Raw genomic sequence first — 47,279 nt, forward strand, 5'->3', positions numbered from 1 at the left:
CACCGCAGCCAGCCGGCTCGCGGCACCCAAACCCGTGAACTGGTGCGGAAAACGACTCACGTGGTGCCAGAGCAACTCACAACCAGATCACTAGGGTGTCGTGTCAGGTGGTTCCATGATCGGGTTCCAGGCGAACCAGCCCAGGTTCTCGTCGCCCAGTTCCCACGGGGACTCCAGCAGCAGTTTCCGGGTTGTCCCGAGGTCTGCGGTGACGGGAGCAGGGGTGGGGCCGATGCGGGTCATCAGGCCACCCCATTCGTGCAGGAACTCCTCGTCCTCACCGCCCAGCCGCCGCATCGCCGCGTCCACGCAGGCAGGCCATTTCGGCATACCGTAATGGCCATCGTGAGTCCCGATGCGAGGAGCGCCAGCGAAGAGGAGGAAGTCATCCGGCGGCAGTCGCTTCTCGAAGTGCCTGAACATGTCTATGTACTGTTTCACCTGTTTCTTGATCCCTCCGAGGAATCCCCAGCCGAAGTCCGTCAGGGTCCCCTCGCATCCCGGCCAGACCATCTCCCGGTCCAGGATCAGGTCCTCCAGTGCGTACAGACGGAACGGGTCGTCAGAGCCCAGGAGATCGAACGCCTGCCGGGTGAGCCAGGTGTTGCGGGCGAACATCGTCCCGTCGCGCAATGCCTTGCGCCGGCTGGTCGGCTGGGAGGCGTGCGCGTCCTCGATCGGACCGTTGCGCCAGACGGACAGGACGAGCCCGTGGCCCGCTGCCCATCGCAGTCCGTCCTGCGTCTCGAAGACGCCCGTCTCCCGAAGGCGCTGCCGTGCCCAGTCCAGCGTGTCCTCGCCCACCGGCTGCCTCTCCCCTATGGTTTTCCGCACCCTCCGAATCTTCGGTGTTCCTGTACAGCCGCGCGGTGCAGCGCCTGCGGGACGTCAGCCCAGGCCGGGGCCCCTCGTCGTCACGCCGTCCGCCGGGCCGTTCTCAGGCGGGCCGGACCGGTGGAAGGCCGCGCTGAGCGCGTGCAGTTCGGCACGGCGAGCCCGTATGAGCTCCTCTGGCTGGCGCAGGGCGGTGTCCAGGAGCCACACGCCACGGCGAAACGGCTGGAAGCCGACGCTCTCCCACAGGGCAGCGATCTTCTTCTTCGCCTGGCGGCGGTAGGCCTCGGTGGCCTGCTCGCGGTCTTCGGGGTACTCGCCCATGGCCGGATAGACCGCGACCGCGCAGCAGCCGCCGGACAGGCGTCGGATCGCTTCGGCAGCCAGCGCCGGGCCCAGCCCGAAGCCCCTCCACGTCTTGTCGAGGCTGACGCGGTCGAGGAGCAGCAAGTCGCCGACGGGGTGGGTGACCGCTTTCTCGAACGCGGCGCTGTAGCCGTCATGTCCGGACCGGCCAAGGACCGCGGACGCTATGACCTCGAGATCGCCGGACTCGGCGTCCGCCGCCTCCCACCGGTTGTCGCCGGTGTAGACGCGCAGCCTCCACAAGATGAGGTGCCCGACCTCGGTACCCGCAGCCGGAGCACGGCTGTTCTCGTCCTCTTCGTCGTCCCACTCCTCGTCGCCCGCCTGCCCGTAGGTGACGGTGACGTACCAGGACTCCAGCGTGTCCTCGAAGTCGTAAGGCACCGCGGGATCCCGTGACCGTAGTGGAGGTGAAGCCGGGCGGGATCGCCCGGGAGCTCAGTGACCGGCCGTTTGGGCCTCGCTAATGCCATGACGCAAAGAGTAGAAGCAGGTACTGACAGCCCACCGGGAAACACGACGGTGTCCGCTGCTTCCCGGCGCTGTGCCGACTGGCGGACGTTGTACATGGCGCTGCCCGTCCGGCCCCGCATGCGGAACTTCGCAGCAAGCTGGCGGAAAGTGACCGAGGGGCGGAAAAGGGGTGTCTGCCGCCGCGTCTTCGTCGACGAGCTCGGCTGGAAGGTCGCCGTATACCTCGGCCGCGATCCAGCGTGCCCAGTCCACCAGCTTGTGCATCGCCCGCGGATCGTCCGCGACGCAGTTGAGCAGCATCGAGCAGCAGTCCTGGCGTCCGCCCACGGTTGCGTAGAACAGCTGATCCAGCAGGGCGTCGTCTGCCCGGTCCGGGATACAGGGCACGCTGCTGCACCACATCGGCATGGGCCACCAAGGACGCCGCGAGAAACTGCACGGCATCGACGACACCCGCATCCCGGTGATCTGCATCAACGCCCCGCCCACCCCGGGCACCCCGGCCGACTGGTCCGCCGCCCTTGCCACGTTCCTTGGCTGGGACCTCTACCGCTCCGGCACCGACAGCCGGCCCGTGCAGCGCATGAAGGACTTCACCGGGCCCGCCGTGCACGTGATGCGCACCCACCACGTAGAGGTGTGCCTGGTCGACGGGATCGACCGGCTGCGCACCGAGGACCTGCAGCCCACCTTCGACTTCCTCGACTACCTCGCGGACGAACTGAGCCTGACGATCTTTTGGAGCGGCATCGGCTCCAGCGACATCCTCCGCGAAGCACGCACCGCCCGCTTCCCCGCCCTGCGCCGGGCAAGCGACGCCGCACCGCTACGCCAGCGGTCCGTACCCACCTTGTGGGTCAACCGGCTACCGCCCCGCAGCCCCGAACACCCCGACGAATGGCCCCGAGCCCTGGCCAGTTTCGACGGAAGACTCCAGCTGTGCCACCACCGGCCCAACAGCCTCCTGGAGCTCGCCGAAGAGCTCTACGACATCACCGACGGGCTCATGGAAAACCTCACACCGCTACTCAGCACGGCCGCGCAGATCGCCATCCTCGACGGCACAGAGGCGATCACACCGGAGATCCTGCACGACGCAGCCCGATACCTCGATCTGCCCGCGGCAGGCACGATGGACGAGGCGTGGTGACGCAGAGCGCGGGTGCCGGGCTCTCACCACCGACGAGTACGCAGGCCGCTCGCACGCCGTGCCGGACACTCGCACGCGTAGCCCAGCGGGCCCGCAGCTGGCGGGCGCCCCTGAAATGCGACAGGGTCCAGATCCTCGAATGGATCCGGACCCTGCTCGGCAGTAGCGGGGACAGGATTTGAACCTGCGACCTCTGGGTTATGAGCCCAGCGAGCTACCGAGCTGCTCCACCCCGCGTCGGTGAAGCCAACCGTACGCCATCCCGCGAGGTCCGCAGACCACCTCCGGCCAGGGGCTATGCAGCGAAGCCGACGTTGGTGCAGTACTCGTACGCTCCGTACTGGGATCCCAGATCAGGCAGGATGTCGTCGGTCCAGGCCGCGTCCAAGCCGTGGTGGTCACCGGCCGCCCACGCGCCGACGATCCGGTCCCAGCGGCGCACGTTCATGTGCCGGAAGGGAACGTCGCGCTGCAGCGGGCGGGCGACGCCGGACTGGTTGAGGGGGTGGATCTCCACCCGGGTGCCGCCGTTCGCGTTGAGGCGCTTGAGCAGGTGCCGGGCCACGTTCTGCCGGCGCACCACCCGGTAGGCGTCGTCGATCTTCTTCAGGTTCTTCGCCGAGGGGCGGCGCTTGCCCTCCAGCCACGCCTTGAGCGTGCGGTCGGTCACCGTCAGCCCGACATCCCTGGCGGCCTGGCGGGCGTGTTCGGACCTCGTCAGATAGTTCAGGCGCGCCATCAGACCGCGCTTCGCGGTGACGGGGGTGGCGATGCCGCCGGCGAGGTCGTCGAGCTTTTGCCCGACGAGTTCGCTTCCCCTGACGCCGCTCGCGCCGAACCTTCCGAAGTCACTGTTCCTCTCCGGCATCTACTGCTCCTCCCCCATCGTGTCGGTGCCCGCGGTGTAGAGGTCTTTGACCTTGACCTCGGTAACCCCACGGCCTTCGGGAAAAACACGGCGCCAGTCGCCGATGACGTGGAGTTCGTCGGTGCCCATCGCGCGGACGACGGCGAGTCCTTCGTCGTGGGCTTTGAGCGCCTTCATCCAGAGGTTGGCGAAGGCCTGCGAGCGGATGATGTGCATCCAGTCCGGCCGATACAGCTCCCGGTTGTAGTTCGACTCCCCCATGGTGGACACGAACTTCGAGTACATCGCCTTCACGTACTCCAGGGTGACGGCGTCGCCATCGGCGATGGCGGTGTCGCGGACGTCCTTGAGCGTGATGCGGAACTTCTCCAGCAGGTTCTCCGTCGCCCCCGAAGTGTAGGACTCGTGGACTTCCGGCGCCTCGCACAGCCCGCACTTCGGACTGGACAGGCGCAGCAGGAGACGCAGGGTGGGCTCGGTGACCCACAGGGGTCCGGGTTCGTCGCGCTCGCCGATCGGGCTGGGCAAGTAGGCGTCGTGCTCCCAGACGGGTGGGGTGATCAGGTGGACTCCGGCCCGGCGGCGATCGTGCGGCATGCCGGTGGTGTGCTCGAGCTGCCCGAGCGGCAGATGAGTCTTGAGGGCGGACAGATAGGCGCCGTTGATGTCCAGTGCCGTCACCTCATGAACACCGGGCGGCAGTTCGGCGCGGGTCCACTTGGGGCGGGCCTCCCAGATCTGGTCCGCGCCCCGGGAGGTCTGCTTCTTCAGGATGTCGGGAATTGCGGGGTGGGCGATCACGTCGTACCGGGCGCCCTTGCGGGTCTCGTCCAGCAAACTCATCGCGTCCGGAATCGCCTTCTTCAACAGCGCCGCGGTGGCCGCTTCCACGTCACCCCGGTGCTCGGCGAGCGCTCCCTCAACCGCCGCACGGATCAAGCCCACCGGACCTGACAGCTCCTGGAACGCCCGGCGGGCCGGGCCCTTGGCGCGCTCCGACGGCTTCGAGGCCGGGGCGCGCCGGCCGGCGACCGGGGCTGGCCGCGCCTCGACTGTGCCGTCCTGGCATTCGGCTGGGTCCAGGTGCTGGGCGAAGCCCTCCACCCGCCGTCCGGCCGGACGCCCGCACAGCACACACGGCTCCGGCGCGGTGAGTACCTCCACTTCGCCCCCGCCCTCGAACTCAGAGGAAGCGGGCTCGGCCACAACGGACTCCACCGCCGGCTCGGTTTCAGGCGTGGTGTCGGTGGCGAACTTGGCGCTCAACCCGTCCAGGAGATAGGCGTACTTGACGCGCACCTCACCGACCGGATCCCGGCCGGCTTCCCAGGCACTGACCGTGGACGGGCTCACCCCGAGAGCACGGGCCACCTGTGCCTGGGACAGCTGAGCCTGCTCGCGCAAGGCACGGCGGGCCTCGGGGTCCGGGAGGTCGGTCTGCGGGCCGACGGAAGCGAGGAGCGAGTCGATCGCGTCGAAGTCACTCACCGGGGACGCTCCCTTCAGATGTAGGTGACGGGGTTGCGGGACAGGTGTGGGCTCTTGGTGGCGCGGCCGACACGGTCGTCGCCCCGCAGCAACTCCCCCTGGAGGGCGTAGCGGTCGCCGTGTTTGGAGATCCCGGTGATCTTCGCGACGGCGAGGACAGTGCCCCCGGTATTGATGATCTGCACCTCATCCTGGGCGAGAGCACGGTCGGCATTGAACTTCCAGATACCGCGACCAACCTCCCATGCCTCGTCCTCACTCATGCCGGGGCGCCATCCGATGGTCAACCGCCCGAGCATGTCACCGGGGTCCGCCTCGCGCTCGGATCCGATCTGGATCTGCAACACCCGCCCACCTCCTAGAGACCAAACTCTTCAACTTGTTGCAAAGTTACCACCCAAGCGTACAACTTTGCAACAAGTTCAAAAGTATTCACCTTGCCTGCCGACTTCACCGCTCCGACCCTCGACACGAAGGAGACCCACTCCATGACCAATGCGTACGGCGAAGCACCGCGCGGCATCCGCACCGTCACCTGCTCCACGACCGGCGCGGAGCTGACCCACATCCGGTTCACCGACGACTGGGACATCCGCCGCCGCAGCGAGTGCGGCAGCCAGAACAAGCTCGGAATCCGGGTGCATGCCCGGCCCGGCGAAGTAACACATTCTTCCCGCGCCCTGCGCACGAACTCCCGCCCTATCCGCGAACGCGAACGCTCAGTCCGCGCCACCCGCCGAGCGCTACGGATACCTCCGAACACAGCCAGTCCGGATCAACCTCCACCCGGCCCAGGAACCCTCACTCCAGATGGAGCCTTCTCCCACCTTGCAGGCCAAGCGCTATTGAACGTCCGCTTCAGCGTCTCTCAGCTGCCCACATCTACACAGGCCAGGCCGAGAACACAGCTTCATCATGAACGAGAAGGCACACTACGGCCCGGTGTCGGCGTAAAGAGTGATCTGGACCGCCAGAGCGGCGACGGCCGCGACCTCAAGCAGGGAAATGACAAGCGGGACGGCCGCGCCCGCTCCGTAGACCCAGAAGACAGTCAAAGCCGCCAGCGGTACCGCGGCAAAGGCCGTGAGATCCACCGCGCACTGGATTACCTTGCGCTGGGCCCGGCGGGTATCGCGTCGGTGCGCCGTCTCCCACCCGAAGAGGCTTTCTGGTTCCCCTGCGAGTGCGCTCAGCCGGGGTCCGAGATCGGTCCGTATGTAGCGGCCGATCGCGGTGATCTTCTCGTCGTTCACCAGGTATGTCCACCCCAGGACGGACGTGGCGGCGGGCAGTGCCAGCAGTAGTTCGGCGTGGCGTGTCTGGGCGGCGCCGATCAGTACCGTCACCATCGCGGCCAGGGTGACGTAGAGGAGGTTGTCCCGGAAACCGATCCGAGTCTTCTGTTCTTCCTTCACTCTGTCGTACTCAGCCAGGAGCAGCTTGGCAATGGTGATGTCATCCGTGGCTGTCACGCCTGGTCCTAGAGGTTCGGGGCGAAGGTGCGTAGACGGCCAATTCTGCACCCGTCAAGGGGTGGTGGGAAGGAGATCAGAGGGCTGTCCCGATCTGGTCGGGCTGATCAACTCGAGAGCGGCGCCGGGGGGTCGGACGGGACTGCGGTGAGGCGGCGGTAGGCTCAGCAGACGTTGCGGTTGTGAGGGGAACATCCTTTGCTCGTAGGTGAGTTCGGTCTACATAGTCCGGTCGTTGTGCTGACGGCTATCGGTCTGGAGTACGAGGCTGTGCGTGCGCACCTCATCAATCCGCGCCGAGTGGTGCACGAGGGGACATGGTTCGAAGCCGGTGAGGTCGCAGGCTCGGGTCGTCAGGTCGTTCTCGCGGAGGTGGGACCGGGGAACCGGCCGACGGCGGTGATGGCCGAGCAAGCCAGGATTCGGTTCACACCCCGGGCAATCATCTTCGTCGGGGTAGCAGGCAGCTTGAAGCCCGATGTGAGACTGGGCGATGTCGTGGTCGCGAGCAGGATTTATGCGTACGACGGGGTCAAGCACGTATCCGACGAGGTGTTCGCACGTCCAGCGGCCTGGGCGGCCTCGCACGATCTGCTGCAGGCCGCGAAGCATGCGCTGCGCGGAACCGAGTGGACAGGCCGTGTACGTGCAAAAGCCTTCGAGTCAGACGGTCCGCCTACGGTGCACTTCAAACCCGTCGCAGCTGGTGAGACCTTACTGAGTTCGATGGATTCCGAGCTGCGTGAGCGGCTCACCCGTGCTTTCAATGATGCGGTGGCCGTGGAGATGGAAAGCGCAGGGCTGGCCGAGGCGGCTGCTATCGGCGGAATCAAGACCCTGACGATCCGGGGCATCAGCGACTACGCTGACGGCGCGAAAGCGTCGGCCGATGCTCGCGGTATGCAGGAGGTCGCCGCGGCCCACGCCGCAGCAGCGGCGATGACTGCTCTCGCTGCCCTTCCCCTCGGCGTCGGTGAAGGCGGTGTCGACGGGCAGGGCTCCAGCACATCTGATGGTGCGGCGGTGCAAGGGCTGACACAGGTCAACACGGCGGACCGCAAGGGTGTGGTCAACGCCGTTCAGAACGGCTCGCTCACCATCAACCATCACGGGTCGCAAGCGACCGAGCGGTGAGCGGGGGCGACGAGCAGGCCGATGGTCTGCAGCCCAAAAATCCGCACCCCGTCGAAGACCTTTCGATGGCACAGACCAATAGCGCCGATACCGGCGGCACAGTCAACGCCGTCCAGCACGGCAACCAGATCATCAACAACTTCCTCGGACCTGATGCGCAGCGGCTCTTCACGCAATGGGAGAGAAGTCTGCGGCGCACTCCCGGCACGTTGAGCATCGCTCCGGGCCAGGTACTGGCAATGGAACGTGAGACTCCGCTGGCCTCCCTGACCGATGCCCTCAGCACGGCCCAGGCAGGTCATGTGCTCCTCGTCCGAGGGGAACCCGGTGTCGGCAAGACCGCCCTGGTCTTGCGGTCCATCGACGAACTGCGCACCCGGTCCGTACACGTCCTGGCGGCCGCTGTGCCGGCAATGTCCTCGTACGCGGGCGGCTTGGACGAACTCATCCACGCATTCGGGGCCCGGGACGGCACATCGAAAACATCTGCTCCTCACGGAATTCTGGTCCTGGACGGTGCTGAAGCCGCTCAGGAAGGGCTCGAAAGCCTCGTCGTGGAAGCCGTGGAGGCAGCGATGGGTGCCGGGCTCACCGCTGTTCTGGTCAGCCGGGACGACGCGGCGGACACTCTCCGGGACCTGCTGGACCGGGCTGGGTGCACAGATGTCGGCGAAGTCATCGTGCCGTGCTTGGACGACCGGGAGATCGCCGAGATCCTGGCCTCGGCGCCGGAGTTGGCACGGCTCGCCAGTGACCCCCGATCACGCTGGCTGCTGCGCCGGATCGCCCTCATCGATCTGCTGCTGCGCTCCGTAAGGCGGGGCGCAGCACTGCCACCTCAGCTGGCGAGTGAGGCCGAGGTCTACACCCATGTCTGGCTCGCGTTCGTGCTGAACAACCAGCGGATGGCCAACGGGGTAGTGCCCGAGGACCGCGGAGCGGCGCTCGTCTCTCTGGCAGAAGGACGGCTGACCGGCCGCCGCGCACCGTCCCTCCCCGGCCCCGCACTGGCTTCACTGCGCTCCGACGGCATCCTCGCTCCGCTCGGCGAGTCGTCGGCGACTTCGAACGAGGAGCACTCTTTCGCCCACGATGTACTGCGGGACTACGCCACCACCAAGCGTCTGCTGCTGGACGACGGCCTGTCCCTGCTGGACCTCCACGGGCCGCGGTGGGCCGTTCGCGCCGGCCGTATCTTCTGCCAGATCAGGCTGCGGTCCGGGACGGATGCGGCCGGAGGGTTCGTCACGCGGTGGAACCAGGTGCGCCAGCAGTTCAAGCAGCTGGCGGCCACGCACGGATCGCGGTGGACCGAGGTTCCCTGGGAGGCGGTGCTGTCCTCAGGGTGGTGCGCCGAGGCTCTCGCCGCTCTGACTGAGGACCTGGTGCGCCGCCCCGAGCTTCTGAGCGAGCTGCTGCGCTGCGTGACGTTGCGCTTTGGTGGGGACGGGAATTGCGATCCGCTCGTCGCGGCCCCGGTCGTCGCCTGGCTGGCAGAGCACACGGATGTCTTCACGGACTACCGCAGCGAGCCGTGCGACACGCTCGTGGTGACGTGGCTGCGTAGTGTCTCCGAACAAGAGATCCTGGGGGACGGCGTTCCGGACTACCGGCCGGTGCGGGTCCAACTGCGCGAGGCGATGTTTCGATCGGTGCCCGAGTTCCCCACACCCGCGTTCGTCGAGGCGCTGGCACTGCTCGGTGCGGATCGGGACGACGCCGCCGACACCCTGCTGCGGCGGATGGCCCGCGAACGCTCCCACACCTTGATGCCGGCAGTGGACCGTGGCGGGTCTGCCCGGTGCCTCGCCACGACGAACCCGGCGCTGCTCACGGAGCTCGCATCGGCCTACTACGCGCCGTCGGCGGACCTGCTCCGTCGGCGTGGTGAGGTGCGGGGCCGTTCAATGGGAAAGCATGAGTACCTCGGCATCCGCTCACGAGGGCAGGCTGCCTGGTGGCGGGGGCCGTTCTTCTCCCTGCTGCAGACGGATCCCGTGCGCTGCATGGAGCTGATCAGCACGCTTTTGGCTGCCGCCGTTCGGCCGGAGGACCGGTACAGGAGCGGAGACGAGCCGGATTCGGACAGCGCTTCTGCCCCGGCTCTGCGTGGCGACTTCCTGGGCACGGGAGACTGCGAGTATCCCGGCCGCGGCGACGCCTGGTCCTGGTATCAAGGCGCCCTGAACGGCCCGCAGCCGTGCATGAGCGCGCTCATGGCTCTCGACCGTTGGCTGGACCAGCTGGTCCAGGACCGTGTCATGCCAGCTCGCAGGGCTGCGGAACTGGTGCTCAGACGGGTGGGGACCGTGGCCGGGGCGGGCCTCGCCTACGGCATTTTGGTAAGACATCTGGACGAGACCAGCGACGAGTTGGACGGCTTCCTGGCCTCACCCCTGGTCTGGGAGCTTGAGAACGGTCGCACCGTCGCCAACATGATGTTCCGCAGGAGTAACGAGCTCCCGGGCGAAGAGCACCTGAAACTCTCCCCCACCCAGGTGGCGATGTCTCTGGTTATCGATGCCAAACGACGTCGGGACAAAGCGGCCGCAGCGCGATTGCAGGCCGTTGCAGGACGGCTTCGTTCAGCCGCGACCGATGTCATTGATGACCTGACACTCAGATTCTGGGCCGATCACCTGGACTGTGAACGTTTCGTTCTGGTGAGAGACGGCGGTCAGGCGGCCGTCGAGGTACAACCGTCCGAGGCCATCCGACAGGAGCTTGAGCGGCGCCGTGGCCGGTCGGACCTCACGTCCAAGCAGTATGAGTTGCTCAACCGATATGCGCTGCACCAGGATCTTCCCGGACGCATCGGTCCGCCAACGCTGACAGAACCGAGCCAGTTGGCGAGCGACCTCCAGACGGCACGGAGCCTTCTCGACCACGCGGATGGCAGCACACAGAGGCTCGGCGGCGTGTATGCGGTTGCTGCGGCCGCCGTGTGCGCGGCGGCAAATGGAACCCTGGGGGCGGTCGAGGAGCTCTGCTGGTCGGTCGATCTTCTGACGGAGGCCGTCCTCGACTGTCCTGCGCATCTCGATGCGGATGTGTCTGACACGATCCAGCCTTGGGAGGGCAGCCGTCAGGCGGCCCTCGCACTACCACGCAGCCTTCTGCCGACGGTCGCGTTGTTGGCCACGGCCCCTCTCGGCGCCGAGCGTGTCGGGCGTATCCGTGAAGCTGTCCTGCGGTGTAGCGCGCACCCGGTCCATGAGGTGCGGGCCTACGCCGCCGAAGGGCTGCGTCCGTTGTGGTCCGCCCCGTGCTCGGCCACAGTGCGCTCATGTCACCATGCCGTGGCGTGGGAGGCCGTGGAAGCCGGCCTCCGTCTCGTGGTCGAGGACGCCAACAGCCTCCTTGCCTCTCGCGCAGAGTCCTTGCGCCCGCCTGCGGCGGCGCTGGACCAGCTGACCGGCGACGAGCTGTCGCTCCCCGTCCTAGGCACTGCGCTGCCTGCGATCCTTGAGGCCGCCCTCCTACAGCATTGCAGGACGGCCCAGGCCCTGTCAGTACGAGCCCCGGTTCTGGACGCCTATGCGCGCGCGGCCTGCGTCTGGGGCGACGGTGGATACCACCGGCACTCGGAAGAGCATGGTGCGGTGGCGGAAGCGCTCCTTCGTAGCGGTGCCGAAGAGCCGACGGTGATGACCGGCTTCGTGGACACGCTCACCGTGTCCCCCGCGGCGCTCAGCCATCTCCTGCACGGCCTGAAGATTGCCGCCACTTACAGTCCCGAGCTGGCGAAAACTCTCGGCGCTGTCTGGCCTCACATCATGGAATCGGTTCTGACCCGCCCACTGCCTACCGAGCAGGTTGACCGCTTCGGAGACCAGGAACGGCTGATGGAAGAGCTGGTCCCCAACCCCACGCCGTCCGGCGCGGACTTGCATGTGGACAGCACGCTGGCCAGGGCCCGGCGCACGTGGCTGCCGTTGGACCCTTTGCGTGACCTGATCGACAGCTGGACCGCCTCCGCGGGCACGGAGAGGTACGCCATCGACAGTCTCGTCGGGTTCCTCAAGGCACAACCGATCCATGAACAGATCGAGCCAGGTATGCGGTGGGTCCGGCAACTCTGCGTCAGCAGCAACGGAGCAGTCGACTCGGCGGGGTTCTTGCTTGTCGAATGGCTGCAGGACCTCCGCTCTGAGGTGACCCCTTCTGCCCGCCCCCACTATCGGGCGGTGGTCGACGGCCTCGCCCTCGCACAACACCCGAGTGCCCCAGCACTGCAGCGGCTGGACGAATGACCCACACAGGCTCCAACCTCGCTCAGGCCCCGGCCACAGGCATTGCCCTGATGCGATGCTCAGCCGGGAAGTGCGATCTCCGGCCGCCGCCAGGCGTCCTCACCGACAACGACAAGGAATCTGCCTTGATCCAATCGAACAACCCCCGTGTGGTGGTCCTGACCGCACTTCCTCTGGAGTACCAGGCAGTGCGCGTGCACCTGACGAACCTGGAGAGCTCCGAGCACGAGGCGGGAACCCGGATCGAGGAGGGCTCGCTGCCGGGCACGCCCTGGCGGGTGGCGATCGCCGAGATCGGTGAGGGCAATACGAATGCCGCCGCCCTCACCGAGCGGATCAACTCATGGCTGCAGCCGACCGCCCTGTTCTTCGTCGGAGTCGCCGGAGGTCTCAAGGACGGCGTCGAGCTCGGTGACGTCGTGGTTGCGACCAAGATCTACGCCTATCAAGGCGGCAAACAGGACCCCGCCCAGTTCCTGGCCCGCCCGAACGCTTGGGACGCCTCCCACCGGCTTGAACAGGCCGCCCGTCATGCCCTGCGGTCCGACGAGTGGACCTCGCACATCCGCAGCCAGCGGCCACCGCGCCCGCCCGCCGTGCACCTCAAGCCCATCGCCTCCGGCGACGTCGTACTCAACTCAGCCGACAGTCCGCTCTCAGCCCAACTGCACCACACGTACAACGACGCGGTGGCGATCGAGATGGAGAGCGCCGGCTTCGCCCGTGCGGCACACCTCGCCGACCAACTGCAGGCCCTCACCATCCGCGGCATCAGCGACAAGGCCGACGGCCTCAAGCACACGGCGGACGTGGGAGGAAGCCAGCCCCAGGCAGCCGCTCACGCCGCCGCAGCCGCCATCACCGTGATCACGGCGCTCACACCCTCGACCTCGGCCGCCAACGCCTATCCCGCCGCCAATTCCGCGGAGGTCGGCACCGCGCGCACCCCGCACAACGGAGGTAGGCGGCCAACGGCCGACGGCTCGGGCCCCCAGTGGGAGCCGATGGCCGATGCCGTCGAGGTGAACTGGCGCACAACGGGCCACAACTCAACCTCCAGCACGAGTGCGGCCGCCCTGGAGATCCATCTCGTCCCGGTCCCTTCCGGCAGCCGTATTGAGGTACGTAGACTGGCCCAGCTCGGTGACCAACTCATCCGCACCGGCAGGGAAGACGGCTTCTTCACTCTCTCCGAGCTACTCGATACAGCTGCCGACGACCAGCACGCTCTGGTGACCACAGCGGGCGGCGGCCAAGGCACTACCGGACTGGCAGTCCTGCGCACAGGACAACGCTCCGCATGGCAGCCGCTCCCCCACGACGGCATGGGAGCCGTACTCGACCCGGTTGAGCTGCCCCAGCAGATCGCCCGGCTACTGGCTCTCCTCCTCAGGTTGCCACTGCCCGACCCGCTGTCCGTCGCCCTGGGTATCGGTATCGATCGAGCCACCATGGTCAGCGAAGACACCATGAGCCGCTTGCCCCGTAGCACGGCCCAGTTCCCGATGAGACACGACCTCTTGCGAGTCCACCCGGACGAATCGCTCACCATGAAGGAGCTGAACGCCAAGAGCGACAGCGTCGCCGAGGAGCTCGCTGCTCGCCTGCTCGCCAGCTTCCGTACCCCGCGCCGCAGTTTCTGACGTAGCCGAGAAGAAAGACGCACGATGGACATGAAGAGCGGGCCAGGCGGTACGTCTCCTGACGCTACGGGCTCTGGCACTCACGCTTCTGTTCAGACGAACTCAGCGACGCACGGCGGCACAGCAAACGCAGTACAAAACGGTAATTTGACGTTTAATCAGTATTTTCACGCGGATCCCAGCGCGCCTAATCCGTGGCTCACACCGCAGGAAGCGTTCAACGATCCGCAGGCTGCCGCATACTTCAGCCATCATTGGGACCTGGTCGGACGATCCGATCTCGTCGAACAACTGCTCTCCTTCGCCTTGGCTGATGACGACACCGAGGGCAGGATCGGTGTCCTCGTGGGCGCGGCGGGCGCCGGCAAGAGCCGTGTGCTGCAGACGCTCGCGGCAGAGTTCGCCCGCCGCTCTGAAGGCGTCGTGCAAGTGCTGCTCGCCACCGAGGGCGTACATCAGCATGCTGTTGAGCAACTGCTTCAACACGACAGCCTGCTCGTCATCATCGAGGACGCCCACCAACGTCCCGACGAGTTGGCGGCGATCATCCGGGCACTCCGCCGTGAACGGCCCGGGGCCGTCCTGGTCGTCTCCACCCGACCGTCCGGCACGACAGTACTCAGGGGGACGTTCAGGCAGTTGCGGGTGGACGACGCGCGGGTTTCTACGTGGGAACTCGGCGAACTCTCGACGCGAGATGCCTCCCGACTCGCAGAACAGGCGCTCGGCGAGGCAAAGCGGCACCTGGCTCGCCGGCTTGCCGCGACCGTGGGTGATTCACCGTTCCTACTGGTGTTCAGCGCGGTGGAGATCGCGCGCGGCAGGCTCGATCCCCAGCGGATGGAGAGCGATGCCCGCCTGCACCGGGAGGTAGTGGAAGCGTTCATCGAAACGGCCCTGACGGACCCGGCGACTCGCGACCAGGACCGAGCCGTGCTGCACACCGTCGCGGCTCTGCAGCCCGTGCGCACGGATGTCCCGTACTTCCTCAAGTCCATGGCGGCACTGCTCGGCACCCCTGACAGCGTCCTCCACGTCCAGCTGCGCCGACTGGTGAGCAACGGAGTGCTGGCACGCAGGGGTGCCTCGCACCGGATCCTTCCTGATCTCCTGGGCGATGTGCTGCTGGCCGAGGCCGCCATCAATCCGGACACCGGCGCCTCCACCGGCTTCCTCGAGCGCGTCCTGGCCGAGACCGACGGAGAACCGCTGACAAACGTACTGGTCAACGCTGGCCGAGTGGACTGGCAGTGGAGCCGGCTCAGGCCGACCGGCCGGTCCCCCTTCGAGCCGCTGTGGCACACCATCGAACAGGAGTACACCGACGGCGATGCCTCGACCCGCAGCCGGCTCCTGAAGGTCATACGCAACATCGCCCCGTTCCAGCCACGGCGCGTCCTCGGCCTCCTGCGTCCAGAGGTGGAGGCTGGCCCGGCCGATTCGCCTCGCCTGCTGGACGACGTTCCTCCAGTGCTGGCTGCGGTTGCGCAGGACCCCGAGCATCTCGGTGAGGCCCTCGACCTGCTGTGGAAACTCGGACAGCACGACATGCGCCCCCTCCGCTCGTCCTCCCAGTCGGCACTGGGGCTATTGCGCGACCTCGCCTCCTACTCACCCGACAAGCCCTTGCTCTACCAGGAAGCGGTGGTCGAAGCGGTCGCCCGATGGGCGCACCAAGGCCCGGTGCGCCCCGCCGACCGAATGCCATTCGCCCTGCTGCACCGGATCTTCGAACCCGTGGCGGAGGGCCACGAGTTCGACGGCCGGACGCTCACCATCTCGCGTCTGCCAGTGCTGGCTGAGCGTGTGGCGCCAGTGCGCGACCGGGCGTACCGGGTACTGCTCGAGGCGTACGGCTCGGCGGACCGTATGAGGGCGGGCGTGGCGGCACGGAGTTTCGCGGAGGCTCTCAGCGGCCAGGTCGGGCAGTTCGTAGACTGGCTGGTGCCCGCCCTGGAGGCGTTGGCCGCGCGCACACGTGAAGTCCGGCCCGGACCATTGGTGGCGCTGGCCGTGCGGCGGTCGGTCCACTGGCATGTGGCGTACGCTCTCCGGATGCTGCGGCCGCAGCACGCGTAGTGCTGGAAGCCCTGCCCGACTCGCTTCCGCACCGGCTTGCCGTACTGCTGCACAGCGACTGCCACGAATGGCCGGTAGGCGAGGACTACGACTACGAAGCGACCGAGAACAGCTGGAGCCGTCGCCTGGCCGAGGCATCCTCCCAGGCCGCAGTTTGGGACGACGCCACGGCCTGGGACGTCTTGCGCGACCTGCTGGAGCAAGGGATGCAGATATTCTCCGAGGGTCCGCCAGGTTGCACGGCCCTCATCGCCGGCATGGCCTCGGAACGACCTACGCGTGCGGCGGCAATCATCCGTGGGGCCCTGGAGTGCAGCGACATCACAGCGGAGCTCGTCCTTCCGCAGGCGTTGAAAGCCCTGTGGAAGGACGAGCCCGACGCCGCCTGGCAGATGGCAGCGGAACTTGCGGACGCCAGTCGCGCCGCACCGGTCCGCGCCGTGCTCCGGGCCAGCGCGGCACGGCTGGCGGCAGGGGACGTACTGCATCCGCACGAACTCGCGATTGCCCGTCAGCTGGCCACCCGTGCCGACAGCCCCGTGGGCACGGATGTCTTGCGCCTGGCCGTCTCGATGATCCGCAATGCGGCTTCGCGCGAAGACGCCATCGCGCTTGTCTGCTCAGTTCCGTTCTCCGGCCTGGCGCGCGGGGCGGCGGACTTCTGCTGGGCCTTCATCGGCCCGGCCGGCCTGTCGTGGTCCGAGTTCACTCCGGAGCAACGGAAATGGTGTCTGGCGGAGTTGGCCAAGACACGGACGATCGATGACCATCGAGTCAAGTCGGCCATCGCGGCCCTGTCGGAAAGTCACGAAGACGAAGCGTTGGACCTGCTGCTGGCACGGCTGGAGTCGTGGGAGCAGGATCCCAAGCCGGGCTTCGATCCGCTGCCCTTCGCCTGGCATGCTCGATCCCCCTTCACGAACAGCCCGCGCCGCGTCGAGCTGTTGCGAAGGGTGACGCGATGGTTCGAAGAAGAGCGTGAGCATCCCTGGCGGCGCGAGCTGTACGGCACCAAGCTCTTCGCGACCGTCACCGGAAACGTGTACGACAGTGCCGCACGTGACGTGCTGCTGGAGGTGTTCAGGTCGGGTGAGCACCAGCGGATAGACGCTGTTGCGCCACTGCTGAGCGGCGCACATCGCGGACTCCTCTGGGAGGAGCCCCAGTTCGTGGCCGAGGTGCTGAGCGCCGCCGTCCAGCTCTCGGAGGAGCTGTACCGCAAGGTCGGCGGCAGGCTGATGAGCTCCGTGACAGACGGATCAAAATCGACCTCCCCCGGCGAACCGTACCCGCAAGATCTCGAGATCCTGCAGCGCGCCACGGAAGTCCGGGCGACGCTGCGCGCCGGCTCTCCGGAGGAGCGGCTGTACGCCGCACTGCAGGACTACGCAAACACGCAGATCGACTCAGCCCGCAGAGAAGACCTCACTTTCGACGCCCGCCGAACTTGGTGAGCAGCGCCTCGTCTCATGACGTCATTGCCGTGGCCCGGCTACGGCCAGCAGATAGAGGGGCCCCAGCGATCAGAAACGGTCGCACGGTCAGGTGAGCTGGCCATTGCGACGCGTCCCCGGCCGGGCCGAAGGGCCGCTTGCGGTGCTGCTCCGCGGACATCGACGCGGAGCTGACCGTCTGGGACAACGACCGCGCGCCGTGGTCCGAGGAACTACTCCCCGTGGCCGAGCTGGCGTACTGGCTCACGCACTGGCCCCAGAGCCCCAAGGCCGGGGAACGGAATCTCGCACTCGACTCGATCTCCGCAGATCCGGGCTGATTCACAGCACAAGGACCGATAGCGGGTGAAGCGTCGGAACTCCTCCAGCCGAATGTGCGGACGTCTCCCGTTACCGGAGGTCCCCTGAAGGTCAAGATCAGGAAGTTGTGCGCTCCGTAAGCGAAGGCGTCGCCGGGCCAGTGATCGCCCCCACCTCTATCCCCGAGCCCTGGGCACGCTCCAGTACGGCCAACGCCGCAGGCAGGACTGAGCCAATTCCCGACTTCACCCAGCGAAGGCGCTCCCCGGTGGTCTGCGAGCTGCCCCCGCCCAGGCAGGACGGAGCCAGCTGCCTCCCGCGCGAGCGGCGAAGAATCCTCAGCTGGACCCCAGGATTCTCAATACATCTGCGGGTTCTTCATCCAACTTGCTGCAGCGCAGGTCAAACACCATTACGACACGAAAGAACTGCCCAAGACACCTCTCAGCCACCTGCCGCATCGCAGGTCAGAGACCTTTCTCTACTACAGCGAGAATGAGAACTCACACCTAGCCGTGTCTCCACTTCCTGGCCTGCCGAGGCGGCGTGGAGGCCGCCACGGCCGCGGCACTCACGCCGGAGCATTGGCGAATGCCGCGCGGATCTCCGCGCAGAAGACGTCGGGCACTTCGAGCATCGGGAAGTGCCCGCCGCGCTCGGCCACGCTCCAGTAACGCAGGTCGCGGTAGCGCTCCTCGACCCAGGAGCGGGGCAGCTTCTGAAGGTCGCGCGGGAAGACCGTCACGGCCGCCGGCACCGTCACGGGTGTATTCACGTCCGACATGCCCAGACCGCGGAAGCTCTCCCAGTACAGCCGGGCCGCCGACGCACCGGTGCGGGTGAACCAGTACAGCGAGACGTCGTCGAGGATACGGTCTCGGGACACCGCCTCCTCAGGGTTGTTCTCCGAGTCGGAGAACTCGAAGAACTTCTCCGCGATCCAGGCGAGCTGGGCGGTCGGCGAGTCGACAAGCGCGTACCCGATCGTCTGCGGGCGCGTGGACTGCTGAAGCGCGTAGCCGCGCCCCGAGCGCCCGAACTCGTCGTACTCCTCAAGCCAGCGCTTCTCGGTCGGCGTGAGAGTTTTGTCGTCGAATCCGTCGGGGCGCGGCGCCCATGGCACCGTCGTGTGCATCATGGCAACCCGCTCGGGGTGGCGCACGGCAATCGTGATCGTGACCATGGCGCCCCAGTCACCGCCCTGAAGGAGGAACCGGTCGTAGCCGATCCGGGCCATCAGCGCCACCCATGCGTCGGCGATGCGCTCGATGCCCCACCCGGCCTCAGCTGGCTTCTGGGAGTATCCGAATCCGGGCAGGGACGGGATGACGAGGTGGAAGGCGGTCTGGCCGTCGCCCGGTTCAGTGAGCGCGTCGATCACGTCGAGGGTCTCGATGACCGATCCGGGCCAGCCGTGCGTGATGAGCAGCGGGCGGGCATCCGGTCGCGAGGATCGAACGTGGAGGAAGTGGATGCCGAGGCCGTCGATGACCGTGTGCGACTGTCCGTGCGAGTCCAGTTCGCCTTCTACGCGCCGCCAGTCGTACTCCTCGCGCCAGTATCGGATGAGTTCGGTGAGGTAGTCGCGGGGGATGCCCTGTGCCCAGCCGGGTGCCGTCTCCTGTTCGGGGAGCCGGGCTCGGCTGAGGCGCTCTTTCAGGTCGGTGATTTCCTGTTCCGGCACAACGGACCGGAACGAGGTGATCTCCGCGGTCTGGGGGTCGTTCATGTCAGGTTGCTCTCTATCGTCGAGTTGATGTGGTCTGGCCTCACGGCGTCCTCAGCCGGTGACCGGGCGGATGGGCAGGAGGGTGCCGGACAGGTGCAATGGACTCGTCGCTGCACCCAGGGAGCGGACGAAGGGAACGAGGTCTTCGGGCTGGCCGACTCGTCCGCCCGGGTACGCCGATGCGACACGCTCGGCGTAGCCTTCGTCGACCGTGCCGCGCATGCCCGGTGTCGGTCAGCCCCGGAGCGGGGGCCACGGTCCTGATCTCCTGGTCAGCGAGTTCACGGTGAGCAACGTTCGCGAGCAGGTTGAGCCCGGCCTTCGATGCCCCGTACGGCGCGAGTCCGGGGCCCGCCTGGACGTCGATCATGCTGCTCATGTGAATGACCCGGCCGCCTCCGCCGTGGATCATGACCGGTGCTAATGCGTTCGTGACGATGAATCCCGCGACGAGATTGGTGTCGAGGACGCGGCGCACATCGCTGATGTCGACGTCCAGCAGCCGCAACTTCTCCGTGGGAGCATCAGTCCCGCATTTGCTGACGAGGGCATCGATCCGCCCCCGCGTGCGGTCGATGGCGCCGACCGTATCGGTGGCGGCCGCCTCGTCCGTGACGTCGCACTTCAAAGCCAGCGGTTCCTGCGCGTTCGGCACGCTCTGCTCGATCTCGCGGGCCCGTGATGACGATGACCTTCTGGGTGACACTCATACTCAAAATCCCATCCAACTGGTTGGTTGGTACGACCGTAACAGATGAATCCCAAGGAATACAAACGTCCAGTCGGGTCATGAGTCGGCAACCGTATAGTTGGCAGTGCTACGCTCGCCACATGGCACGTGACACACAGGAGACCCGTCGACGACTACTGAATGCCGCGAGGGATGAGTTCGCCGAGCATGGCCTTGAGGGCGCGCGCGTGGACCGCATCGCCAGAACCGCGGGAGTGAACAAGGAGCGGATCTACGGCCACTTCGGCAGCAAGGAGCAACTGTTCGAAGCGGTCCTCTCGGCGGCGCTGACCGAGGCGGCGGAATTCAAGCCGGGAGCCGGCCTCACCGATCCCGCCAGCTATGCAGCCGCGACATTCGACTTCCACCGCTCGAACCCGCAGTTGATCCGGCTGATGATGTGGGAATCACTGCAGCGGCAGCGGCTCTCACCGGAGGCGGCGGGACGACGCGCACGCTTCTACATCGAAGAGGCACAACGCCTCGCGGGGCCGGACATGGACAGCGAAGACGCCCGGTTCATCCTTTATGGCATCCTGGCCCTGGCGACGTGGGCGCACGCGCTGCCTGTCGCCAGCTCGATGGTGTTCGGGGGCACCCCCGACTCACAGGATCTGCGGGAACGTATCGAGAAGGCTGTCACGGCGCTCACCGCATCCCGCTAGTGACCTGAGTCAGAGATTCGGTGGCAGTAGGCGGCGACTTTGTCGAGGATTTCGTCGGCCGTCTTGGTCCAGATGAAGGGCCTGGGTTGGTCGTTCCAGTCGGCCAGCCAGGCCCGGACGTCGCGTTCGAGGGCCTGGACGGAGCGGTGCACTCCGCGCTTGAGCTTCTTCTGCGTGAGTTCGGCGAACCACCGCTCGACCAGGTTCAGCCACGACGCGCTGGTAGGTGTGAAGTGCAGGTGGAAGCGCGGGTGTGCCAGCAGCCACTTCTTGATCTCGGGCGTCTTGTGCGTCGCGTAGTTGTCGAGGATCAGGTGGACCTGGAGGCCGGCCGGGACTTCCCTGTCGAGCTTGGCCAGGAACTTCTTGAACTCGACGGCCCGGTGGCGGCGGTGGAGCGATCCGATCACCTTGCCCGTCGCGACTTCCAGGGCGGCGAAGAGAGTGGTGGTGCTGGCGCGGATGTAGTCGTGACTTCGGCGCTCGGGAACCCCAGGCATCATCGGCAGGACCGGCTGGGACCGGTCCAGGGCCTGGATCTGCGACTTCTCGTCCACGCAGAGAACCAGAGCCTTCTCCGGCGGGTCGAGATAGAGGCCGACGACATCGCGGACCTTGTCGATGAAGAACGGATCGGTGGAGAGCTTGAAGGTCTGCGAGCGGTGCGGGGCCAGAGCGAATGCCCGCCAGATCCTGGATACCGTCGACTGCGACATGCCCGTCGCGGCGGCCATCGAGCGCGTCGACCAGTGCGTCGCGTTCTTCGGTTTCTCCTCGAGCGTTCTGACGATCACTCGTTCCACATCCGCGTCGGTAATCTTCCGCGGGACACCCGGCCTGGGCTCGTCACACAAGCCGTCCAAGCCGTTCTCCAGGAAGCGCCGCCGCCAGGTGCGGACGGTGTCCGGCGCAACCCGCAGCCGACGGGACACCTCCATGATCGAGTGGCCGTCCGCGCACTCCAGCACGATCCGTGACCGCTGAGCCAGCGCCTGCGCGGTCGTCCGCCGACGCACCCAGCCCTCCAGCACAGCCCGTTGCGCAGCGGTCAGTGACAACGGCGGAATCTTCGGCCCCGGACGACTCATAACCAACTAACGCCAAACCTCTGACTCAGGTCACTAGCGGTGCTTCGTCGGCCGGGACGCCGGCGGCGGCGCGGACGCTCAGCGTGTCCAGCGTGACCAGGCTCCGGGCCGGCTCATCGCCGCCGCTCCCCCATCGCTGTCGCAGTAGATCGTGGACGGTCCGGTCGGTGCCCTCGTTCCTCCCAGAGGCAGAAGTGGTACGTCAGCGCCGGGTGGTGGCATGTTGCGAGGCGGACACTCCCGCTGAGCGCCCGTCCGGTTCTGGTAGCAGGATCGTGTCCACGATCTCCCGCATCGCGCACGTGCCCTGGTGGCGCTGACCCGGGGCGCCCGGTCTTCCTCGCCGTGACCGCCCTGTCCGCTCTGATCGCCGGGACCACCCGCCGCTCCCCCGACAACCGCACACAGAGCGGCTCCGACACCCAGGCACGCACCGCCGTCATGTGAGAACGACACCTTGGAGACCTCCATGACCCACCGCGCGCCCGCGATCGCCGTCCCCGACGCCGAACTGAACGAGCTGCGCTCACGACTGCTCAATACACGCTGGCCGACCCCCTGGCCCACCACCGGCCGGGAGGCCGGCACCGACCCCGGCGAACTGCGAAGCCTCGTCACCTACTGGGCCTCCGCATATGACTGGCGTGCCCACGAAGCCACCATCAACGCCCTGCCGTCCCATCTCGCAGATATCGGCGGAACCCCGTCCACTACTTCCGCTTCGACGGCGAACACCCCGGCACCCTCCCGATCGTCCTGACCAACGGGTGGCCCATTTCCTCCGAACTGACCACCCTCGCCCGCCGGCTGGCCACGCCGTCGGGGTACAGCGGTGACGCCGCCGACGCGTTCACCGTTATCGTCCCCTCGCTGCCCGGATTCGCCTTCTCTCCTCAGCGGCCCTCGCTCACTCAGCCGCCGCAGACACATGAGATCCGGCACCGGCTCATGCACGACGAACTCGGTGTTGAGCGCTACGCCGCGCACGGGGGCGACCTGGGTGCCGGCATCACCTCCCGGCTCGGCGAGGCCCACCCCGAGGCCGTGGTGGGCATCCATCTGATGGCGATAGCCAGCCCAGTCTCTTATGACGCAGCCGGTGTCACCCCCGAGGAGCAGGAGTACCTCGATTCCGTCACGGTGTGGTCCGCGGAAGAGGGCGGGTACATGCACCAACAGATGAACACCGAAACCCGTGAGAGTTCTTGAGCCTCACCACCAACGCGCCCGGAGCCGGATCGACTTACCGGTCGTCGTCGGTGTCCGGATCCCGCAGCTGCCGCAGCCCCCCGGGCAGCTCCGGCAGCTGGAAGGAGTACCGGCCCAGCATGTTGACATGGTGCCGCACGAACGGCGACACACGGCGTCCGGGGCCAGGCGGCGAAAGCGGGTGTGCACCGTCCTCCGCCCGTACCGTCCGGCGGTCCCGCCACGACATACCACTTTGGGTCTTGTGGATCATCTGCGTTGGTGACCTGCCGGTCGTGCGCACTCGGCCGCCCTGTCGCAGCGCGCGGGATCGGCGGGGCCGGCAAAGCTTCCTTGACGATGCGAAAAAATAGGCTAAAATAGACAATTAGGTTGTAACCTCACACGGTAGGCTGTCCATGAACACCGTAGACCGCCGGAACCAGGCTCTGACTGATGCACTGCAGCAGTTGCAGCGTCTCGTCAACCCCAGTGTGGCCACGGCCTACCTTCCCACCGCTGCCAGGGTGCTCACTCCCGCCGTGATCGCGGACACTCCCCTGAGTTTCACCTCGCTGGCCGACATCCCCATCGACGACCCAGTCTTCTACGCCTCGTCCCGCGCTTACCAGACAGGGCTGCCGGTAGCGGTCGAGAAGCAGGAACTGGCCGAGCTGCTGCGCGCACACCCGTCCCTGATCCACCAGGTCTCCAACGATGTCACCGTCGCCGCCGTCCCCCTGCTCGCCGCCGACCAGCGCATCTTCGGCGTGCTGGCCTGCCGTTGGATCCCTGCCGCCGCCTGGTCACCCAGCTACCTGGACACCATGGCCCGCACCGCCCGGCACGCCGCTGCCGAACTCGCGGACATCCCCGGCATCGACCGACCCGCCGACGTCGGCGCCCAGCCCGTGTTCACCCCTGACCAGACCCCCGCCGTCAGGCAGCTGCCCACCCATACGGACCACGCCTTCCTGCACCAGATGCACTGGCTCGGCAGCAGTCTCGTCGCCGCCGGATTCATAGCCGACATCGTACGCATCACCCGCCGCACCATCGCCCAGCCCGTCGGTGGCACCGCGGTCCTGCTGTGTGCCCCCGAGACGGGCCGGCTGCGCGTGTTGGGATCCGCCGAATTCCACCGCGACGACAGCCGTCAGATCGACGGCACACCTCTGACCGCGCACAGCCCGGAAACCCTCGCCATCCAGCGCGTGCTCCCCCAGCACTACCCCACCCCGGATGCCCTCCAGGCCGCGTTTCCCGGCATCGACCGCTACGCCACGGCCCACCAGAGCGTCTTCCTCCCCCTCATCGCCAACGACCGCCCGATAGGCTGCTGCGTCATCCTGACCAATCGGCTCGCCCCCCTCCACCCTCACGAACTCGCCTACATGACCATCCTGGCCGGCCAGGTAGCCCAATGCCTTGACCGCGTCCGGTCCCACGAAGCCGAACACGCTCTGGTCGAGGAGATACAGCGCAGTCTTCTGCCCTCCGCCTTCCACACTCTCCCCGGCATGGAGTTCACGGCCCGCTACCTGCCCGCCGACGGCACCTCCCAACTCGGCGGCGACTGGTACGACATCGTCGAACTCCCCGACGCCCGCCTGGGCATCGTCATCGGCGACGTCGAAGGCCATACCCCCCACGCCGTCGCGACCATGGCCCACATCGTGACCGCCATGCGCGCCTACGCCGCTGAAGGCCACACCCCGGCGGGGGTGCTCACCCGTACCAATCACCTGCTGGCCGAGCTGCACACCGACCTGTACGCCACCTGTTGCTGCCTCTGGCTCGACCCCAACCGTGACACCGCCGTCCTCGCCAACGCCGGCCACCTGCCACCCGTCCTGATCACCCCCGGCCATCATCCGGCCACATCCACCATGCCTCCGGACCCCCCTTTGGGCATCCACCCCGACATCACGTACCACGACAACGTCCGTTCCGTTCCCCCTGGCACCCTCCTCGCCCTGTTCACCAACGGACTCCTCCCCCTTCGCACCACAGACGCCCATACGGCCCTCCAGCGCATTCGCCACTATCTGAGCACCCACGTCACCGAGCACCTCGACGCCCTCGCCGACGACCTCACCGCGACGGCACGCTCGGCCGGCCATCCCGACGACCTCGCCCTGGTCCTCCTGCGTGCTCGCGGCAAAATCGGTCCGCACGACCGGACCGCCCACCTCACCCTCGGCAGCAACGACCTTCGCCAAGTAGCACACGTCCGCGACTGCATCCGCCGTCTTCTCCCCGCTTGGCGCCTCGCCCCACTCATCGACATCACCGAACTCCTGGTCACCGAGGTAGTCACCAACGCACTGATCCACGCCCGCACGGACGTCGACCTCCAACTCCACGCCAACCCCAACCGCATCCGCGTCGAAGTACACGACAACGATCCAAGACCACCCCGCCCCGCCGTACACCTCGACGCCCGGATCACCCCCGATGATCAAGCCGAATCCGGACGGGGACTCCTCATCGTCGACGTCATGTCATCCGCCTGGGGTACCAGCCCTACCGGCCGCGGCAAAACCATCTGGTTCGAAATCTCGGTCGCGCCCCATTGAAGCGCCGATGGCGGTGAGGCCGTCCCGGCCCACTACCGGGCGCGAGGCGGGACAGGCGCCGATGGCGGGCAGCCAGCGGCGAATATCGGCGGCCCGGTACCGGATCGGCCTCGTTCCGGTCGCGCAAGGCGGCGCTGGCACGGCATGTCCGAGCCGAAGCCGAGGCCCTGGTCAAACGCCCCTTCCGCCGCGTTGCCGGGTCCCGCGGGAGGCCGCCTCTGTCCGAGGCGTCCGCCGACGCGCCTGCTCCCGCGCGATGGGCCCTGCGCAGCGAGGCGGCCGCCTGGCGCATACCCCGGTGGTTACGAAGTGCCAAAGGATCAGCTGATGTCACTCCCCTGCCGGCTCAACGGGCAGCTCAGCAGTCCCTGCCGGCGCGCCACCGGCTCAGCTCGGCCCGCACCCCGCTCGGCTGCGGGCTTGTCGGTGGTTCGGCTGGTGTGCGCGAGAAGTGCGGCGCGGGCGCGGGCTGGGCGACCCCGTCGAGTTCGACGTAGGTGCCGCGGGCGCGCATGTGCGGGTGGTCGAGCGCTTCGTCATACGTCAAGACGGGGGTGACGCACGCGTCCTGACCGTCGAACAGCTCAGTCCATTCGTCCCGTGTCCGGGTGGCGAACGCGGCTGTCAGCGCCTCGCGCAGTTCGTCCCAGCGGTCGGTGTCGAGCTGGCCCGGCAGTGTCGCGGGATCGAGGTCAAGTATGTCGAGCATGCGCGCGTAGAACTGGGGCTCGATCGCCCCGACCGCGACGTGCCGGCCGTCGGCGCACACATAGGTGTCGTAGAACGGGGCGCTGCCGTCGAGCAGGTTGTGTCCCCGGCCGCTGAACCATTGACCGGCCCCGCGCATCGACCACATCAGTTGAGCCAGCACGCTCGTGCCGTCGCACATGGCGGCGTCGACGACTTGGCCGTGGCCGGAGTGCTCTCGTTCCACCAGCGCGGCGAGGACGCCGACGATCAGGAACATGGCGCCGCCACCGTCGCCCACCAGATTGAGCGGCGGCACAGGCCGTTGCCCCGCGCGGCCCATGTTGTCGAGGACACCGGTCACCGAGATGTAGTTGATGTCGTGCCCGGCCATGTGGGCGAAGGGCCCGGTCTGGCCCCAGCCGGTGATCCGGGCGTAGACGAGGCGGGGGTTGCGTGCCAGGCACATGTCCGGCCCGAAGCCCAACCGCTCGGCAACACCTGGCCGGAATCCCTCGGCCAGCACATCCGCGGCATCCACCAGGTCGGCGACCGCGGCGAAATCCTCACGGTTCTTCAGATCCGCGTGCACGATGCGCCGGTTGCGCAGCATCGCACCGTCGTCGAAGGTGGTCAGGCCGCGCGGCGCGTTCCGGCGTTCGACGCGGATCACGTCCGCACCGAGGTCGGCCAGGATCATGCACGCGTGGGGCGCGGGGCCGATGCCGGCGAGTTCGACCACCCGCAGGCCGTCCAGAGGTCCTGCCATCGTCGTCCTGCCTTTCGTCGAGGGGTGCCGGAGGGGTTCTGCGCGCCGGTGCGCCCAGCGGATCGCGCGGGGGGCCGGGCTCGCGGTACGGGATGGAGCTGGTCGCTGGGCGGTAAGGGGTGCTCGCTCAGCAGACGGTCGCGGGGCGCACGCCACGGGGTCCTTCCTGGCGGCCGGGTCCCTCGTGGCGGCCATCACACCGCTGAGGGGCTGCGGATCGGTGCCTGCGCCGGTCCCCGCCATCGCCACGGCGGGAGGCGCCCTGTTCCGGAGCTGAGAACATCCGCAGGCCGGACTGCCGGAGGCGGCAAGGAAGCGGGGGCAAACACCTACTGAACGGATTCGTGCAGGGTGCGCAGCTCGGTCTTACGGATCTTGCCGACGCTCGTTCGTGGGAGGCTGTCGATGAACTTGACCACCGTGGGGACCTTGTAGGTGGCCAGCCGTTCGCGGCACCACGTGCGAAGGTCTTCTTCGATGTCCGCGGCGTATCCCGCCCGGAGCACCGCGATGAGCATGACGGCCTCGTCGTAGACGGGATCCGAGATTCCGACTACGGCGCATTCCGCGACCGCCGGGTGTGTGGCCGCGACGCCTTCCACTTCGCTTGCCGAGATGTTCTCGCCGGATCGTTTGATCATGTCCTTGGCGCGGTCGGCGAAGTAGAGGAAGCCGTTGGCGTCTCGCCGCGCTAGGTCGCCGGTGCGCAGCAGGCCGTTGTCGAACGTCTCGGCCGTTGCCTGCGGGTGGTGCCAGTATCCGGCTGCGATGGTCTGGCCGAGTGTGCCGCAGACTATGATCTCGCCGGTCTGACCGTCCGGTACCGGGTTTCCGTCGGGGTCCGCGAGGATGAGGTCGACGCTGTCGAGCGCGGGGCCGATGCTGTCCCACTTCCGCTCGGGTGAGTCGGGGTTCATGGTCGGTGGCAGGACGGTCTCGGTCATGCCGTACAGCTGCAGGAGCCTTGTATTGAAGCGCGCCTCGAATTCGGCGGCTGCGGGGGCGGAGACGTTCTGGGCGAAGAGCACTGCGCGCAGGCTGGCCTCGTCCCCGGTTGCCGGTCGGGCCAGGATCATCCGGATCGGTGCCGCGAAGAGGCTGCCCAGGGTTGCGCCCAGGTGTGCTGCCTGGGTTCCCCACCGTGAGGCGGAGAAGCGTTCGGTCACCGCTAGTGAAGCGCCTCGGGTCAGCGCTGACATGGTGCAGTAGTACTGCGCGTTGGCATGGAACATCGGCAGCGAGATGAACCAGCGGTCGTCCGCCGTGACGGACAGGTGCTCGGCGACCGCGTGGCCGACGGCGAGATAGTTGGCGTGTGTGACGATGACGCCTTTGGGCCGGCTCGTGGTTCCGGAGGTGTAGAGGATGGCGGCCGGGTCGCCGGGGGTGACCGGGGCTTCGGGCACGGAGGCGCCTGCTGTGAGATTCAGGCCGTGATGCTCCGGGCCGATGATGACCGGGTCACTGGCGCCGGCTGCCCGCACGGCGTCGGCGTTGTCCGCGCTGGCGATGGTGATCGCTGGGGTCGCGTCAGCCAGTACGTGGCGGAATTCCTCCACGGACGAGCGTGGGTTGGTGGGCACCAGGATGGCCCCCAAGTGGGCAGTGGCGAACCAGATGGTCAGGAAGTCCTGGCCGTTGGGGAGGCTGACGTGCACCCGGTCGCCTTGGTGAACCCCCAGGTCTTGCAGTGCGGCGCTGGTAGCGCGCAGCCGGGCGAGTTGCTCGCCGTAAGTGATGCGGACGACTCGGCCGTTGTCCTCGAAGACCGAGAAGATCGCCTCTGGTGGGGCGGCTGCGACGAGAGCTGCGGTGGTCTCAGCTGTCATGGCGGCGGTGAACCTCCGGAGCTCCTCGATAGGTGGACAGGCCCGAGCCGGTTGGGGGGGTCGCGCGGGCAGCGACCGGGTTGCGCAGGACTCCGAGTCCGCTGGCCTCGAGCGAGACGACGTCGCCGGGTTGTATCCATCGGTCCAGTTCCAGACCGCAGCCGCCGCCCACCGTCCCGACGGCGAAGAATTCACCGGGGTAGACCGTCTCGTCAAGAGACGCCCAGGCCAGCACTTCGGCGAAGGAGAACTGGCGGTTATGGGTCGTGCCTGAGGCCCAGACTGCTCCGTTGACACTCGCCGTCATTTCCACGGACCATTCGTCTACTTCGTCCATGGTCAGCACGCAGGGGCCCATGACGTTGCAGAAATCCTTTCCCTTGGAAGGCCCAATGCCCATCTCCATCTCATAGAATTGGATGTCGCGGGCACTGACGTCGTTGAAGATCGTCACACCCGCGATTCGGTTCGCGGCCTCCGCCGGTGTCAGGTCGCGCCCTCCCACTGACGTGAAGAAGCCGAGTTCGAGCTCGAAGTCGAGTTGATCGGTGTAGGAGGGCCACGGCAGTGGTTCCTCGGGTCCGATGATGCTTTCGACGTTGCACTTGTAGCAGATGGGCATGGAGGCGAACGCCGGGGAGACGTTCAGTCCCGACCCCGTGGCGTGGTCGGAATAGGTGAGGTAGTCGCGGATTCGACGCGGCCGGGGCACCGGCGCGAGCAGTTTCACCTCGTCAAGGTCGAACGTCGCCTGACGCCCGTCGGTATCGGTCAGCAGGTCGCCCTGCTCTGTGGCCCGCGCGACCACCTCCAAGGCCCGTTCGGCCAGCCGCTGTACCGGTTTCCCGCCTTCGAAGAAGGCCACCATCTCGGTCGGCACTTCAGGCGCCCGGGCGAGCGCTGCTTCGCCGGAGCTCATGTACTGCTCGGCGCGCAGGACACGCATCGGGTCGACAACCGTCGTACCCGTCAGCGCGCCCAGCCGGGCGGCAGAGCTCGCGGACGAACGGGGGGTGTAGGTAACAAGGCGCACCATCAGCTCCAAGTGCAGTCAGGCTTTGAATAGTTATTCCTTTCCGGACGTAGCGTCTGGTGTGGGTGCATTCATCGCGACGACGCCGAGGTCCGGCTTAAATTTCTATTCGGTTGGTGTTCGTTCTTGCGGGATAGCGGATTTCCTCACCTGCGGTGATGGTGACGCATGCGAGATATCACTCCTCGCATCGCTCGCTGCCGAGTCGAGGGCTTCCGACGGTTTGGCCGGCTTCGAGTGGGTCGTAGGGTTCTCCCTCACCCGGCTTGTCGGTTGCCGCCGGCCGCACTACCGGTATGCACGCGAGGTCGTACGCTCTCTGGCCTTCACCGCGATGGCGGCCGCAGTCTTCTGCTATCCCGGACTTTCCGCATGAACGGGTTCGTTTATGGACGGGTAGCGGCGGAGGGTGAGCAGCAGAGCGGCGGAGACGATCAGGAGGGTCGCCGTGGTGTACAACGCAGGCTGATAGGATCCCGCCGCATCCTGGACTGCTCCGTAGAACACTCCGGAAAGGGCAGCTCCCATCGTGCTCACCAAGTAGAAGGAACCATAGATTCGACCATAAGAACGCTGGCCGAAATACCGGGAGGTGAGATAACCGGTGAGGTCGAACTCGGCTCCGGTCGCCAAGCCGATCGCCAGTGCGGCAAGCGGAGCGGCGCTCGGCCCGAGGCAAGCAACCGTGAGGACACAGCCGGTGGCAACCACCAAGATCGCGGCAGCGGTGTGCGGTGCGTAGGAGCGGTCGAAGAGCCAGCCGCTGAGCGGCCGGAAGATGATCACTCCGGCACCTGCCAGGCTCGCGACCTGCGCCGCGCTCGCCACGTCGACTCCGGAGTCCTCGAGATAGGACAGCAGGTGCAGTTGCAGGCCGGCCATGGCGAACATCACCAGGGTGAAGCACGCGGCCAGCTTCCAGAAGGTGCGGCCCTTGAGCGCCTCTTGCAAAGTGACCCCGGCCTGGGGGTCGGCAGCCTCGGCGAGCCGGGCGACGCGCGGTGGACGAGTCGCCAGGGACGACCGCGACATCAGTGCCGCGACGACCACGGCCCCGGCCGCGACGGCGATACTCAGGGCCACGAAGCCGGCTCGCCAGCCGACTCGTGCCGCGTAGGGCGCTAGCACCTGGGGTATCGCGAGGGCGGCAATGCCTGTTCCGATGGTGGAGAGTCCGAGGGCGAATCCCCGGACGCGCACAAAAGCGGTACTCACCACTCGCGCGTAGGGGACGGTCGCCGATCCCGCTCCCGCGATGCCCAGCAGCACGCACCCGACGTAGTAGATGCCGACGTTGGTATTGAGCCGGCTGAAGAGCAGGAGCGAGAGGGATAGCCCCAGGAGACCGACCACGACGATCCAGATGGTGGGGACCCGGTCGGCCACCCAGCCCAGCAGCGGGGAGACTCCCGCGACAACGAGTAGGACGATGGTGCCTCCCAGGGAGATCTGGGTGCGCGACCAGCCCAGATCCTGCTGCATCGCCCGGAGGAAGACGGCCAGGCCGTTTCCCGGGACCGCGGCGATACCGACGGAGATGCCGAGCACTGCCGCCAGCAGCAAAGGCCAGTGGAGTCGCATCTCCTCACGACCGGACTGCGCGTTGCTGTCTGCGCTCATTGCGCTTTTGGTTGGAACTTGGGAGTCGGGGGCTGGTCTCATAGATCTCGACCTCTTTGCCGTTCGGATGGATAGGATCCGCAGCGCCAGCAGCCAATAAATTATGTACTTGAGTACATTTCTGGTAGATGGTAGCCCGCGCTTCCGGGCTGTCAACACCTGCAACGCAACGAGTACGGGCACCCGCGCCCTCATTGCGAAATCCCCGGCGCCCTAGGTGGCCACCAGCGCGATGTGGCATCGCCGCAGCACCTTCCCGTCCGGCCCCAAGCGGGGAAGACCGGGCACGGCGCCGGGACGGCAGGCGGAGATGCAGCCAGACCATGCATGTACTAGAGTATATTTACATGCTGTGCGGCGTCTGGTCTGGCGCCGGGTAGTGGCCCTGCATGGAGGTGCGAAAAGTGACGGTGGACAACCACGCGGAGGAGTCGCCGGCCGGCGATCGCCGCGGCCTCAAGGGGCCTGCACCCGATCCGGCCGTGCGGCGGCGCATCGTCGATACCCATGTGCATGTCTGGGAACAGCGCCGTCCCTGGATGGCCTGGCTCGACGAACGACCCGCGTCCTGGGACCCGGTGCGGGATGATTTCAGCTGGTCCCGTCTTCGCACCGAGCTGGACGACGCCGGTGTGTCCGATCTCGTGCTCGTGCAGGCCGGTACCTCCACGGAGGAGACTCGCCTGCTCCTGGAGCTGGCCAAGCGCGAGCAGTCGATCATCGGAGTCGTCGGGTGGGTCGGCATGAGCTCCCCGGGCACGACCGAGAACGACCTCGCCGCGATCAGCGAGGCCGGCGGCAAGCTGGTGGGCGTGCGCTCACTGCACCGGTGGCAGCCGGACGGCGAGATCCTGGCCGATCCGCGCGTGGTCGATTCCTGCCGCATACTCACCGACCGGGGTCTGACGATCGACCTGTTCGTGAACGACCACACCGAGCTGCCGCTCCTGCTGCCGATCATCGAGGCGGTACCGGATGGCCGTTACGTCATCAATCACCTGGGCCGCCCGCCGGTCGGTCAGGACGCCACGGCCCAGCGCCTGTGGAGCCTCGCCATGACGCGGCTGGCCGCCCTGGCGGATGTGTACGTCAAGTTCTCCGGATGGGGCACGGTCGTTCAGCGTGCCACGGCCGCGGATGTCGCCCGGTACGCCGAGCATGTCTTCGCGACCTTCGGCCCGGCCAGGACGATGTACGCGAGCAACTGGCCCGTCGCGCTGGTCGCAGCCGACTACCGCGACACGTTCGCCGCGACCCTGGAAGCGCTCTCGGGCCTCTCCCCCACCGAACTCGACGACGTACTCGGCGGGACGGCACGCGCTTGTTACCTGGCCAAGTAGCCCGGTCTCACCACCCTCCCGAGCAGCCTGACCCACAACCATCCCAGGAGGCCGACGTGTCCGCGGTAGTCGAGACCACGTACGGCCCGGTACGCGGTGAGATCGATTCCGACACCGGTGTGCGTGTCTTCCGAGGCATCCCCTACGCCGCGTCACCGGCAGGAGCGTTGCGTTGGCGCCCGCCGGAGCCGCCCGCTCCGTGGCGTGAGACGCGCGACGCATCCGCGTACGGGCCGATCGCCCTGCAGAACCCGCCGGCGGACACCTCACTGTTCGCGACTGCGGGACAGATCCAGAGCGAGGACTGCCTGAACCTCAACCTGTGGGCCCCGCCGGACGCCTCCGCCCGGCCTGTCCTGGTGTGGCTCCATCTCGGTGCCTACCAGTTCGGATCCGGCTCCTCACCGCTGTTCGACGGCTGGCGGTGGGCGCGGGAGGGCGTCGTCCTGGTCACGGTCAACTACCGGCTGTCCAGGACCGGTTTCCTCGCGCATCCCGATCTGGTCGAGGAGGGCGCGGGTACGGCAGGCAACTACGGGCTGCACGACCAGATCGCCGCTCTGCGCTGGGTGCGCGACAATGCCGCCGCCTTTGGCGGGGACCCCGGCTGTGTCACGGTCTGTGGCGTCTCGTCCGGGGCGTCGAGTGTTGCGCTGCTGATGGCGGCTCCCGGCGCCCGCGGTCTGTTCCACCGCGCGATCGCCGAAAGCGGTGGGGCGTTCGGCCCTGTCGCGAGTACGACGGGTATCGGCGACGCATGGCAGGACCTGGCGTCCGCGGCCGAAAGCGGCCGTGTGTGGTCGTCGGCGCTCGGAGCACCGCGTCTGGACGAGCTGCGTCGCATGAGCGCGGACGACCTGCGTGCGGCCAGTGCACCGCCCCGCGGGGCGACCACCGGCATCTTCGACGCGGCCCGGCCCGTCATCGACGGGAGGCTCCTGACCGCGTCCGCGCACACGGTGTTCGCGGACGGCGCGCAAAGCCCGGTGCCCCTGCTCGTCGGATCGGCCGCCGACGAGGACCTCTCGATGTTCAACTATCCAAGAGACCGGGCCGCCTTCCGCGCCCAGGCCAAGGCCGAGCACGGTGCGCTCAGCGATGCCTTCCTCGACCTCTACCCTGCGCAAAGCGACGATCAGGCGGTCGCGGCGGGACTACGGTCCAACGGACACCGCCTGTTCACCTGGCAGAACTGGCGATGGGCCAACCTCCACAGCGGTGCCGGCCACCCCGTCTTCTACTACCGTTTCGCCCAGCCCCCGCCCGTCCCGCCCGGGTGCTACCACGAACAGACGCTGCCCAGGCCCCTGGGGGCGTTCCACGGTGCGTCGCTGTTCTCCACCTTCGGCGGCGCATCCGCTCCAGCTCACTGGAACTGGACCGCGCGAGACCTTCGATTGGCAGCCACGGTCAGATCCGCCTGGGTGCACTTCGCCCAGCACGGCCGCCCCGCTGCTGAGAGCCTGCCGGCCTGGCCCCAGTTCGAGTGTGCCTCCCCCTCGGTGATGATGCTGCGGGCGGACGGGTGCGTCATGGACGACGTTCCCGAGCGCACCTACCTCGCCTACTGGGACCTGTTCTACGGCCGGACCCCGCAGAGCCGCTGAGTGCCCGGCGGCCGGTGTCCGGGCCCGGGACCCGGACAGCGCTCAGCTCACCGAGTCCCCTGGCCCTCACCTCGTCAGCCGTTTCCACCGCGATACTGTGACCGGCAGGTCAAACGCCGCTTGGCCCCCACGCGTGTCAGGCAGAAAGGCACCCCTCACCATGACGCAGCAGCCGCTCAGCGACGGTCAGCCGTCCCCGAACCAGGCGCGTGGCCCGGCTTCCTCCGGTGCTGTCCCACAGCCGGGCGGGCGGCCGCCGACCCGGCGGGAGGTGCGCAAGCAGCAGACCCGGCAGCGCCTGCTGACGGCGGCCCGGGAGCTGTTCGTCAGTCAGGGTTTCGACGAGACGAGCTTCGATGACATCGCGCGGGCCGCTGGTGTGTCCCGCCAGACGGCGTTCAACCACTTCCCGCGAAAAGACGACTTCGTGGCGGCATGGGTCTCGGAGCGTCGGGAGGAGCTGCAGGCGGCGATGGGGGCACACGACGCGGATGCGTCTGCCCAGCGGACCGATGCTGCCACTCGCCTTCTGATCATCATGCGCGTGATGGCCAACGCGTACGAGGACCGGCCCGAAGAGGGCCGCGTTTTCATGATCGCGTGGGTGAATTCCGGCGGGCCCTTCGAAGCACCGGTCGCTGCGCGTCTGTTCGCCACCGTCGTGCGTGATGGGCAGCGCGACGGCGAGTTCGCCGAAGACATCGACGCCCAGATCAGCGGCGAGGTCATCCGTGCCGTGTACTTCGACGTACTGTGGCGCTGGGCCAGTCCGGACAACGAGATTCCTCGCGGCGGATTGTTCGAGGCACTGATGTCCCACCTCCAGCCGGTGCTGACCGGACTGTGCATTGATGCGGACCGCCACCGGTTGAGGCAGTCCGTCACCCTGGCCCGATCACTGGAGGCCGCGCGTCTGGTCGCTCCGGGATCGCTCCCGACGCAACCAGACGCCTAGCTCCCGCCGTCACTAACGGGCGATCTCTCTCCAGTCGCCCCGGTCGTCGCCGTACACGACGTCGAGGGTGGTGCGGACATCCGCCTCATGCCGCTGCGGATCCAGCTCGCGATAGACCAACCGGATGTTCTGGTAGGTCCGCGAGGCGTGCGGCCAGTGCGCGTACCGGCTCAGATCGATCTGCTGGTACGCCTCCAGCGGACTCTTGCCGGCGTGGTAGGACTCGGTGGCGTATTCGAGCACGAAGGCCAGGTACTGGCGTACCGTGAGGATTCCTGAAGCGTCGATGATCGGTCCGTGGCCGGGCACGACCACGCGTGGCTCCAGCGCCGTGATCCGATCGCATGCCTCGATGCACCTGCTGAGCGGGCCGGCCCACATGATCGGCGTGGATGCGGTGAACAAAAGATCGCCGCTGTACAGCACCCCTGCGTGAGGCACCCACGCGACCGTGTCCCCGGAGGTATGCGCGGGCCCGAGCTGCTGCAGTTCGACGGTCGCCCCGACATCGAGTCGTAGCTCGCCCTCGTAGGTGCGCGTCGGGTGGACCGGTGTCCATCCGTCGTAGTCGAAGATGCCCTGACGCCAGCGCATGAACTCGGCGAACGCGGTGTCGCCGGCAGCGTATGCGTCGATCCTGCTCGGGTCCAGCCAGTGTCCGCGGATGTCCTTCAGCGTGGCCTCGGACGAGATGATCTCCGCGTCACGGAAGAGGACATTGCCGTTCCAGTGGTCGCCGTCGCCGTGCGTGTTGACCACACTGTCGACCGAAGGGCTGCTGGGCAGACCATCAATCGCGTCCCGCAATGCCCGGGCCATGGGCATGTCGTTCTGAGTGTCGACGACCAGTGCACCGCCGCCATCCCCCACGATAATTCCCGAGTTGGCGAATCCCCAGCACCCGGGCGCCTGGGTGAACGCGTAGCAGCCGTCGCCGAGGTCCGTCAGCTTCCCCGTGTCGGTTCGGCTCATCACTGTGCCTCCTTGGTGAAACATTCCCGAAGTTCCGATACGAAGACATCCGGCACCTCCAGCATGGCGAAGTGACCGCCCCGCTCCAGTGCACGCCAATGGCGCAGGTCCTTGAACCTCTCGGCGGTCCAGGCCCGCGGCAGCTTCATCAGGTCGCGCGGGAAGACCGACACCCCCGCGGGAACCGTCACCGGCGCCGTCATGTCCATCCGGCGGTGGCTCTCCCAGTACAGCCGGGCAGCCGAGGCGGCCGTCGCGGTGAACCAGTAGACCGAGACGTTGTCGAGAATCCGGTGCATCGGAACGGCACTCTCGGGACCACCGTCATTGTCCGTAAATTCGAAAAATTTCTCGACTATCCACGCCAGCTGGCCGGCCGGGGAGTCCGTGAGGCCGTAGCCGACCGTCTGCGGCTTGGTGGCCTGCTCAGCGGCGTACCCGGTACCCGTGGCCGCGAACTCCTCTCGCTCCGCCAGCCACTGGCGCTCCAGGTCCGTGAGGTCCTTGTCCTCGAACCAGGCGGGACGCAGCACCCACGGCACGGTCGTGTGCATCATCGCGACGCGGTCCGGGTGGCGCAGGGCGAGCGTGGTGGTGATCATCGCGCCCCAGTCGCCGCCCTGGGCGAGGAAGAGGTCGTACCCGAGGCGTCCCATGAGCTGCGCCCATGCGTCCGCGATCCGATCGAGGTTCCATCCGGGCCCACTGGGTTTGCCGGAGAACCCGTAGCCGGGCAGGGAAGGGATGACCAGATGGAAGGCCGGCTGGTCGGCGGGAGGGTCGACCAGGCGGTCGATGACGTCGAGTGCTTCGACGACCGATCCCGGCCAGCCATGGGTGATCAGCAAAGGGCGCGCGTCCGGGCGGGCCGAGCGGACGTGGAGGAAGTGGATGTCAAGGCCGTCGATGCGGGTGATCCACTGCTCACGGCGGTTTATCTCGGCCTCGACCGTGCGCCAGTCGTACTCATCGCGCCAGATGCGGCAGAGCTCTTGGGTGTAGTCGAGCGGTATTCCCTGCGACCAGTCCGCCACCGTCTCCTTCTCGGGGAAGCGAGTTCTGGCGAGCCTCTCCTTGAGGTCGTCGACATCAGACCCAGGTATGCGGATCTCGAACGGGCGGACCTCGGTGTCGCCCGGTGTCCTGCTGGACGTGCCCGTCGTCATGTTGTCCCTTTCAGCCGGTGACCGGTCGAATCGGAAGCAGCGTGCCGGAGAGGTGCTGGGCGGCGTCACTGCACAGGAAGGCGACGAACTCGACCACATCATCGGGCTGTCCGATGCGCCCTCCGGGGTACGCCGAGGCGACCCGCTCGATGTACTCGTCACTCGCGATCGCGCGCATCCCCGGGGTGTCGGTCAGGCCCGGCGCCAGCGCGACCGTGCGGATCCCCTGGTCGGCCATTTCGCGGTGTACGACGTTGGTGAGGATGTTGACGCCGGCCTTGCTGGCGGCGTAGGCGCTCTGCCCGGGGTTGGCCTGCACTCCGATCATGCTGCTGATGTTGACGATCCGGCCTCCGCCGCCGCGGACCATCAGCGGCGCGAAGTACTTCGTGGTGATGAAGTACCCGATCAGGTTGACGTCGATGACCTTCCGCACCAGTGCGATGTCGACGTCCACGACCGGTGTCATCGCCGGCATGAAGGCCGCGTTGTTGACGAGGGCGTCGACCCGGCCCCACCTCTGGTCCAGGGCGGCCACGGCATCCCGCACCTGCTCTTCGTCGGCGACATCCACGCACGCGGTGTGCACATGATCGGCGTCGGTGACGGCGGCGAGTTCGGCCGCGGTCTCCTCGGCCTGGTCCTGCTCGAGGGTCAGTACAGCCACCCGGGCCCCGTGCCGGGCCAGCCCGAGCGCGAGCGCCCTGCCGAGCCCGCGACCGGCACCGGTAATCGCGACGATTTTGTCTGAGATGTCGTACTCCATGCGCTGTGCCCTTCACACGTTCCTGCCCAACCAGTTCCCGACTGACTGTACTCCAGTACAGAAATTTTGTGTACCATCTCCCCGTCGCTGGATCTACGCGAAGGAGCAAGCCATGGAAGACACCACCGCCGCCGACACCCTGTTGCAGCGGGTGGCGGATGAGCTCGCTGTCAGAAGGACGCTCGCGCGGCTGTCACGGGCACAGGATGATGAAGACCGCCAGGCGTACAAGACGTGCTTCACTTCCAAGGTACGGCTGACCCGGTCGGTGGTCATTCCGGACTGGCAGCCGCGCGAGTTGGCCGTCGACGAGCTCGCCGACCTGTACTTCGAGCAGATCGGCAAGTACACATTCGGCCACCACCTGGTAACGAACCACATCATCGACGTGGACGGCGACGAGGCGACCTGCCTGGCCGACCTGTACTGCGTCTGGGCCGAACGCAACGATCCCGAGGGGCGCTCCTCGAGCCTCGGCGGCCGGTACGACCTGAAACTGCGCCGGGTCGACGGCGAGTGGCTGATCAGCGAGCGCTCCATCGCCGAGCTGTACGCCATCGACTCCGGGCGGGTTCTGCGGACCCGGTGACGTTCCGCCGTCCGCGCCCGCACGCGGCGCGACTCCGTCCGCAGGGCGGCGACATCGCTGCCCTACGGACGGAGTCTATTAGACTTAAGTACATTGATGTACCGGTGAACGGATCATGAAAGGGTACAGAGCCGTGGACCGTCCGGATGTCTTTCCGACGATGACCCGTGATCTCCGCAATCGGTCGGCCGAACTGGACTGGCCGCCCGAGTTCGAGCCAGAGCAGGCCGACTGGTTCTCCCACAACGAGGCCTTCGTCAACGCTCCGGTCTCCCGGGTGTGGGACGAGCTGACCGCCACTCCCAACTGGCCCACGTGGTATCCCCTGTGTGATGCGTTCGAGATCGACGAAGGTGCGCGGTACCTGCACTCCACAGCGCACTTCCGATGGACGACCTTCGGCTTGACCATCGAGGGTGATGTCGTGCTGTTCGAACCGATGAGACGCATCAGCTGGAACGGCTACGCCGCAGGGACCGATCCCACTTTCTTTCACCAGTGGCTGCTGACACCAGTAGAGGGAGGGTGTCACGCGGTGTACGACGAGGCGGGTAACGGGACCGTCGCGCTAGCCATGCGCAACGCCGACGAGGCCGATATGCATCGCGGACACGAGCTTCTCCTGGCGGGTTTGCGCTGGGCTTCGGAACGGCCGAAGGCGCTCAGTGACTAGCGGGTCGGCACCGTGCAGCGATTCGGCGGCACAGCGCCTGGACGAGCTGGTGGCGGTGCTGCCGCCGAAGTCGGTCGTGATCGACGTCGACCTGCTGGAGAAGTACCGGTACGACTGCGCCCGCGACCCTGACGGCAGCGTGCCGACCGCGGTGGTCCGCGCCCGGTCGACGGCCGACGTGCAGGCAACACTGCGCTGGGCCGGCGAGCACCGCGTCCCCGTCGTACCGCGCGGGGCCGGATCGAGCCTGTCCGGCGGATCCACAGGCCTTGCCGGGGGCATCACCCTCTCGACCGAACGGATGCGCGAGATCACCATCGACCCGGCGGCGCGGGTGGCGATCGCACAGCCCGGCGCACTCAACGCGGAGGTCAAGGCGGCCGCGGCCGAGCACGGCCTGTGGTACCCGCCGGACCCGTCGTCATCCGAGATCTCCTCCATCGGCGGCAACGCGGCCACCAACGCCGGCGGACTGTGCTGCGTCAAGTACGGCGTCACTGCCGACTACGTGCTCGGCATGCAGGTGGTGCTGGCCGACGGAACGGCTGTCCGTCTGGGCGGACAGTGGCTGAAGAACGCCGCGGGCCTGTCGCTGACCAAGCTGTTCGTCGGCTCCGAGGGCACGCTGGGCATCATCACCGAACTCACCCTGCGGCTGCTGCCCGCTCCGCCGCCCGAGCACACCCTGGTCGCCATGTTCGACACCATCGACGCGGCGGCCCGTGCCGTCGTGACGATCACCGCCCGGGTGCGGCCCTCGATGCTCGAGCTGATGGACCGAAGCTCCGTCAACGCCGTCGAGGACAAGTTGCGCATGGGGCTGAACCGAAACGCCGGCGCGCTGCTGCTGGCACGCTCGGACGCGCCAGCCGGGGCGGCCGGGACGGAGATGGAACTGCTCCGCGCCGCATGCGAGGAGCAGGGCGCGCACGACATCTTCACCACCGACGACCCCGACGAGGGTGCGGCGTTCTGCGAGGCCCGCCGCGCCGCCGTCCCCGCCATGGAAGCCTTCGGCACACTGCTGCTCGAAGACGTCGGCGTGCCCGTGGCAAAGTTGCCCGCGCTCGTCCTGGGCATCGAGCAGATCGCCGCCGCCCGCGACACCCGGATCTTCCTCATCGCCCACGCCGGTGACGGCAACACCCACCCGGTCATCGCCTACGACCCCACCAGCACCGCCGCCGAGCAGCGCGCCCGTCAGGCATTCGGTGAGGTCATGGACCTCGCGTTGCGGCTCGGCGGCACGATCACCGGCGAGCACGGAGTCGGCCGCCTGAAAGCCGCGTGGCTGCCGGATCAGCTCGGCTCGGACGCCATGGAGCTGACGAGGCGAATCAAAGACGCACTCGACCCGGCCAGCATCCTCAACCCCGGGGTCATGCTGCCGACACCGAACTCCCCCGCGTGACTCCTCTGGGCCGGCCGTGTACGCGCGACGGCCCATCCAGGGCATGGCGAACGGCTTGGGCGGTGTGGTCCATCACCCTTGGCGACATCGGTCCGAAGCGGCACGAGGGCCGCCCCTTGGGACGTCCGGCAGGGACCTGCCGGACGCGGCTTCGTATCCGGCGGCTCACCGATGAAGCCGCCGCGCGGTGCGCGTGGTCACCGAAGGCGCGCAACGACCGCCCGAACGAGAAGGCCGCCGCGCTGGCGGTAGCCGGCAAGCTCGGCGTCGGCTCCCGAAAGACATTGCGGAACTGGCTGAAGCGGCACGAGACCGACGCGGGGACACGGCCGGGGACGACGACGGAAGGTGTCCGTCCGGATCAAGGCGTTGAAGAGACAGACGCCGAAGACGAGATCCTGAGGGGCCGCGGAAAGTTCCGGCGCGGGCGCCATCGTCGTCTTCGGACCGTTCGCCGCATTCGCCTTCCCCACTGCCGCGGTGAACCAGAAGTTCGTCTGTCCACCGGAGTTGTTCCCCACCGGTCCACGAGCCTCGGGCGTGGGCTTCGCGGATGGCTGCCGGCCGCCGGGCAAGGCATCAACGCCGCTCTCATCGGGCGTTTGGTGACGCGCAATAGTGACCGGGAGCCACATTTCGCGGACGGCGGCAGCTCGGGTCGGCGGCTTGGTCATCTCGCGTTGGTGCGGGAGGACCAGGCCGGACTGCGGGCCTGGGACGAGGCGAGCCGGTTCCGGCGGATCCTCAACCCCACAGACCGAGGGTGAACTCGGCGATCGGCGTGGACAGCAGGAACGAGGCGTGATCGCGGCCAGGCCGACCGGCACGCCCTTCCAGCCGATACGCCGCAGCGCAGCCACTTCGACAGCGTGATCGGGTGGACGCCGAAGTCGGCGGCGATCTGTTCCAGCGTGACGCCGGACTCGCGATTACGCGCGACCCGCACGACGTCATCGCGGAACTCCTTGGGATACGGCTTGGACACTGCAACATCCTTCCAGGCCGCCTCTCAGCAAGCCAGGTCAAGGTGTCACCTATCCGTGCAGCAGTCCCAACACCATCCCCACAACGGCGACACAGGCAAGAATGAACAACCCCATGACAGCCACGACACCAGCAAACTGGCGCATCGCATGCGCCGACCGTCGGGAAACCGGCGGCGAAAACCCCGGGCTCCGCGGCGTGACGTGCGGGGCCCGGGGGTACGGCCCTGGCTGTGAGCAGGCGTGCGGCCTCAGTCCAGGTAGATGTCGTACTGCTCGACGTCACCGGGCTCGAGCTGCATCTCCGGGTCGGTCTTGATGCTGGAGAGCTCCGTGCCCAGGATGCGTCCGGTGCGCCCGTCGAGAATGATCGTCCACCGCACCGTCCCCTTGAAGTCCGCGGCGTACGCCTGACCTTGGCGCCCGGCACGGTCCTTGACCGGACCGATGGCACGCAGGCCGGACTCGGCGAGCAGGCCGTCGATCGCGGCCGTCTGGGCGGGGCCGGGCGTCCACTCACGCAGCAGCGCCTCCACGGAGTCCATCGTCCAGTACGCACTGCCCCGGGTGTCGGGGTTCTCCTTCGCCAGGTAGCCGGCAAGGCCGTCGACAGTGGTCGGGGGCGTGCCCGGGTAGTCGGCGAACTTCTCCCACGAGCCCGCCGGCAGGGTCGTACGGTGGATGACCCTGCCGTCCTTGATGTCCTGCGCCTCACCGCTGCCGTCGGCGTTGTAGCGGGCGCGGGACTCGGTCACCGGCATCTGCTCCGGCTTGTGCTTGCCGTCGTCCCACATTCCCAGTGCCCACTCCCGGCGGTGGGTCCCGCGGTGCGCGGCGCCATGGGAGCCGGCGAGGGCGGCGGCCCGCTTCGCGACGGTGGCGAGCGGCACGGTGGCCCGGGAGCTCTCCACCTTGAGCGGGGCGGGCGCGGCGACGGCCGTCTGACCGCTGCTGCCCGTGACGGCGAACCCCGCCACGGTCGCCGCGACGACGGCGGCAGCCACCCCGAGGGACATCGACCGGCCGGGCGTCAGCCAGCCGGAGGCCGAGGGACGGCCTGCGGCGGAGCGGGACTTGGAGGAGTCCGCGGCGTCGGACGTGGCGGCCCTGTCGTTGATCTCGTTCATCAGGTGTGCTTCAAGCTCCGCGTGACGGGTGGGCGAAAGCCCGGGGGCGGCAGGCCGCGGGACCATCTCACGCAGTGCGGCGAGCTCGGTGCGGTCGCGGGCCTCCTGCCACTCCCGGCCCCCCTCCTCGCGGGCCGGGTCCGCCGGACCGGACGACGGGACGGCGGCACCAGAACGGTTCCGGAACAAGGCGTTCATGCGAGATTCTCCTGGGTGGTTCGAGCCGGAATGCTGCCTACACGCTGTATCTGTCCGCCGCCTCCGGGCAGTTCCCGACCGGGTGCGCCCGGTGTGCCGTCGCGCCGGGCGGCCGGGTGCCCTACGGAGTCGCGCAGCCTGGCGCGGGCGCGGGACAGCCGGGAGCGCACGGTGCCGACGGGTATGCCCAGGGCCTCGGCAGCGGACGCGTAGTCCAGCCCGCCCCAGACGCACAGGGTGAACACCTCGCGCTCGGTGCGCCGCAGCCCCTCCAGCGCCGCCTTGGCTGCCGCCAGCTGTTCGGCGTCCGCCAGCCGCCCGGTCACCTCTTCGGCGAAGTCCGGGACGGTGTCCGGCCGTGGCATCCGGGCGAGGGCTCTCTGGTGCCGCCGGGCCGAGCGGGCCGTGTTACGCAGAACGTTGGTGGCGATGCCCAGCAGCCACGGGCGCAGACTGCCGGTCTCCTCCGGGCGCAGCCGCTCGCGCGAGCGCCACGCCTCCAGATAGGTGAGGGAGACGACGTCCTCGGCCGTGGCCCAGTTGCCCGTGGACCACAGGGCATGGCGGTACACGGCGTGCGCGTGCTCCCGGAACGCCTCGGCAAGCGCGGCCGGGTCACCTTCGCGCAGACGGGTGGGGGTTGAGTGAGTCACGTAGATTAATGTCCGACCAGTCTGGCGGGTTCCTGTGACGTGCGTCATGGTCGCTGGGGGTGAGGTGAGATCCTCCCCGCCCCACGAAGCGTGATCGTTCACAGCCAAGATGCACTTTCGACACGCGGCCCAGGGCGCGTATCGGGTCGTGATCAATGAGCATCACAGGTTCCGGCGCGGGTGACGTGAAGCCGTACCGCAGGCAGGCGGCGGGGTTCGAGGACTCCGGCTGCGCGCCCACCCGGGCGATGCGTCAGACCACGGCGAGCCGGTCCACCAGCAGCTCCACCCTCGGCCCGGCGTCCTGCGGCAGCAGCCGTCCCGCCCGGGTCAGGGTGGCCAGCCCGTGCAGGGACGCCCAGAACACCTCGGTGAACACTTCCGGATGGACAGCGTCCCCAGCGACCTCACCAAGGGTCTCCAGCAGCGCGGCGAAGGCGTCCTTCAGCGGCTCCGGGGTGTCCTCCCGCGCGTAGGCGAGACCACCGTCGAGCTGGAACATGGCGTCGTAGACCGCCGGGTTACGTACCGCGAAGTCGAGGTAGGCGCGGGCGAGAGCGGCCACCCGGATACGAGGGCCGTCCGCGGCGGCGGTCGCGGCCCGCACCACTGCGGCCATCTCGGCGGCGCCCTCGAGGGCGACGGCGCCGATGATCTCGCGTTTGCCGCGGAAGTGGCTGTAGAGGACGGGCTGGCTGTACTCGATGCGCTCGGCGAGCCGACGCGTGGTGACCGCGTCCCAGCCCTGCTGCTCGGCGAGTTCGCGGGCCGTCGCCACGATGAGGCCCTCACGTTCCGCCCGTTCGCGCTGTTTGCGTTCCTGTACCGACATAACCCGATCCTAGCACCGCTAGACAACCAAGCGGCAGCAGTACTAGCGTTGCATTGCCAGCTAGCAATACTAGATTCGGAGAGAGCCGTCATGCTCAACGCACTTGAGGTCATCACCACCGTGATCGTCGGCGTGATGGTGGGGGTGGAGTTCTCCGTCGCCTTCGTCATGAACCCGATCTTCAACGCACTCCCCGAGGACAGCGGCCAACTCGCCCGCGCCCACGGAGGCCGCATGCTCGGCGCCGTCATGCCGCTCTGGTACACCGGCTCGCTCACCCTCGCCGCCATCTGGGCCGTCACCGGATGGCACCACCACGGCACCTGCCTCGTCATCACCGCAGGCGCACTCCTGCTCCTCAGCGTGATCATGTCGATCCTGCTGCTCGTCCCGATCAACAACCAGAGCAAGACCTGGACCCCCGAGAACCGGCCCGCCGACTGGAAGGAGCAGATGAACCGCTGGGACCGCTTCCACTACATCCGCGTCGCCGTCATCATCGCCGCCTTCACCCTGCTCGTCACCGCCCTCACCTGACACCTCTGAGCCCGGAGACGACGGCGCCCACCTTCGGCCTGCCGAGCCGGCCCTCCGGTGACGCCGACGGCTTCCTGATCATCAAGGGAATCCGCGACGTCGTCCTGGCCCTGGTCCTGGGCATCCTGCTGGTGACCGGCCACCGCCGGGCGCTGGGCTGGGTGATACTCGTGGAAGCCCTCGCCGCCTGCGGCGATACAGCCACCGTGCTGGCCCACCACGGCTCCGTGGCCACCGCGCTCGGCGTCCACGCCCCGACCGCGACACTGATGGTGGTCAACGGCCTGCTGATCATGCGCGAAACCCGCAGGATCGCGGCCACTGCGGCAACCCCTGCCCCACAACCCGCCTAGGTTACGTATCGGGTTGTGATCAGCATGTGCGATTTTCCTCCGCAACACGGCTCGGCCAGTGGACCCCCGCGTGTGACACGAGCACAACCGGGCGAAGAGGAGCGGGAATTCACCGAGCCGTACATGCCAATCGGCTCGTACGGCCCCTACCCCGCACGCTTGGGCAGCAGTTCAAAGGGCGTGATCTGACGGTTTCGGACCAGCAGCAAGCGGCGGAGATGCCGACCGGGTCCAGAGCCCGGCCCACCGTGCACGACCGCTTCCGGCAACGGCGCGACACCGGCGCCTCCGAAGCCCTACCGGAAGAGGCGACCGCGGACGCGGAGAACGCCAGGCCAAAGAGGACAGCCCGGAAGCACAGAACACGCAACGCGCGCCCGAGATCGACCCCGAGCGCCTCAACACACCCGCCCCCAACACCGGCCCATACCGCCTTGACCTCAAGCATGATCGAGGTCCTACCGTCACGTCATGTTGATCCTCACCCGATGACAGGAGAAGACCTCATGATCCTCGTGACCGGTGCCACCGGAAACATAGGAAGCACCCTCCTCCAAGAGCTCCAGACACTCGACGCCGGGCCGCTGAGAGGCCTCACCCGTGACCCCGCACGCGCCGTGTTCCCCGAAGGAGTCGAAGCCGTTGCGGGCGACCTCACCGACCCACCCTCACTGAAGCGGGCACTGGAGAAGGCCCGATCCCTGTTCCTCGTCTCACGCATAGGCCCGGACGCCGAGATCATCGAAGCGGCCCGGCGAGCAGGCGTGGAACACGTGGTACTGGTCTCCTCCATCACCGTCCAGACCCACCCGCATCTGGGCCCCGCCGGCGAGAACCTGGCCGTCGAGCAACTGCTGCAGAACAGCGGCATGGCCTGGACAGTCCTGCGCCCGACACAGTTCGCCTCCAACGCCCTGTGGTGGACAGAAACAATCCGCAAACATGAAACGGTCCGCGTGCCCTACGCAGACATCGGCCTCCCCACAATCCACCCCGCCGACATCGCATCGGCAGCCCGGGTCGCACTGACCGAACCCGGCCACCAAGAACAGACCTACGCGCTGACCGGACCGCAAAGAATCACAGCCCGACAGCAAGTCACAGCCATCGGAGCAGCACTGCGACGCACACTGCCGTTCGCCGAGATCAGCCGAGCACAAGCCCACCAACAGATGACACCCTTCCTGGGCACGGAAGCCGCCGACGCCGTACTGGACCTGACAGGCGGCGACATCAACGACGAACTGCTCACCGTTCGCGACACAGTTACCCAGATCACCGGAAACCCAGCCAGAACCTTCCAACAATGGGCCACGGACAACACCGCCGCCTACCGCTGAACCACCCGGCCCACAACACGCCCCACCACAGTCCGGCAAGCCCCCTGCCTCTCACGGCAAGTGCAGGCTCCAGGACCCAAGGCCGCGGAAGGCGCGTCGCAGGTCGCTCACCCAGGCACCGGGGTCTCCCAGGGAATGAAGTGGCCTCCGAGGCCGTGGGCGCTGACGTTGACGTGGTTGAACCACCCGGCCTGCGAGCCCGCCCTGAACGCGCGGACGCGCTCGACGGCGGTGTGGATGCCAGGCGGGTTCTCGTACGTGACGAAGGTGAGGCCTACGAGGACCTGCACCACCGGGGTGCGGTCGCGGGCACGGACCCAGGGGTAGCAGTTGACGTTGACGTTC

General features: G+C 67.6%; 41 protein-coding genes, 1 tRNA gene and 1 pseudogene. 20 read left to right on the forward strand and 23 right to left on the reverse strand.

Going from position 1 to position 47,279, the window contains the following annotated elements; translation table 11 throughout:
- Window positions 1-90: 90 nt before the first annotated feature.
- Together ACIREO_RS11440 and ACIREO_RS11445 are read right to left on the reverse strand one after the other, a co-directional pair.
- Window positions 91-834, reverse strand: a complete 744-nt coding sequence (locus ACIREO_RS11440) for a hypothetical protein (RefSeq protein WP_404107550.1) — start codon at window positions 832-834, stop codon at window positions 91-93.
- Window positions 835-888: 54 nt separating this feature from the next.
- A complete protein-coding gene (locus tag ACIREO_RS11445) occupies window positions 889-1,584 on the reverse strand; it encodes a hypothetical protein (protein WP_404107551.1) in 696 nt (231 codons plus the stop codon).
- A gap of 496 nt (window positions 1,585-2,080) precedes the next feature.
- Between ACIREO_RS11445 and ACIREO_RS11450 the strand changes: the two genes are divergently transcribed.
- Window positions 2,081-2,824 carry a hypothetical protein gene (locus ACIREO_RS11450; protein WP_404107552.1) on the forward strand — a complete coding sequence of 248 codons (744 nt, stop codon included), beginning with the start codon at window positions 2,081-2,083 and terminating at the stop codon, window positions 2,822-2,824.
- Window positions 2,825-2,987: 163 nt separating this feature from the next.
- On the opposite strand, the gene ACIREO_RS11455 is transcribed toward ACIREO_RS11450, so the two are convergent.
- The 6 genes from ACIREO_RS11455 to ACIREO_RS11480 all read right to left on the reverse strand — a co-directional run bounded on the left by ACIREO_RS11455 (window position 2,988) and on the right by ACIREO_RS11480 (window position 6,652).
- Window positions 2,988-3,061 (reverse strand) — tRNA-Met (locus tag ACIREO_RS11455).
- A gap of 58 nt (window positions 3,062-3,119) precedes the next feature.
- Window positions 3,120-3,692 carry a helix-turn-helix domain-containing protein gene (locus tag ACIREO_RS11460; protein ID WP_404107554.1) on the reverse strand — a complete coding sequence of 191 codons (573 nt, stop codon included), beginning with the start codon at window positions 3,690-3,692 and terminating at the stop codon, window positions 3,120-3,122.
- The gene (locus tag ACIREO_RS11465; RefSeq protein ID WP_404107555.1) at window positions 3,693-5,180 is read right to left on the reverse strand and encodes a helix-turn-helix domain-containing protein; all 1,488 of its coding nucleotides are present in this window, start codon (window positions 5,178-5,180) and stop codon (window positions 3,693-3,695) included. It lies immediately after the preceding gene.
- Window positions 5,181-5,194: 14 nt separating this feature from the next.
- Window positions 5,195-5,527, reverse strand: a complete 333-nt coding sequence (locus ACIREO_RS11470) for a hypothetical protein (protein ID WP_404107557.1) — start codon at window positions 5,525-5,527, stop codon at window positions 5,195-5,197.
- Window positions 5,528-5,538: 11 nt separating this feature from the next.
- Window positions 5,539-5,805, reverse strand: a complete 267-nt coding sequence (locus ACIREO_RS11475) for a hypothetical protein (protein WP_404107559.1) — start codon at window positions 5,803-5,805, stop codon at window positions 5,539-5,541.
- Window positions 5,806-6,112: 307 nt separating this feature from the next.
- Entirely contained in the window at window positions 6,113-6,652 is a 540-nt protein-coding gene (locus ACIREO_RS11480; RefSeq protein ID WP_404107560.1) for a hypothetical protein, read from the reverse strand.
- A gap of 237 nt (window positions 6,653-6,889) precedes the next feature.
- Here ACIREO_RS11480 and ACIREO_RS11485 point away from each other — a divergent pair, with 237 nt between their 5' ends.
- The 6 genes from ACIREO_RS11485 (at window position 6,890) to ACIREO_RS11510 (ending at window position 17,535) form a co-directional block, all read left to right on the forward strand.
- On the forward strand, window positions 6,890-7,786 hold the full coding sequence (locus ACIREO_RS11485) for a nucleosidase (protein ID WP_404107562.1): 897 nt from the start codon (window positions 6,890-6,892) through the stop codon (window positions 7,784-7,786).
- Window positions 7,783-12,039, forward strand: a complete 4,257-nt coding sequence (locus tag ACIREO_RS11490; RefSeq protein ID WP_404107564.1) for an AAA family ATPase — start codon at window positions 7,783-7,785, stop codon at window positions 12,037-12,039. The genes ACIREO_RS11485 and ACIREO_RS11490 overlap by 4 nt, the downstream gene beginning before the upstream one ends.
- A 125-nt stretch (window positions 12,040-12,164) precedes the next feature.
- Window positions 12,165-13,682 (forward strand): 5'-methylthioadenosine/S-adenosylhomocysteine nucleosidase, encoded by a 1,518-nt coding sequence (locus tag ACIREO_RS11495; protein WP_404107566.1) that lies wholly within the window; start codon window positions 12,165-12,167, stop codon window positions 13,680-13,682.
- Window positions 13,683-13,706: 24 nt separating this feature from the next.
- Window positions 13,707-15,761 (forward strand): hypothetical protein, encoded by a 2,055-nt coding sequence (locus ACIREO_RS11500; RefSeq protein ID WP_404107567.1) that lies wholly within the window; start codon window positions 13,707-13,709, stop codon window positions 15,759-15,761.
- The gene (locus ACIREO_RS11505; RefSeq protein ID WP_404107569.1) at window positions 15,761-17,215 is read left to right on the forward strand and encodes a hypothetical protein; all 1,455 of its coding nucleotides are present in this window, start codon (window positions 15,761-15,763) and stop codon (window positions 17,213-17,215) included. Before ACIREO_RS11500 ends, ACIREO_RS11505 begins: the two co-directional genes overlap by 1 nt.
- A gap of 137 nt (window positions 17,216-17,352) precedes the next feature.
- A complete protein-coding gene (locus ACIREO_RS11510; RefSeq protein WP_404107571.1) occupies window positions 17,353-17,535 on the forward strand; it encodes a hypothetical protein in 183 nt (60 codons plus the stop codon).
- 551 nt (window positions 17,536-18,086) lie between these two features.
- Here ACIREO_RS11510 and ACIREO_RS11515 read toward each other — a convergent pair.
- Together ACIREO_RS11515 and ACIREO_RS11520 are read right to left on the reverse strand one after the other, a co-directional pair.
- On the reverse strand, window positions 18,087-19,244 hold the full coding sequence (locus tag ACIREO_RS11515) for an epoxide hydrolase family protein (RefSeq protein ID WP_404107573.1): 1,158 nt from the start codon (window positions 19,242-19,244) through the stop codon (window positions 18,087-18,089).
- Window positions 19,245-19,284: 40 nt separating this feature from the next.
- Window positions 19,285-19,950 carry an SDR family oxidoreductase gene (locus ACIREO_RS11520; protein WP_404107575.1) on the reverse strand — a complete coding sequence of 222 codons (666 nt, stop codon included), beginning with the start codon at window positions 19,948-19,950 and terminating at the stop codon, window positions 19,285-19,287.
- A 125-nt stretch (window positions 19,951-20,075) separates the two neighbouring features.
- Here ACIREO_RS11520 and ACIREO_RS11525 point away from each other — a divergent pair, with 125 nt between their 5' ends.
- Complete coding sequence (locus ACIREO_RS11525; RefSeq protein WP_404107576.1) at window positions 20,076-20,639, forward strand: TetR/AcrR family transcriptional regulator; 564 nt, start codon at window positions 20,076-20,078, stop codon at window positions 20,637-20,639.
- Here ACIREO_RS11525 and ACIREO_RS11530 read toward each other — a convergent pair.
- Window positions 20,636-21,727 (reverse strand): IS630 family transposase, encoded by a 1,092-nt coding sequence (locus ACIREO_RS11530; protein WP_404107577.1) that lies wholly within the window; start codon window positions 21,725-21,727, stop codon window positions 20,636-20,638. The genes ACIREO_RS11525 and ACIREO_RS11530 overlap by 4 nt on opposite strands.
- Before the next feature lie 469 nt (window positions 21,728-22,196).
- Here ACIREO_RS11530 and ACIREO_RS11535 point away from each other — a divergent pair, with 469 nt between their 5' ends.
- The 3 genes from ACIREO_RS11535 (at window position 22,197) to ACIREO_RS11545 (ending at window position 25,494) form a co-directional block, all read left to right on the forward strand.
- Window positions 22,197-22,487 carry an epoxide hydrolase N-terminal domain-containing protein gene (locus tag ACIREO_RS11535; RefSeq protein WP_404107579.1) on the forward strand — a complete coding sequence of 97 codons (291 nt, stop codon included), beginning with the start codon at window positions 22,197-22,199 and terminating at the stop codon, window positions 22,485-22,487.
- A gap of 47 nt (window positions 22,488-22,534) precedes the next feature.
- The gene (locus ACIREO_RS11540) at window positions 22,535-22,936 is read left to right on the forward strand and encodes an alpha/beta fold hydrolase (protein WP_404108707.1); all 402 of its coding nucleotides are present in this window, start codon (window positions 22,535-22,537) and stop codon (window positions 22,934-22,936) included.
- A gap of 398 nt (window positions 22,937-23,334) precedes the next feature.
- Entirely contained in the window at window positions 23,335-25,494 is a 2,160-nt protein-coding gene (locus ACIREO_RS11545) for a SpoIIE family protein phosphatase (RefSeq protein ID WP_404107581.1), read from the forward strand.
- A gap of 358 nt (window positions 25,495-25,852) precedes the next feature.
- Here the strand turns inward: ACIREO_RS11545 and ACIREO_RS11550 are convergent, their stop codons facing one another.
- From ACIREO_RS11550 to ACIREO_RS11565, 4 genes are all read right to left on the reverse strand, one after another.
- Window positions 25,853-26,950 (reverse strand): CaiB/BaiF CoA transferase family protein, encoded by a 1,098-nt coding sequence (locus ACIREO_RS11550; protein ID WP_404107582.1) that lies wholly within the window; start codon window positions 26,948-26,950, stop codon window positions 25,853-25,855.
- Window positions 26,951-27,279: 329 nt separating this feature from the next.
- Complete coding sequence (locus tag ACIREO_RS11555) at window positions 27,280-28,779, reverse strand: AMP-binding protein (RefSeq protein WP_404107583.1); 1,500 nt, start codon at window positions 28,777-28,779, stop codon at window positions 27,280-27,282.
- Window positions 28,769-29,815 (reverse strand): fumarylacetoacetate hydrolase family protein, encoded by a 1,047-nt coding sequence (locus ACIREO_RS11560; RefSeq protein ID WP_404108710.1) that lies wholly within the window; start codon window positions 29,813-29,815, stop codon window positions 28,769-28,771. Before ACIREO_RS11560 ends, ACIREO_RS11555 begins: the two co-directional genes overlap by 11 nt.
- A gap of 351 nt (window positions 29,816-30,166) precedes the next feature.
- A complete protein-coding gene (locus ACIREO_RS11565; RefSeq protein ID WP_404107585.1) occupies window positions 30,167-31,432 on the reverse strand; it encodes an MFS transporter in 1,266 nt (421 codons plus the stop codon).
- A 404-nt stretch (window positions 31,433-31,836) separates the two neighbouring features.
- Here ACIREO_RS11565 and ACIREO_RS11570 point away from each other — a divergent pair, with 404 nt between their 5' ends.
- The 3 genes from ACIREO_RS11570 to ACIREO_RS11580 all read left to right on the forward strand — a co-directional run bounded on the left by ACIREO_RS11570 (window position 31,837) and on the right by ACIREO_RS11580 (window position 35,334).
- The gene (locus tag ACIREO_RS11570) at window positions 31,837-32,772 is read left to right on the forward strand and encodes an amidohydrolase family protein (RefSeq protein WP_404107587.1); all 936 of its coding nucleotides are present in this window, start codon (window positions 31,837-31,839) and stop codon (window positions 32,770-32,772) included.
- A 56-nt stretch (window positions 32,773-32,828) separates the two neighbouring features.
- Window positions 32,829-34,379 (forward strand): carboxylesterase/lipase family protein, encoded by a 1,551-nt coding sequence (locus ACIREO_RS11575; protein WP_404107588.1) that lies wholly within the window; start codon window positions 32,829-32,831, stop codon window positions 34,377-34,379.
- Window positions 34,380-34,539: 160 nt separating this feature from the next.
- A complete protein-coding gene (locus ACIREO_RS11580) occupies window positions 34,540-35,334 on the forward strand; it encodes a TetR/AcrR family transcriptional regulator (RefSeq protein WP_404107590.1) in 795 nt (264 codons plus the stop codon).
- A gap of 12 nt (window positions 35,335-35,346) precedes the next feature.
- On the opposite strand, the gene ACIREO_RS11585 is transcribed toward ACIREO_RS11580, so the two are convergent.
- From ACIREO_RS11585 to ACIREO_RS11595, 3 genes are read right to left on the reverse strand one after another with little or no spacing between them, the layout of a single operon-like run.
- Window positions 35,347-36,306: an MBL fold metallo-hydrolase gene (locus ACIREO_RS11585; protein ID WP_404107592.1), complete on the reverse strand. Its 960-nt coding sequence runs from the start codon at window positions 36,304-36,306 to the stop codon at window positions 35,347-35,349.
- On the reverse strand, window positions 36,306-37,472 hold the full coding sequence (locus tag ACIREO_RS11590) for an epoxide hydrolase family protein (RefSeq protein WP_404107594.1): 1,167 nt from the start codon (window positions 37,470-37,472) through the stop codon (window positions 36,306-36,308). The genes ACIREO_RS11585 and ACIREO_RS11590 overlap by 1 nt, the downstream gene beginning before the upstream one ends.
- 10 nt (window positions 37,473-37,482) lie before the next feature.
- Window positions 37,483-38,238, reverse strand: a complete 756-nt coding sequence (locus ACIREO_RS11595; RefSeq protein WP_404107596.1) for an SDR family NAD(P)-dependent oxidoreductase — start codon at window positions 38,236-38,238, stop codon at window positions 37,483-37,485.
- 112 nt (window positions 38,239-38,350) lie between these two features.
- Here ACIREO_RS11595 and ACIREO_RS11600 point away from each other — a divergent pair, with 112 nt between their 5' ends.
- The 3 genes from ACIREO_RS11600 (at window position 38,351) to ACIREO_RS11610 (ending at window position 40,911) form a co-directional block, all read left to right on the forward strand.
- Window positions 38,351-38,827 carry a nuclear transport factor 2 family protein gene (locus tag ACIREO_RS11600; RefSeq protein WP_404107598.1) on the forward strand — a complete coding sequence of 159 codons (477 nt, stop codon included), beginning with the start codon at window positions 38,351-38,353 and terminating at the stop codon, window positions 38,825-38,827.
- 133 nt (window positions 38,828-38,960) lie between these two features.
- Window positions 38,961-39,500 (forward strand): SRPBCC family protein, encoded by a 540-nt coding sequence (locus ACIREO_RS11605; protein WP_404107600.1) that lies wholly within the window; start codon window positions 38,961-38,963, stop codon window positions 39,498-39,500.
- Window positions 39,493-40,911 (forward strand): FAD-binding oxidoreductase, encoded by a 1,419-nt coding sequence (locus tag ACIREO_RS11610; protein WP_404107601.1) that lies wholly within the window; start codon window positions 39,493-39,495, stop codon window positions 40,909-40,911. Before ACIREO_RS11605 ends, ACIREO_RS11610 begins: the two co-directional genes overlap by 8 nt.
- A 197-nt stretch (window positions 40,912-41,108) precedes the next feature.
- On the opposite strand, the gene ACIREO_RS11615 is transcribed toward ACIREO_RS11610, so the two are convergent.
- From ACIREO_RS11615 to ACIREO_RS11630, 4 genes are all read right to left on the reverse strand, one after another.
- On the reverse strand, window positions 41,109-41,585 hold the full coding sequence (locus tag ACIREO_RS11615; RefSeq protein WP_404107603.1) for a hypothetical protein: 477 nt from the start codon (window positions 41,583-41,585) through the stop codon (window positions 41,109-41,111).
- Window positions 41,586-42,145: 560 nt separating this feature from the next.
- Window positions 42,146-43,219 carry a hypothetical protein gene (locus ACIREO_RS11620; RefSeq protein WP_404107604.1) on the reverse strand — a complete coding sequence of 358 codons (1,074 nt, stop codon included), beginning with the start codon at window positions 43,217-43,219 and terminating at the stop codon, window positions 42,146-42,148.
- A complete protein-coding gene (locus ACIREO_RS11625) occupies window positions 43,216-43,872 on the reverse strand; it encodes an RNA polymerase sigma factor (protein WP_404107605.1) in 657 nt (218 codons plus the stop codon). Before ACIREO_RS11625 ends, ACIREO_RS11620 begins: the two co-directional genes overlap by 4 nt.
- Window positions 43,873-44,125: 253 nt before the next feature.
- Window positions 44,126-44,704, reverse strand: coding sequence for a TetR/AcrR family transcriptional regulator (locus ACIREO_RS11630; protein WP_404107607.1), 579 nt, complete (start codon window positions 44,702-44,704; stop codon window positions 44,126-44,128).
- Window positions 44,705-44,794: 90 nt separating this feature from the next.
- Between ACIREO_RS11630 and ACIREO_RS11635 the strand changes: the two genes are divergently transcribed.
- From ACIREO_RS11635 to ACIREO_RS11645, 3 genes are all read left to right on the forward strand, one after another.
- Window positions 44,795-45,241, forward strand: a complete 447-nt coding sequence (locus tag ACIREO_RS11635) for an anthrone oxygenase family protein (protein ID WP_404107608.1) — start codon at window positions 44,795-44,797, stop codon at window positions 45,239-45,241.
- 5 nt (window positions 45,242-45,246) lie between these two features.
- A complete protein-coding gene (locus tag ACIREO_RS11640) occupies window positions 45,247-45,594 on the forward strand; it encodes a DUF4267 domain-containing protein (protein WP_404108713.1) in 348 nt (115 codons plus the stop codon).
- Between the two features lie 506 nt (window positions 45,595-46,100).
- Window positions 46,101-46,934, forward strand: a complete 834-nt coding sequence (locus ACIREO_RS11645) for an SDR family oxidoreductase (protein WP_404108715.1) — start codon at window positions 46,101-46,103, stop codon at window positions 46,932-46,934.
- Window positions 46,935-46,985: 51 nt separating this feature from the next.
- Here the strand turns inward: ACIREO_RS11645 and ACIREO_RS11650 are convergent.
- Window positions 46,986-47,279 (reverse strand): annotated as a pseudogene (locus tag ACIREO_RS11650) (hypothetical protein); the annotation flags it as partial.

It is taken from the genome of Streptomyces sp. NPDC102441 (assembly GCF_044765585.1).
Taxonomy (GTDB): domain Bacteria; phylum Actinomycetota; class Actinomycetes; order Streptomycetales; family Streptomycetaceae; genus Streptomyces.

Excerpts from the sequence above, each read along its gene's own strand:
- ACIREO_RS11515 (WP_404107573.1), bottom strand. The coding sequence starts at position 19,244 with ATGAACGACCCCCAGACCGCGGAGATCACCTCGTTCCGGTCCGTTGTG.
- ACIREO_RS11565 (WP_404107585.1), bottom strand. The coding sequence starts at position 31,432 with ATGAGCGCAGACAGCAACGCGCAGTCCGGTCGTGAGGAGATGCGACTC.
- ACIREO_RS11635 (WP_404107608.1), top strand. The coding sequence starts at position 44,795 with ATGCTCAACGCACTTGAGGTCATCACCACCGTGATCGTCGGCGTGATG.
- ACIREO_RS11600 (WP_404107598.1), top strand. The coding sequence starts at position 38,351 with ATGGAAGACACCACCGCCGCCGACACCCTGTTGCAGCGGGTGGCGGAT.
- ACIREO_RS11560 (WP_404108710.1), bottom strand. The coding sequence starts at position 29,815 with ATGGTGCGCCTTGTTACCTACACCCCCCGTTCGTCCGCGAGCTCTGCC.
- ACIREO_RS11630 (WP_404107607.1), bottom strand. The coding sequence starts at position 44,704 with ATGTCGGTACAGGAACGCAAACAGCGCGAACGGGCGGAACGTGAGGGC.
- ACIREO_RS11460 (WP_404107554.1), bottom strand. The coding sequence starts at position 3,692 with ATGCCGGAGAGGAACAGTGACTTCGGAAGGTTCGGCGCGAGCGGCGTC.
- ACIREO_RS11580 (WP_404107590.1), top strand. The coding sequence starts at position 34,540 with ATGACGCAGCAGCCGCTCAGCGACGGTCAGCCGTCCCCGAACCAGGCG.
- ACIREO_RS11525 (WP_404107576.1), top strand. The coding sequence starts at position 20,076 with ATGGCACGTGACACACAGGAGACCCGTCGACGACTACTGAATGCCGCG.
- ACIREO_RS11450 (WP_404107552.1), top strand. The coding sequence starts at position 2,081 with ATGGGCCACCAAGGACGCCGCGAGAAACTGCACGGCATCGACGACACC.
- ACIREO_RS11545 (WP_404107581.1), top strand. The coding sequence starts at position 23,335 with ATGAACACCGTAGACCGCCGGAACCAGGCTCTGACTGATGCACTGCAG.
- ACIREO_RS11550 (WP_404107582.1), bottom strand. The coding sequence starts at position 26,950 with ATGGCAGGACCTCTGGACGGCCTGCGGGTGGTCGAACTCGCCGGCATC.
- ACIREO_RS11530 (WP_404107577.1), bottom strand. The coding sequence starts at position 21,727 with ATGAGTCGTCCGGGGCCGAAGATTCCGCCGTTGTCACTGACCGCTGCG.
- ACIREO_RS11590 (WP_404107594.1), bottom strand. The coding sequence starts at position 37,472 with ATGACGACGGGCACGTCCAGCAGGACACCGGGCGACACCGAGGTCCGC.
- ACIREO_RS11620 (WP_404107604.1), bottom strand. The coding sequence starts at position 43,219 with ATGAACGCCTTGTTCCGGAACCGTTCTGGTGCCGCCGTCCCGTCGTCC.
- ACIREO_RS11615 (WP_404107603.1), bottom strand. The coding sequence starts at position 41,585 with ATGACCAAGCCGCCGACCCGAGCTGCCGCCGTCCGCGAAATGTGGCTC.
- ACIREO_RS11595 (WP_404107596.1), bottom strand. The coding sequence starts at position 38,238 with ATGGAGTACGACATCTCAGACAAAATCGTCGCGATTACCGGTGCCGGT.
- ACIREO_RS11555 (WP_404107583.1), bottom strand. The coding sequence starts at position 28,779 with ATGACAGCTGAGACCACCGCAGCTCTCGTCGCAGCCGCCCCACCAGAG.
- ACIREO_RS11645 (WP_404108715.1), top strand. The coding sequence starts at position 46,101 with ATGATCCTCGTGACCGGTGCCACCGGAAACATAGGAAGCACCCTCCTC.
- ACIREO_RS11585 (WP_404107592.1), bottom strand. The coding sequence starts at position 36,306 with ATGAGCCGAACCGACACGGGGAAGCTGACGGACCTCGGCGACGGCTGC.
- ACIREO_RS11535 (WP_404107579.1), top strand. The coding sequence starts at position 22,197 with ATGACCCACCGCGCGCCCGCGATCGCCGTCCCCGACGCCGAACTGAAC.
- ACIREO_RS11500 (WP_404107567.1), top strand. The coding sequence starts at position 13,707 with ATGGACATGAAGAGCGGGCCAGGCGGTACGTCTCCTGACGCTACGGGC.